Genomic DNA, 56,574 nt, shown 5'->3' on the forward strand with positions numbered 1-56,574 from the left:
TCGTGCAGACCGTGTTCCCGGACGCGTCCTTGACCGTGACGGTCGCACCCGGCTGCCCGGTGCCGGTGAACGGGCTCTTGCCATCGTTCAGGTACTCGCTGCCGTTCGTGGGGCTGGTGATGGCCACCGCGGCCCGCGCGGGAGGTGGGGTCGGTGCGTCGACGGTGAACGTGCTGGATGCGGTGCTGCCGTTGCTGCTCTGTGTGGCGGTGAGGGTGTTGGACCCGTTCGGCAGCGGCGTGGTCAGTGTCAGCGACCAGTCCCCGCTGCTGTTGACGGGTGCGGTGCCCAGGGTCTGGCCGGCGCCGTTCTTCACGGTGACTGTGTCCCCGGGGTGGGCGGTGCCGGTCACCGTCGGCGTCGCCGTCGTGATCGTCGACCCCGTTGCGGGGGAAGTGAGGGTCACGGGTACGGCGACGGTGAACGTGCTGGACGCTGTGTTGCCGTCGCTGCTCTGTGTCGCGGTGAGGGTGTTCGACCCGTTCGGCAGCGGGGAGGTGGGCATGAACGACCAGTTGCCGTTCCCGTCCGCGACGGTCGTTCCCAGGGTCTTTCCGGAACCGTCTTTGATCGTGACCGTGTCACCCGGCTTGGCCGTACCAGACAGCCTCGGAGTCGCCGAGGTGACGGTCGACCCGGGGCCGGGCGAGTCGAACGAGGCAGTATACGTCGTAACCGTCGAGTATGTAGGCGAGGCCTCGCCCAGGTCGAACCACTGAAAGTCCTGTCCGAAATTCACAAGACCCCAATAGCCACAATAGTTTCTGTTGAACACGGCGTCATATTGAAGGGTTCCGACCGGGCAATACCAACCGGTTTGCACCTGGCTCTGGTGTGCGGTCGCGTTAGCCGGCGCGGCAATGCCGATAGCGAGAGCGCCCGCCGTGAGGGCGATGCCGCCGACGCTGAGGAGAGTCTTCCTGGCGTGACGATGGGCGACGTTTGTGGATCGGGTTTGTGACATGGCCGTTCTCTCGGGTCGAGGGTTTGACGTTGATGAGGCAAACTGCCCCTACAGATGGAGACCTCGGGGAGAGGGGCCGTCTGACGGTCGCGCGGTAACGGTTCGATAACGGTTGGCGTCCAGCAGGTCGCCGGGCCGTTATCCGGGTGGAACCCGTTGGTAACGGATTCACAACGAAATGCCGGTTTCCGCGGGATAGTCTGAAGGCCTATGAACAGGATCGCCGTTGTCCCTGGATCGTTCGACCCGGTCACCCTCGGGCACCTCGATGTCATCGAACGTGCCGCCCGGATCTGGGACGAGGTCCACGTCGTGGTGGTCCACAATCCCGACAAGACGGCGCTGCTGCCCATCGCGCAGCGGGTCGCCCTCATCGAGAAGTCGATCGAAGACGCCGGCATCGTCGGCAACATCGTCATCGCGTCCTGGTCGGTCGGCCTGCTCGTCGACTACTGCACCGACGTGGGCGCCCATGTTCTGGTGAAGGGCATCCGCTCGCAGGTGGATGTGACCTACGAGACGCCGATGGCGATCGTCAACCGGCATCTGGCCGATGTGGAGACCGTGTTCCTGCTGCCGAACCCGGCGAACGCGCACGTGTCGAGCTCGCTGGTGCGCCAGGTGTCCGCCCTGGGCGGCGACGTCAGCCCGTACGTGCCACCGGCCGTGCACGAGTACCTCCAGGAGACGTGAGCCGAGCCATGAACAGTTACGCGACGCGCCAGCCCACCGAATCGTCCGTCGCGCCCGAGGAGGAGACGGACGCCGCCCCCGGCATGGGCCTGGACGAGCTGCGCCGCGCCGCCGAGCAGATCACCGCCAACGTGGAGTCGGTCATCGACGGCAAGCACGAGGCGGTGCAGACCGCGCTGGTCGTGCTGCTGGCCGAGGGGCATCTGCTGATCGAGGACGTGCCCGGCGTCGGCAAGACCATGCTCGCGAAGTCGCTGGCGAAGTCGGTGGACTGCAGCGTCAGCCGTATCCAGTTCACGCCCGACCTGCTGCCCAGCGACGTCACGGGCGTCTCGGTCTACAACCAGGCCGAGCGGCGGTTCGAGTTCAAGCCGGGCGCGATCTTCGCGAACATCGTCATCGGCGACGAGATCAACCGCGCCAGCCCCAAGACGCAGTCGGCGCTGCTCGAGTGCATGGAGGAGCGCCAGGTCACGGTCGACGGGTCGACGTATCCGCTCGCCGCGCCCTTCATCGTTGTCGCAACGCAGAACCCGGTCGAGATGGAGGGCACCTACGCCCTGCCGGAGGCCCAGCGGGACCGCTTCATGGCCCGCATCGCCATGGGGTACCCCGATGAGGGCTCGGAGCTCGCCATGCTGACCACGCGCGACACGTCGAGCCCCCTGTCCCGCATCCGTCCCGTCGTGACCTCGGACGAGCTGCGGGCCATGATGGTGACCGCGCGCAGCGTGTTCGCCTCGACGCCGGTCAAGCAGTACGCCGTGGACCTCGTGCGCGCCACCCGCGAGGACCGCGACCTGCGCCTCGGCGCGAGTCCCCGCGCCACCCTGCAGCTCATCCGCGCCGCCAAGGCGACGGCGGCGCTGGCGGGACGCGACTTCGTGCTCCCGGACGACGTGGACGCGCTGGCCGTGCCAGTGCTCGGCCACCGCCTCCTCCCCACCAGCCGCGCCCTCGGCCACCATCACGAGAGCGCCCCCGTTATCGCGGACATCGTGCGCCGCATCGTCTCCTCCACGCCCGTGCCGGTCGGTTCGGGCGCGCCCGCGCCGGTGCGGGGAACCGGGCGCTAGCGTGCCCGGCCGTGGTCGCGCCTCGTCGCCGCTGAAGCGGCCGCGCCCGACCGCTCGCGGCTGGACGCTCGGCGCCGTGGGCGGGGTGGCCCTCATCGCGTCGGCGGTGTTCGGACGAACCGACGTGCTGTTCGTCGGCGTGTTCCTGACCGTGCTGCCGCTGGCCGCGATGATCTCGGTGACCGTCGACCGGCCGCGGTTGACGGTGACGCGCAGCTTCCACCCCGACGTGGTCGCGGTGGGGGAGCAGGCGACCATCGTGACCACGGCCCGCAACCAGTCCCCGCGGCCGAGCCCCGCGGCACGCTGGCGCGAGTCGGCCCCGGCCGTGGTGGGGGTGCAGCCGTCGGCGCCGTTCCCGCGCCTCGGCGCGCACCAACCCGAGGCGGTGCGCGGCCGCGACACGGTCGTGCTGCGCCAGGATGTCGTGCCCGAGCGCCGGGGAGCGCACGCCGTCGGCCCGCTGATCGTGAGCCGCACCGATCCCTTCGGCGTCGCCTACGCCGAGTACGCGATCGGCCAGCCCAGGCAGCTGCTCGTCACGCCTCGCGTGGTCCCGCTGTCGCGCGGCGAGCTGGATGTCGCCCACAGCGAGGGGACGGAGCACGAGCTGCTGCGCCACAGCATCCCGAGCGCCGACGAGCTGATCGCGCGCGAGTACCGGCCGGGCGACCCGCTGCGGCGGGTGCACTGGCGTGCGACCGCCCGGCACGATCAGCTGATGGTCCGGCAGGAGGAGCAGCGCAGCAACCCGGAGTCCTGGATGCTGATGGACACGTGCTCGGTGTCCGGCGCCTCCGGCGACGCCGCCGAGTTCGAGACGCTCGTCGACCTCGTCGCGTCGATCGGTGTCCACCTGCTCGACGAGGGTTTCGTCGTCAGCGTGGTCGAGACGGGGGAGCGGCAACTCTCCGGCCGCAGCGGCGCCGGCCGCACGGGCACGCTCGGATCGATTACCGCCACCTACGACACCGGCAGCGCGGATCGGATGCTGCTCGCCGACCTCGCCGCCGTGGAGTCGTCCGCGGTCGAGCGCGATGACGCCGTCTCGGAGCTCGGGGCGGGTCTGCGCAAGGCGGGTCGCGCAGTGCCCGTCTTCGCTGTGCTCGGCGGGGTCCCGGGCGAACTCGGGGCGCTGGCGTCGCTCCGGTCGATGGGCGACCCCGCGGTCGCGTTCGTCGCCGCGTCCGTTCCGGTCGAGGTGGTGGAGGTGCTCGCGGACGCCGGCTGGCTCTGTGTGACGTTCAGCGCCGGGGACGACCCGGCGGACAGCTGGCAGCGCGCGCTGCACCGCCAGCGGGCGAGGGTGGTGTCCCGTGGCGACTGAGTCCCTCGCGTTCGCCGTTCCCCGTGTCGCAGCTCGCCGCCGGGTCGGCTACTGGCGGCTCACCGGTGCGATGATCCTCCAGGTGCTGGCGCTGAGCTACGCGCTGGTCGGTCTCATCCAGGGCTTCGGGTGGTGGTTCGCGCTCGTCGGGGCTGCCGCCCTGGTGCTCGTCACCGGCGCCGGGCTGCGGAGTGCGGGCGTGCCGCGCGGCGTCGTCCCCGTGCTCCTGCTGATCGAGTCGGCGGCGATCATGACGGCGGCGTTCGGGCGCGGGACCGGGCTGCTCGGCCTCATCCCGACCCCCGCGACGGTAGCCGGCTGGGGAGAGTACCTGCAGCAGGCGATGCTCTCCATCTACCAGCAGGGGACGCCGGCGGAGGCGCTGCCCGAATTCCTCTTCCTCGTCGTCGGCGGCGGCTGCTTGCTCGCGTTGATGCTGGACACCCTCGCCGTCGCCGTCCGCACGCCGGCGTTCACGGCGCTGGCGGTCGCCGCCGTGCTCGTGGTGCCCGGCGCGCTGCTCGGCGACGGACTCGACCCGTTCGCCCTGGCCGCCTCCGCCGCGGCCTACCTGTGGCTGCTGCGCAGCGACGTCCGCACCCGCCGGTCGGCGACGCCGCGCCCCGGTGCGGCGCTCTCGGTCGGCGCCTCCGCGGTCGCGGTCGCGGTGGTGCTCGCCGGCACGGCGCCGGGCTTCGAGCAGGGCGGGGCCACCTCGTTCACAGCCGGCGGCATCTCGATCGGCGGGACGGTCACCCCGCTGGTCGACCTCGGCAAGGACCTTCGCCGTCCGGCCGCCGTCCGGGCGCTGACGTACACGACCAACGCGGCGAACGGACAGTACCTCAAGCTCGCCTCCCTCGACCAGTTCACCGGGTCGGTCTGGAAGCACCGCGAGCGCGACACGAACCGCCTCACCGACGGCGCGACGATAGGACCGGTCGCCGGGCTCTCAAGCGCGGTCAAGACCACGAAGATCAGCACGACCATCGAGATCGACCAGATGACCAGCCGCTGGCTGCCCGCTCCCGCGCCGGTCCGGTCGGTGAAGGGCCTGAGCGGCACCTGGTCGTGGAATCCGGACGACCTCACCATCGGCGGCATCAACTCCACCACGCAGGGCCAGAAGTACACCGCGACGAGCCTCGTGCTGCAGCCGACGGCCGACCAGCTCAAGGCGGCGGGCGGGATCGTGCCGCAGGACGTGCAGCGCGACCTGTTCCTCCCGCCGCGCATGCCCCCGATCATCGAGCAGACGGCGCTCGACGCCACGAAGGACGCGGTCACCGAGTACGACAAGGCCGTCGCGCTGCAGGACTACTTCCGCGACAACGGCTTCGTGTACTCCACGCAGACGCCGCTGAAGCAGGGCTTCGACGGCGACGGCGCCCGGGTCATCGCCCGCTTCCTCGACGTGAAGAGCGGATACTGCGTCCACTACGCCTCGGCGATGGCGCTGATGGCACGCACGTTGGGCATCCCGTCACGCGTCGCCGAGGGCTACCTGCCCGGCGCCACCAGCGGCGGCTCGGCGTCGAACCCGGGGCAGTACACGGTCACCAGCGACGACCTGCACGCCTGGCCCGAGCTCTACTTCGCGGGCGTCGGCTGGGTGTCGTTCGAGCCGACCGTCGGCCGTGGCTCCGTGCCGGACTACACTCGCCCGCAGACGGACGCCGCCGCCCCGGCGCCGACCTCGACGTCGACGTCCGGAGCGGCGCCGAAGGCCCTGGTGCCCACCGACCCGGCGAACCAGACCGGCTCCGCCAGCTTCGCCGCTCCGTCGGCCGCCCAGCCGCTCGCGACGGGTATCGGCGTGGGCCTGCTGGTCGTCGCGGTGCTGCTCATCCCCGCCGTCTGGCGCCGGCTCCGGAGGCGCAGACGCCTGCACGAGCTGAACGACGAGTGGGGCGGGGCCACGCTCGTCTGGGACGAGCTGCGCGACACCGTCCGCGACCTGGGATGGAGCGCCCCGCCGACCGAGACACCGCGCGTCTTCGCCGGGCGGATCGCGGCCGCGGTCGCCGGCACCCCGGGGGAGGACGCGGTCGCGCGTCTGCTCGCAGCCCTGGAACGCTCCGCTTACGGCCCGCCGACACGCCGGTGGGCGGGCGGCCTCGCCGACGACCTGACGGCCGTCGTTTCCGCCCTGGAGGCGCAGGCGGGCGCCGCACTCCGGGTCAAGGCGCTGCTGCTTCCTGTGTCCTTGCTGCCAGCGGGCTGGCCTTCCGCCGTCAGGACCCGGAGCGCCGCGTAAAATAGTCCCTCGTGACTACGAAGAACTCCCCGTACACCGTCAATGTGTACGACCTCATGCGCCATCCCGGCGCCATGCGCGAGCAGCGCATCAGCATCCCGGTCACGGAGAAGCTCGGCGAGGGCCTCATCAGCGTGCCCGAGGGCGAGACCATCGATCTCGACCTCCGGCTCGAGTCGATGCACGAGGGCATCCTCGTCACCGCGGACGCCCAGAGCACCGCGGTCGGCGTCTGCGGTCGCTGCCTCATCGACATCGAGCAGCCCGTCCAAGTCGATTTCCAGGAACTTTTCGCGTATCCTTCTGACGAAGCTTTCGATTATGAGGTTCACGACGACCACGTGGATCTTGAACCTCTGATCAGGGATGCGGTGGTGCTGTCACTGCCGTTTCAGCCGGTGTGCCGGCCGGACTGCCCGGGTCTCGACCCCGAGACCGGGGAGAGGCTGGCGGATGTACCGGACCGCGAGCCCACCCAGAACATCGATCCTCGATGGTCTGCGCTGCGTGGGTTGGCCGGTTTCCAGGCTTCCGACACCGATGACCACCCGGATGTTTCCGGAACGAACACAGAGAAGAGATAGCCATGGCCGTCCCCAAGCGGAAGCAGTCGCGCGCCAACACCCACGCCCGCCGTTCGCAGTGGAAGGCCTCGGCCCCCACGCTGGTCAAGACCATCGAGAACGGCAAGGTCACCTACAGCCTCCCGCACCGCGCCAAGGTGGTCGAGGACTCGGCGGGCACCGCCCTCTTCCTCGAGTACAAGGGCCGCAAGGTCGCCGACGTCTGATCGTCGCGTGGTCTCTGAGAAGATAGACCGCACTGCACTCCTCCAGAAGCTCGGGGTCGATATCGACCCCGAGCTTCTCGAGCTTGCGCTGACACACCGCTCGTACGCGTACGAGCACGGCGGCATCCCCAACAACGAGCGCCTCGAATTCCTCGGCGATTCGATCCTGGGGCAGGCGGTCACGGTGAAGCTGTTCCGCGAGAACCCGCACCTCGACGAGGGCGAGCTCGCCAAGCGGCGCGCCAGCCTCGTCAGCTCCGTCGCGCTGGCGGAGGTCGCCCGCGGTATCGGCCTGGGGGAGTACCTCCGACTGGGCCGTGGCGAGAACCAGAGCGGCGGACGCGAGAAGGCGTCGATCCTGGCCGACACGGTCGAGGCGCTGATCGGCGCGACGTACCTGGACGCGGGCGGCGACGCCGCGACCGCACTGGTCCTGCGCCTGATCGAACCCCTGCTCGACGACCCGGACCGGTTCGGCGCAGCGATGGACCCCAAGACGAGCCTGCAGGAGGCGGCCGCCCACCGCGGCGCGGGTCTGCCCGTCTACACGGTCACGAATACCGGGCCGGACCACTCCAAGACCTTCCACGCCACCGTCGAGGTCGGCGGACTGGTCACGGCGACGGGCGAGGGCACGAGCAAGAAGCAGGCCGAGATGGCCGCGGCGCTCAGCGCCTGGACGGAACTGACGAGACGACGTGCCCGAGCTTCCCGAGGTTGAGGTCGTCCGCGCCGGACTCGCCCCCGCGGTGACCGGCGCGACCATCCTCGGCGTGGAGGTCTTCGAGCCGCGGTCGCTGAAACGGCACGACCCCCTCGCCGGCGTCTTCGAGTCGCTGCTCACCGGCCGCACCATGCAGGGGCCGGTCCGCCGCGGCAAGTTCCTGTGGATCCCGCTCGAGGGCACGCCGCGACGCGCCATCGTCGCGCACCTCGGGATGAGCGGCCAGATCCTGCTGCGCGAGCCCGGGACCGTCGAGGCCGGCCTGCTCCGCATCCGCCTGCACATCGAGAGCCCGGACCACGGCGAGCTCTGGGTTCACTTCGTCGACCAGCGCATCTTCGGATCCATGGCCGTCGACTCCCTCGTGCCGACGGACGACGGCGCACACGGCGGCCTCGGGACCGACGAGCCGCTCATCCCGACCCAGGTCACGCACATCGCCCGGGACCCGCTGGACCCCGCGTTCGACGACGCCCGCTTCGCTGCGGCGCTCGCCCGAAAGAACACCGGCATCAAACGCGCCCTGCTCGACCAGACGCTCGTCAGCGGCATCGGCAACATCTACGCCGATGAGGCGCTGTGGGCCGCGCGCATCCACTACGCCCAGCCCGCGAACTCGCTCGGCCGCGCGAAGGTCCGCACCCTCCTCGCCGAAATCCGTCACGTGCTCGAGAAGGCGCTGGCCGAGGGCGGGACCAGCTTCGACGCGCAGTACGTCAACGTCAACGGCAACTCGGGCTACTTCTCCCACAGCCTCAACGCCTACGGCCGCCAGGGCGAGCCCTGCCCGCGCTGCGGCACCCCGATCGTCCGCGAGCAGTTCATGAACCGCGGCTCCCACTTCTGCCCGCACTGCCAGCGCTTGCGCGTCCCCCGCGCCGTCGCCTGAGCGGTCGACGACCTCCTCCCTTCCAGCTGCGTACAGAACGGAGGAGATCAGCCACGACACTCCGTTGGTTGTTACGAAATGGAGGAGAGCGCCATCGCGCGGAGTCGCACACTCCTCCGTTTTGCTCGACCGGAGGCGGGCACGCCGCCGACTACTCCAGCGTCTTCTGCCAGTGACCCGTCAGCGCGTGGGGCCGGAACCCGAACGCGCGGTTGATCGCGAGCATCGGGTCGTTCTCGTCGGCGTTCCAGGTGAGGATGCGGCGGATGTGCGGCGCCCGCCGTCCGAGCTCCTGGATGTTGCGCAGCTTGACCGCCGTGCCAAGGCGGTGGCCGCGGTGCACACGGGCGACGAGGGTGTCGTACTGCTCCGCCTTCGTGCCGTCCGCCGGCACCGCGAGTTCCGTGTAGGCGGCGATCTCGCCCGTCGCCTCGTGCACGGCGGCGGTCACGAGCAGCGGCTCGCCGCGCGCCACCAGGGTGCGCTCCTGCGATCGCACCCGCTCGCCGTCCCAGTCCTCGGGGTCGACGGCGATGCCGGTCTGCGGGATGTCCGTCGCCATCCGCGCCTTCATCGCCGCGAACCGCTCCAGCAGGTCGTCCGGCGCGGCGCCCCACCACGACACCAGGCGGAAGCCGTGCAGCGGCATCGTCAGACCGGCCTCCAGCGCAGGGGGCAGCGGCAGGTGCAGCTCACTCGACCGCTCGATCTGGCCGAGCGTGTAGCCGTGGTGCAGGGCGAAGCGCACGTCGCGCGACTCGCGGGGAGTCCGGCGGTGCCGGCCGGAGCCCGCACCAGCCGGTCGGCGCCTTCGAGCGTCCGGATGGGGTGCTCGGTATACGTCGAGATCACGCGGCGTCCGCCGTCCGCCGCCAGCTCCTCGCCCTTCTCGAGCAGTGCCGTCCCGATGCCCCGCCCGCGCAGCGCGGGCACCACGTCCACCAGCAGCGACACGGTCTCCGAGTCCTCGTCGAGGGGGAAGATCGCCTCCACCCGGCCGACGATCGCGCCCTCCTCGATGGCCACGAAGACGATCCGCTCGGTGTACTCCTGCTCCCGGTAGGCGGCCAGCGCCTGCTCGGCCGTCTCGACGAAGTCCTCGTCGCCCCACAGGTCGACCACGATGCCGTTCAGCACGCCGTTGAGCTCCTCGAACGCGGCGGCTTCCGGGGTCCCGAGCGCATCCGGGATGGGCAGCCGCATCACGCGCAACGTGCGACACCTCCTCGAGCCGGTCCACGAGAGGCTTCAGCCTATCCACGGCGTCACGCGGTGTGAAGCATCCCGAACGGTTTGGTTTCGATCGTGTAAATCCCGCTCCCGAATGGTGTGGCATTTCGTTGCGCGCACGGTAGTCTCAGCACACCTATTCGTGGTGCGACGAGGCAACAACGCCGCGTTCGCGACGAATTGAACGTCGAGAGGCAAGAGATGCTACGGAAGAAAGTCACCATCGGTGCGGCTGTTGCAGCGTCAGTCGCACTGCTCCTGGCTGGATGCGCGAATCAGCCGTCCACCGGAGGATCCACCAACGGGAACTCGTCCAAGGTCGACATCCCGGCGATCACGTCGGTCGATGTGCCCAAGGACGCGGTCCTGCCCGCCGGCGACGGAAAGGCCACGTGTCCTGCTGGCCTGACCATCGGCTACGTGGGCGCCGAGACCGGCCCGAACGCTCAGCTGGGTATCAACATCTACAACGGCATCCAGCTGGCCATCAACCAGCACAACGAGGCCAACAAGGGCTGCCAGGTCGGCTTCAAGAAGTTCGACACCGAGGGCGACCCGAACAAGGCGACCGGTCCGGTCACCCAGGCCGTGAACGAGTCCGACATCGTCGGCGTCGTCGGCCTCCCGTTCTCGGGTGAGTCGAAGGCCACCGGCAACATCTTCGAGCAGCAGGGTCTCGTCCACATCACCCCGTCGGCCACCAACCCCGGCCTGACCCAGAACGGCTGGAAGACCTTCTTCCGCGGCCTGGGCAACGACGCGGTGCAGGGCCCGGCGGCGGCCAAGTTCCTCACGGGCAAGCTGGAGGCCAAGAAGGTCTACCTGGTCCAGGACGACTCCGACTACGGCATCGGCCTCGGCACCCAGACCTCGAAGGCGCTCGGCGACGCGCTCGTCGGCACCGACAAGGTGACCACCGGCCAGAAGGACTTCTCCGCCGTGATCTCGAAGATCATCAACGCGAAGCCGGACGCGGTCTACTACGCGGGCTACTACGCCGAGGGCGCTCCGTTCGACCAGCAGCTGGTCAACAAGGGCTACAAGGGCACGTTCGTCGGCCCCGACGGCGTGAAGGACGACCAGTTCATCAAGCTGGCCGGCGACGCGTCCAGCAACGCGTACTTCACCTGCCCCTGCATCCCGGGTGAGCTCATCACCGACTTCGAGTCGGCCTACAAGAAGCTCGCCAGCGCCGAGCCGGGCACCTACTCGATCGAGGGCTACGACGCCGCCACCGTCCTGCTCTCGGGCATCGACAAGGGCAAGACGACCCGCGCCGACCTCCTCTCCTTCGTGAAGGACTACGACGCCGACGGTCTCAGCAAGCACTACAAGTGGGACTCCACGGGTGAGCTGCAGGCCCCGGCCGTCTACGGCTACAAGGTCGAGAACGGCAAGATCGTTCCGATCGGCACCATCGGCCAGTAACGACAGCCGGGAGGGTGCCGCGGGCCCCGGCGGCCCGCGGCACCCTTCTTTTCGGACTACGCTCTTCACATCGATCGGATCGACGGTGATCCGGCCCAGAACCCCTGGATGCTCGAATGCTAGAAACCCTCGTCCTCCATCCCGCCCTCGATAGTTCCTGGATCAACTTCGACGTCAACGCGCTCGTCCAGAACTTCTGGAGCGCCACCTTCGACGGCCTCACCTTCGGAGCGGTCTACGGCCTCATCGCCGTCGGCTACACGCTGGTCTACGGCGTCCTGAACCTCATCAACTTCGCCCACTCCGAAGTGTTCATCGTCGGCGCCTACGGCGTCGTCGTCACCCTCACCAGCCTGGGCTTCGGTCCGAGCGCCCCCAACCTCAGTCCCGCGGCGATCATCGGCGACCTCATATTGGCGTTGCTCGTCGGCATGGTCGCGGCAGGTGCCACCGCGTGGATCCTGGAGCGCGTCGCCTACCGGCCGCTGCGGAAACGCAACGCGCCCCGCCTGGTGTTCCTCATCACCGCGATCGGCGCGTCCTTCACGATCCAGTACCTGATCTTCTTGATCCGGGGCGCGAACGCGGAGCCGGCGGTGACCATGTTCATCCCGCAGCCGATCTTCGACGTCTTCGGGACGATCGTGAACAGCCAGCAGCTCATCATCGTGATTGCCTCGGTGCTCCTGATGGTCGGCACCGACTGGTTCATCCGCCGCACCCGCACCGGCCGCGGCATCCGCGCGGTGGCGCAGGACCCGGACACGGCGACGCTCATGGGCGTGAACAAGGAGCGGATCATTCAGATCACGTTCATCACCGGCGGTATCCTCGCCGGCGCCGCCGCCCTGTTCTACGTGATGCTCGTCCCCTCGGGCGTCATCTACAACGGCGGCTTCATCCTGGGCGTCAAGGCGTTCGCCGCAGCCGTCCTCGGCGGCATCGGCAACGTCCGCGGCGCACTGCTCGGCGGTCTGCTGCTGGGCGTCATCGGAAACTACGGCCAGATCCTGCTCGGCGACTCGCAGTGGACCGACGTGGTCGCGTTCGTCGTCCTGGTCCTGGTGCTGCTGGTCAAGCCCAGCGGCATCCTGGGCACATCGCTCGGAAGGAGCCGCGCATGAGCATGACGGAAGGTCCCCGGGTCCTCCCCGACGGGCGCGAGGAGCAGGCGGTCGACTCGTTCGAGGCCGCCCGCGGCAAGCGCGCCAACGGCCCGTTCCAGCAGTTCCGTGATCGCTGGAACAACCTGCCCCGCCCCGTGCAGTGGGCGTGGCTGCTGATCGTCGTCGCGCTGGCGTACGCGCTGCCGTACCTCAACTTCTTCCCGTTGAGCACGGCGCCCGGCAACGACTGGCCTCTGGCCTGCTTCTCGATGGCCGTGTACGCGCTCATCGCGATCGGCCTGAACGTCGTCGTGGGCTACGCCGGCCTGCTCGACCTCGGCTACGTGGCGTTCTTCGCCGTCGGGTCGTACACCGCGGCGATGCTGACCAGCCCCGACTCGCCGTTCGTCAAGATCCCGTACCTGTGGACGATCCCGGTCGCCATCGCGGTGACGATGACGTTCGGCATCATCCTCGGCGTCCCGACGCTCCGCCTCCGCGGCGACTACCTGGCGATCGTGACCCTCGGCTTCGGTGAGATCGTGCGCATCCTGGCGACGATCATCCCCGCGATGAAGGGCCAGGTCGGCTTCCAGAACGTCGGCCACCCGCCGGGGACCAACGCCGACGGCGTGCCGATCTTCTCCAACTCCAACGGCGTTCCCTGGTACTGGCTGACGATCACGGTGATCATCGTGATCCTGCTGCTGGTCGGCAACCTCGAGCGCAGCCGGGTCGGCCGCGCGTGGGTCGCCATCCGCGAGGACGAGGACGCCGCCGAGATCATGGGCGTCCCCACCTTCAAGTACAAGGTGTGGGCGTTCGCGATCGGCGCCGGTGTCGGCGGCCTCTCCGGTGCGCTGTTCGCCGGCCAGGTCGGCTTCGTCAACAACCAGAAGTTCGACGTGCAGACGTCGATCCTGTTCCTCGCGGCCGTCGTCCTCGGCGGCGCGGGCAACAAGGTCGGTGCGATGCTCGGCGGCGCGATCGTGGCGTACATCCCGCTGCGGTTCACCGTCATCGCGGACTACAAGTACCTGATCTTCGGCATCGCCCTCGTGCTGATCATGATCTTCCGGTCGCAGGGCCTGTTCCCGGCCCGGCAGAAGCTGCTCGCCTACGGCAGGCACGCGTACCGGTTGATGGTGGACGCGGCCAAGCGCAGCCCGAGGCCGGTGACCGGGGCCACCCCGGCCGTCGGCACGGCGACGCTGGACGCGGGATCGCTCGATGGTGACGGCGCGAAGGGAGGCGCACGATGACGGACGCACGCAACACCGCTCCCGAGGAGGAGCCGGCGCTCGGCGCCAACGAGGACGAGCTGGAGGCCGCGGGCGTCGACCTGGAGGTCGCCGAGGCGGCGGCCCCGGACCGCGAGATCGCGGTCGAGGTCGGCGAGAACATCGTGGAGGTGCGCAACCTGACCGTGAAGTTCGGCGGTTTGACGGCGCTCGACGACGTGACGTTCGACATCCGCCGTGGCGAGATCCTGGGTCTGATCGGCCCGAACGGCGCCGGCAAGACGACCTGCTTCAACGCGATGACGGGCGTCTACAAGCCGACCAGCGGCGACGTGCTGCTGGAGGGTCAGACGATCAAGGGACGCAAGCAGCACCAGATCACCCGCATGGGCCTGTCGCGCACGTTCCAGAACATCCGCCTCTTCGGCGAGATGACCGCTCTGGAGAACGTGGTCGTCGGTCTGGACGCGCGCCACCGCACCTCGGTGCCCGGTGCGCTGCTCCGCCTCCCGCGGCACCAGCGCGAGGAGAAGTCGTCGATCGACCGCGGCATGGCGCTGCTGGAGTTCGTCGGCATCGCCGACCACGCCGGATCCCTGTCACGTTCGCTGCCGTACGGCTACCAGCGCCGCCTGGAGATCGCGCGCGCACTGGCGACCGACCCGAAGGTGCTCTGCCTGGACGAGCCGGCCGCCGGCTTCAACCCGGCGGAGAAGGAGGAGCTGATGGAGCTCATCCGCACCATCCGCGCCGACGGGTACACCGTGCTGCTGATCGAACACGACATGAAGCTGGTCATGGGCGTCACCGACCGGATCGTGGTGCTGGAGTTCGGGCGCAAGATCGCCGACGCCAGCCCGGAGGAGATCCGGAACGACCCGAAAGTGATCGCCGCCTACCTCGGGGAGCCCGAAGATGACGTTGCTTGAGCTGAAGAACATCAGCGTTTCCTACGGCCGGATCGAGGCCATCCACGACATGTCGTTCTCCGTGGAGGAGGGCGAGATCGTGAGCCTCATCGGGGCGAACGGCGCCGGCAAGTCGACGACCATGAAGACGATCTCGGGCATCCTCAACCCGTCGAAGGGCAGCATCCTCTTCGACGGAGAGGACATCACCAAGATGAAGGCGCACATCCGCGTGATCCGCGGGATCTCGCAGGCGCCGGAGGGCCGAGGGATCTTCCCGGGCATGACGGTGATGGAGAACCTCGACATGGGCGCGTTCGGCCGCAAGGACCGCTCGAAGATGGGCGAGGACTTCGACCGCGTGTTCGGGCTCTTCCCGCGTCTCGCCGAGCGCAAGACGCAGGTCGGCGGCACGATGTCCGGCGGCGAGCAGCAGATGCTCGCCATCGGCCGCGCGCTGATGTCGAACCCGCGACTGCTGCTGCTCGACGAGCCGTCGATGGGCCTGGCCCCGCAGTTCATCCGCCAGATCTTCTCGATCGTGACCGAGATCAACAAACAGGGGACGACGGTGCTGCTGGTCGAGCAGAACGCCAACCAGGCGCTGGCCCGCGCACATCGCGCCTTCGTGCTGGAGACCGGCGTCATCACCCGCGCGGGCACCGGCCGCGAGCTGCTGTCCGACCCGGCGATCAAGGAGGCGTACCTGGGCGTCGCGTGACGCAGGCAATGCCTTTATGAAGCGCGCCGACCCGTCACGGGTCGGCGCGCTTCTGCGTCTGAAGGGTATGACGATCACTCAACCCTCGTCTAGAATTAGCGAATTCGCTAATCGAAGGACGCCCACGATGCAGCTCAACGCTCAACTCAAGAAGGCCCGCCAGCAAGCGGGTTGGACGCAGAAGGACATCTCGGCGCGCTCCGGCGTCGCGCACAGCACCATTTCCCGGTACGAGAGCGGGAAAGCTGCCGTGACCACCGCAACGCTGGAGACGCTGGCCGACAGCCTGGGCATCACCCTCCTCGCCGTGCCGGGTCGTATCAACGCTGCTGCCGACGTCGCGCAGTTCATCCGGGCGAAGCTGGCCGAAGGGAAGGCGTCGACGGCACGGAGAGCGCTCATTCAGTTCTCCGACGACCTCAGGGCGGGCAATGCGTTCACGACCGCGCTCAGCTTGGCTGTGGAGCCGGACTCAACAGGCAACGCCCATTTCGACGCGGCGATCGCGGGTCTGGCTGAGGTGCGATTGCGGCAACTCGGACTCGAGAGTCCGGAGTGGGTGACAGCGGAGGATCGCTATGCCGACGTCGCCGAGGAGTCGCTCGGCTATCACTGGTCTGCTGAGGACTGGGACGACACCGACCCCGTTCTGCAGTCGCACGGCGTCGTCCTACCGCGAGCCACCCTGGCCAGTGTGTGATGGCCGGCGACAAGATCCTCACGCGAGCCGACATTGTGTGGGGCATCGACCAGATCCGCGCGGGGCTCGGCGAGTTCGGAGCGAGGGGGACGCTGAAGATCATCGGCGGGTCGGCCATGATCCTCGGCGGCCACGCGGACCGGGAAGCCACTGTGGACATCGACGCTGTGGTTCTCGTGCCGCGTCATGCCATCGCCTCAATCGCGGCCCGCGTAGCGCGACAGCGCGGTTGGCCGGAGAACTGGATCAACCTCGAGGCGGCGGGACTCCACCCGGCGTACGCCGGCCGACCGTTGTGGCAGGCGCGTCCGGATCTGTCGGATGACGCCTCACCGTCGAGTTGGCGACGCAGGAGTCGCTGCTCGCAATGAAACTGGATGCGTCGCGGCGCGGGCGAGATGACGACGACATCCGGGCTCTTATGACCGCCTGCTCTGTGGCGTCGATCGCCGAGGCCGACGACCACTTCTCGGAGTACTTCCGCGGCGAGTCGCTTCCGGACAAGGCGGTGGTACTGCTGCGCAGGCTGGGCTATCCGGACGGCGACGAGCAGCTCTACCGGCACATACCGCGGTCCGTCCCGCTCTCCGACCGAAGATCCTGACCACCCCCACCCGGCGTTCCGGCGCGGCAAGCCCGTGAACGTCCGGTAAATTCGCCTGCGTGTACTTGAAGAGTCTGACGCTCAAGGGCTTCAAGTCGTTCGCGCAGCCGACGACGTTCGCCTTCGAGCCGGGCGTCACCTGCGTCGTCGGCCCGAACGGGTCCGGCAAGTCGAACGTCGTCGACGCGCTCGCCTGGGTGATGGGGGAGCAGGGCGCCAAGACGCTGCGCGGCGGCAAAATGGAGGACGTCATCTTCGCCGGCACCGCCACCCGCGGTCCGCTCGGCCGCGCCGAGGTGCAGCTCACCATCGACAACTCCGACGGCGCCCTGCCGATCGAGTACTCCGAAGTCACGATCTCGCGCACGCTGTTCCGCAACGGCGGCAGCGAATACGCCATCAACGGGCAGTCCTGCCGCCTCCTGGATGTGCAAGAGCTGCTCAGCGACTCCGGCCTCGGTCGCGAGATGCACGTCATCGTCGGTCAGGGTCAGCTCGACGCCGTCCTGCACGCCAGCCCCGAGGACCGCCGCGGCTTCATCGAAGAGGCAGCCGGCATCCTGAAGCACCGCCGCCGCAAGGAGAAGACGCTGCGCAAGCTGGAGGCGATGCAGACCAACCTGACGCGCCTCAGCGACCTGGCGGGCGAGGTCCGCCGCCAGCTGAAGCCGCTCGGGCACCAGGCCGAGATCGCGCGCGAGGCGCAGTCCATCGCCGCCGTGGTCCGGGATGCGCGGGCGCGCCTGCTCGCGGATGAGGTGGTCACCCTCCGCCGCACCCTCGACGACCACGGCCGCACCGAGGCGGAGCGGCACAGCGAGCAGATCGTGCTGCAGGAGCAGCTGGAGCAGAAGCAGCTCCGCCGCACCCGCCTCGAGCAGGCGCAGGTGGGGGATGCCGTCGACAGGGCCCGCAGCACCGCCTTCGCCCTGGAATCGGTGCAGGAGCGGCTCCGGGGGCTCTTCACCCTCGCCAATCAGCGCGTCGCGCTGCTCGGCAGCCAGGCCGACTCCTCCGACGCCGCCCCGAGCGTCACCCCGCAGAACGTCCAGGACGCCCGCGACGAGGCCGAGCGCCTGCGCGGCGTGGTGACCGAGGCGGAGGCGGCGTGGACCGCGGCGCAGGCCGCCACCCGCAACGCCCGCGCCCGGCTGGACGCGGTGGATGAGGAGATCGCGGCGCAGAGCGCGCTGGTCTCCCGTCACGACCTGGAGATCTCCAAGCTGAACGGTCAGGCCGAGGCGGCCGCCCAGCGGTTGGCGGCCGTCCGCGGCGAGGTCCTCCGCCAGCAGAACGCCCTCGACGCCGCGACTGAGCGGCGGGAGCGCGCCCGCGCCGAGTTCGCGGCCCGCGAGGCCGAGGCGGCGACCGCGGACATCGGAGAGGGCGACCTCGACGAGGCCTACGAGCTCGCGCAGGCGGCCGTCTTCGAGGCCGAGGGCGAGATCGAGCGCCTGCGCGAGGAGCTGCACACGCTCGAACGCGAACGCGACGCGCTGGCCGCCCGCACCAGCGCCCTGTCGCTCGCGCTCGACCAGAAGGACGGCTCGGCCGCCCTCGTCGCCGCGCGCCTCGACGGCGTCCGCGGTCTCGTCGCCGAGCACGTCCGCGTCCATCCCGGGCACGAGGCGGCCATCGCCGCCGCCCTCGGCACGCTCGCCGACGCCGTCCTCGCCGACGACCGCGGATCCGCGCGCGCCGCCGTCGCACACGCCGCGTCCGGCGACCTCGGCCGGGTCGAGGTCGTGATCGCCGATGCCGCCGCCGCCGACGTCGATCTGACCGGCGTCGCCGGCGTCGTTCCGGCGGCCACCGTGGTGGAGGCGCCCGCGGGCGTCCGCGGCATCCTCGCGTTCACCGCGATCGCCGACGACCTGGAGGCGGCCCAGCGCGCCTTCGAGGCGTTCCGCGGCCGCGCTCTCGGCGGTCCGGTGACCATCATCACGAGGTCCGGCGACGTGCTGACCGAGCACGTCCTCCGCGGCGGCTCCGGCGCCAAGCAGAGCCGCATCGAGCTCATCGCCGACCGGGAGGCCGCGCAGGAGCGCCTGACCGAGGTGACATCGCTCATCGACCGCGCGAAGTTCGCGCTCGCCGAGCAGCGCGGCGTGCTGCAGGTGGCGAAGGAGCAGTCGCAGGCGGCCCTGACGACCCTGCGCGAGTTCGACGCCAAGCTCGCGGCGCGAACCGAGCAGCTCAACCGTCTCAAGGTCCAGCTGGAGGCGTCCCAGGCCGAGTTCGACCGGCTCAGCAAGGCGCTCGAGCAGGCCGCCGAGCGTGTGGCAGAGGCCGAGCAGGCGGCCGAGAAGGCGAAGGCGGAGCTGGATGCGGCCCGCTCGCGTCCCCGCCCCATCCTCGACGTCAGTGCCCGCGACGGCCTGTCGGCCGAGCTGGATGCCGCCCGCGAGGCGGAGGTGGAGGCGCGCCTGGCCGTCGAGACGGCGAAGGAGCGCGTCCGCGCCGAGCAGGCCCGCGGCGAGGCCCTCGCCCGCCGCCTCGACGCCGAGCGGGCCGCCGCCGAGGAGGCCGCCCGCCGCGCGGTCATCCGCAGGCGCCAGCTGGACGCCGCCGAGTCCGTGATCGCCGCCCTGCCCGCGGTGCTGTCCTCGGTCGACCGCAGCGTCGCGCAGGCCCGCGTCGAGCTGGCCACGGCGGAGGCCGAACGCGCCAGCCAGAACGAGGAGCTCGCGACGCTGCGCCGTGACGAGAACGCCGTCCGCGAGCGGCTGCAGGCCATCACCGAGTCGGTGCACGGCCTGGAGCTGCAGATCTATGAGAAGAAGCTGCACCTGTCGAGCCTGCTGGAGCGCGCCGGCAGCGAGCTCGGCCTGGTCGAGGACGTGCTGGTCGCCGAGTACGGGCCGGAGGTCCCCGTTCCGGTGGACGTCGCCCGCGGCGAGGAGCAGGGCGCCGAGCCCGACGCCGAGCCGCAGACGGTCCCCTTCGCTCGTGAGCAGCAGCAGAAGCGCCTCGCCGCCGCCGAGCGCAAGCTCGCGCAGCTCGGCCGCGTCAACCCGCTCGCGCTCGAGGAGTTCGCCGCCCTGGAGCAGCGGCACAAGTTCCTCACTGAGCAGCTGACCGACCTCACTAACACCCGCAAGGACCTGCTGACGATCATCGAGGACATCGACGAGCGGATGCAGACGATCTTCGAGTCCGCGTTCGCCGACACCGAGGCGGCGTTCACGCGCGTGTTCCCCATCCTTTTCCCCGGCGGCCAGGGGAGCATCACGCTGACCAACCCGGACGACCTGCTCACCACGGGCATCGAGGTCTCGGTGAAGCCGGCCGGCAAGAAGATCGAGCGCCTGTCGCTGCTCTCGGGCGGCGAGCGGTCGCTCGCGGCGGTCGCCCTGCTGATCGCGATCTTCAAGGCGCGCCCCAGCCCCTTCTACATCATGGACGAGGTGGAGGCGGCCCTCGACGACGCCAACCTCGGCCGCCTGCTGACGATCTTCGAAGACCTCCGCGAGAGCAGCCAGCTCATCGTGATCACGCACCAGAAGCGGACGATGGAGATCGCGGACGCGCTCTACGGCGTCTCGATGCGGCAGGACGGCGTGTCCGCGGTCGTCGGCCAGCGCGTCGCGCAGGAGCAGGCCAGCTAGCCCGTCCTCACCACTCGATGGCGGCGAGGGCGTCGTCGAGCGGCGCCAGCGCCTCGGCGGCCTGTCGCTCGCAGTCGGCGGCGATCGGGTCGAGCGTGCCGTCGGGCGCTCCTTCGCGCAGTTGCCTGGCCAGCAGGATGAGATCGCGGTGGTCGCCGAGCGCGTCCTGGACCGTCTCTGCGGCCTCGGCCAGGCGCACGGCACGGTCGCCGAGGTCGTCGGCCACCGCCTCGGCGGCGTAGCGCAGCCGACGCGCAGCCTTACGGGTCGCGTGCCGCTGTTCCAGCGCGTCGCCCTCGCCCCGCTGTACGCGGCGGACGGCCTTCTTGAGCCCCTTCTGCGCGACCTTCCCGGGATCCGCTTCGCCGGCATCGCTCAACGGGGGAGCCGCCGCGAACTGCTGCAGGTCCGCCAGCAGCTCCCGGTGGCCGCGGCTGCGCAGCAGCCGAAGGAGGTCGTCCAGCGCACGTTCGTGCTGCTCCCGCGTCCTCGCCGCCAGGGCCGAGATCGTCTCCACCACCGCGGCGCTCATCTGCTCGTTCGCCAACCCGGCCAGGTCCCCTGCGCGCACCTCCAGGTCGCGCACGTTGCCGAGTCGGTGCCCGAGGGTCTTCATCCGGGCACGCAGTCGCCGGTCCTCCTCACGATCGAACGCGCGGCGGTACACGCTCAGGATGCTGCGCAGCCGCCGCACCCGCGTGCGCGCCTGATGGACCGCGTCCTCGCCGCCCGTCTCGATCGCCACCAGCTGCTCCGCCAGCTCCGCCGAGACCCCCACGAGCGCGTACATGACCACACGGTACATCCGGCCCGGCTAATCTGATCATCATGGCTGACCGCACCCCCTGGTCTCTGTCGGGCGCCCTTCGCGGGCTGTTCGCCAAGAAGACCATCGACGACGACACCTGGGACGACCTCGAGACGGCGCTGATCACCGCCGACTTCGGACCGGATGTCACCGAGGCGGTCGTCGACGACCTGCGCGCGAAGGTGGAGCGGTACCACACGACCGACCCGGCCGACCTGCAGCGGATGCTGCGCGAGACGCTCGAGGAGCGCCTGTCCAAGCTCGACACCACGCTCAAGCTGAGCGATCGCCCGGCGGTCGTGCTGGTCGTCGGCGTGAACGGCGTCGGCAAGACCACGACGATCGGCAAGTTCGCGAAGTTCCTGCGCACCTACGACCGCTCGGTGGTCGTCGGCGCGGCGGACACGTTCCGCGCCGCGGCCGTCGAGCAGCTGGCGACCTGGGCCGAGCGCGCGGGCGCCGAGATCGTCCGCCCGCAGCAGCAGGGGCAAGATCCTGCGTCCGTCGCGTTCCAGACCGTCGAGAAGGCGAAGCGCGACGGCACCGAGATCGTCATCATCGACACCGCCGGCCGGCTGCAGACCAAGGGCGGTCTGATGGACGAACTGTCCAAGATCAAGCGCGTCGTCGAGAAGCAGTCGCCGATCGCCGAGGTGCTGCTCGTCCTCGACGCGACGACCGGCCAGAACGGCCTGGCGCAGGCGGAGGCGTTCCTCGAGCACGCCGGGGTGACCGGACTCGTGCTCACCAAGCTCGACGGCTCGGCGAAGGGCGGTTTCGTGCTGGCCGTGCAGGAGCGCACGGGCATCCCGATCAAGCTGGTCGGACAGGGCGAGGGGATCAACGACCTGACCGGTTTCACCCCGCACGTCTTCGCCCAGCAGCTGGTGGGATAGGGTCGCGCCATGGCGATCGAGCACGACTTCTTCGGCCTCATCGACGAGACGGCGAGCGGCGGCCTCGCCTGGGACGACACGGTGGAGCTGGGCGACCAGGCCGTCGAGGTCGAACTTCTGGCCGACGACGAGAGCGGTGTGCCGGAGTTCGCGCTGGACTCGGCCGCAGCGCTCATCCAGGCGCTGGAGGGCTTCGACGCCCGGGCACGCGATGCGCTGATCGCCGAGCTCAGCTCCCGTCAGTCGGCCACGACCAGCTACATCGACGAGCACGTCGACAAGCTGGGCGACGACCTCCTCGACCTGCTCGTCTACAACTCCGGCGACATCGCCATCGACGTGCTGCGGTCGCTGCAACTGCTCACCGTCGTCATCCAGGCTGACCGCGCCGACGAGGACGAGGTGTTCGCGACCTTCGACTACTCCATCGCGCCGGACGAGACGGATGCGGTGCTGACGGTGTCGTTCGACGTGCGCGGCGACGTGGTCTCGGTGGAGACCCAGTCGTAGCCCGGTAGAATAACGGGATCATGGCTACTTTCGGCTCGCTGTCCGACCGTCTTGCGGACACCTTCAAGAACCTTCGCACCAAGGGCAAGCTGTCTCCGGCGGATGTCGACGGCACCGTGCGCGAGATCCGGCGCGCTCTGCTCGACGCCGACGTGGCGCTCCCGGTGGTCAAGGACTTCACCGGCAAGGTGCGCGAGCGCGCGCTCAGCGACGAGGTGAACAAGGCGCTGAACCCAGCTCAGCAGGTCGTCCAGATCGTCAACGAGGAGCTGATCGGCATCCTCGGCGGTCAGCAGCGTCGCCTGCAGTTCGCGAAGCGTCCGCCGACGGTCATCATGCTCGCCGGCCTCCAGGGCGCCGGTAAGACGACGCTCGCCGGCAAGCTCGGCAAGTGGCTCGTGAAAGACGGCCACACGCCGCTCCTGGTCGCAGCCGACCTCCAGCGTCCCAACGCCGTCACCCAGCTGCAGATCGTCGGCGAGCAGGCGGGCGTCCCCGTCTTCGCCCCCGAGCCGGGCAACGGCGTCGGCAACCCGGTCAAGGTCGCCAAGGACGCTCTGAAGTTCGCCGAGACCAAGCAGTACGACACGGTCGTCATCGACACCGCCGGCCGTCTGGGCGTCGACGCCGAGCTGATGAAGCAGGCCGCCGACATCCGCAAGGCGACCGACCCGGACGAGGTCCTCTTCGTCATCGACGCGATGATCGGTCAGGACGCGGTCGCGACGGCGAAGGCGTTCCAGGACGGCGTCGACTTCACCGGCGTCGTGCTCTCCAAGCTCGACGGCGACGCGCGCGGTGGCGCCGCGCTCTCGGTCGCCTCCGTCACCGGCCGTCCGATCATCTTCGCCTCCACCGGCGAGAACCTCGACGACTTCGAGCCGTTCCACCCGGACCGGATGGCGTCGCGCATCCTCGACCTCGGTGACATCCTCACCCTCATCGAGCAGGCCCAGGAGGCCTTCGACGAGGAGGAGGCGCGCAAGGTCGCCGAGAAGTTCGCGACCGACAGCTTCACGCTCGACGACTTCCTCAAGCAGATGCAACAGCTGCGCAACATGGGCTCCATCAAGAAGATGATGGGCATGCTGCCGGGCGCCGGCCAGATGAAGCAGCAGCTCGACAACTTCGACGAGAAGGAGATCGTCCGCACCGAGGCGATCATCCAGTCGATGACGAAGGCCGAGCGCACCAACCCGAAGCTGTTGAACGGCTCCCGCCGCTTGCGCATCGCGAAGGGATCGGGCACCACCGTCACCGAGGTGAACCAGCTCGTGACGCGGTTCGAGCAGGCCGCGAAGATGATGAAGACCGTCGCCAAGGGCGGCGTGCCGAACGTCCCCGGCATGGGACCCATCCCCGGCGCCTCCTACGCGGGTCGCAAGCAGCCCAAGAACAAGAAGAAGAGCGGATCGCGCTCCGGCAACCCAGCGAAGCGCGCGGCGGAGAACGCCGCGCTGGCAGCCGGCGTCAAGCCGGGCGGTTCGGCGGGCGCGGGCGGCAGCGGCTTCGGCCTCGGCAGTGCCCCGGCCCCGCAGGGCGGCCCGTCCGACGACGAGATGGCCGCTCTCCAGAAGTTCCTCGGCCGCTAGCCTCGCGGGCTAGAGAGCGAGGTTGAGAGGGCGCAGCTTCGACTCGATCGTCTGCGCGACGACCTTCTGTCCGGCCGCGTTCGGGTGGATGCCGTCCGGCTGGAGCAGGTTCTGGTGGCCGACGAGCGGGAAGCCGATGTCGAGCCATGTGCCGTTCACATCCCGGACGGCGTCGCCGACGATCCCGTCGACCGTGGTCATCGTCGCGGGCGGCTGATCCGAGCCCCAGATGCCGGTGACGCCGATGATGGTCGCCTCGGGGAACTTCTCCCGCAGTTCGCGGAGCATGGAGTCGGCGTTGGCCGTCACCTGGGCCGGGTCCTGCTCGCGGTCGTTGCGGGTCGCGGCGAGCATGATGACCTCCGGGTGGAGGTGCAGAGCCTGGTCGACCTGCTGGCGGTACGTCGTGCCGTTCCAGCCGGCCTTCACGAAGCCGGAGCCGGAGACGGCCAGGTCGGTGAGCCGCCAGCCGTGTTCGGCGGCGATGAGCGCGGGCCACGCCTGGCTCGGGGCGACGCCCTTGCCGAAGGCGATGGAGTCGCCGATCGCGACGGCGTCGACGGGCGCGGCAGCGTCCGCGTGGCCCGCTCCGGCGACGGGCGCGGCGACGGCCGACGACCGTGGATCCGCGGCGAGAGGGCGTGCGGTGGGGGCGGCGGCGCAACCCGCCAGAGCGAGCAGAACGGCGGTGAGGGCCGCTGGTGCCAGGAGGGCGATTCGGGTGCGCACGGGTGCGAGGCTAAACGCAGCAACCTGCGAAAAAGCCGTGTGTGACTTCCGGGCGTGTCGACGCGGTGCTAGTCGCTACGTTCAGCGGAAGACGAACTGCGAGGCGATGTGATCCGCGATGGTGTCGGCCAGCATCCTCTGACCCGCCACGGTGGGATGCACGTGGTCGGACAGCACCAGCTCCGGATGCCCGGTGAACGGCTGGCCCAGCTCGACCCAGGAGCCGCCGACGTCGAGCACCGCCTCCTTCACGGTCTTGTCGATGACCGCGATCTGGGCCGGCGGCTGATCGGACCCCCAGAGCGGTCCGACGCCGATGATCCGGGCATGGGGGAGCGCCGTCCGGAGACGCTGGAGGGCCGCGGTGGCCGCCGCCTTCAGCCCCTCCGTCGATGCGAAGACGTCGTTGCGCGTCCCGCCGATGAGCACGACGTCCGGCCGCAACCGGATGACGGCGCTGACCTGGTCGTCGAAGGTGTGGGTGTTGAGCCCCTTGACGGTGAAGCCGGCGGCGCTCTCGGCGAAGTCGCTGAGCGTCCAACCGAAGCGGTCGGCGACGAGCAGCGGCCAGGCGTCCTCCGCCGGCACACCGTTGCCGATCGCGATCGAGTCGCCGATCGCCGCCGCCGTCACAGGCGCGGCCGTCGGCGTGCTCGTGGGGCTCGGGGAGGAGAGAAGGGTGGGAGCGGGGGCGGCCTGCCCCGCCGCGGTGCAGCCGGCGAGGGCTGTGGCGACGATGGTCGCGGCGACGAGGGTGGCGAGGCGGGCCCCGAGGGAACGTCGGTTCGTCACGCCGCTACGCTACCCGAGGCGTCTGGGAGCCGCTTCACGCGCCGAGCTTCGACTCGACGACGGCGGCGATCGCCTGCTGGCCTGGCAGCGTGGGATGCTCGCCGTCGTCCTGCACCAGACCCGCGAGACCCCGGTACGGCTGGCCGAGGTCGAGCCAGTCGCCCCCGACGCCCTCGACGGCCTGCTGCAGCGCCGAGTCCAGCGGAGCGAGGTCGTCGTCGGAGGCGGCGCCCGAGAGCGCGTTGAAGCCGACGATGCGCGCGCCCGGAAGGTCGCTGTGCACGCGGTCGACCGCGTTCTGCATGGCGGTGGAGACCTCGGCGAGATCCTGACCGAGGTCGTTGTCCGAGGCGCCGATGAGCACCAGTTGCGCCTTGGCCGCGATGGCCGTGTCCACCTGGGCCGAGAAGTCGTGTCCGTCCGAACCCTGAGCGACGAAGCCCGCCCCCGGAACGCTCAGATTGTCGAGCCGCCACCCGCGCGACTGCGCGACGAGAGCGGGCCACGCCTCCGACGGCTCCAAGCCCAGTCCCGACTCGATCGAGTCGCCGACGATCGCGACGCGCTCTGCCGCGGCGGTCGGCGTCGAGGCCGCGCCGACCGCGTCGGCGGCGCCCCCGTTCGTCACCGCGCACCCCGACAGCGCCGCCAGGGCCAGCAGCGCGGCGCTGATGGCCGTGGCTGCCGCGGCGAGGGGGCGTCGAGCGAGCATGCACACACCGTACGCGCGGATCCTATGGATGCGCTCAGCGCGCCAGCCCGCTCCGCAGCTCGTGCGTGAGCGAGCTCACCACGGCCTGCAGGCTGCCGCCGTTCTGCTCGGCCACCGCGAGCTGGCGCTGGTAGCTCGCGCCCGTGTCCAGGACGGTGAGCACGGTTCCGAGCTCTTCCACGCAGCCGAGGCGCTCGGCCTCCGGCTGCAGGTCCTCGACCAGCTCCCGGAGCAAGTCCGAGACCAGCCGCTCGCTGCCGTCCGGCGCGAGGATGATCTCCGCATCCAGCCCGTACCGGGCGGCCCGCCACTTGTTCTCCCGCACGAACCACGGCTGCAGGGTGACCGGCTCCACGCCCTCGTCCAGCTGCCCCGACATCCGGTCGGTGAGGCAGTGGATGAGGGCCGCGACGGCGCCGACCTCGTCCGGGGTCGAGAGGCCGTCGCAGGCGCGCATCTCGACCGTTCCCCACTTCGGCGACGGGCGGATGTCCCAGCGCACCTCGGAGTGGTCCTCGACGACTCCGGTGGTCACCAGGTCCTGCACGTACTCCTCGTAGTTCGCCCAGGTGCCGAACTGCCACGGCAGACCGGCGGTCGGCAGCTGCTGGAACATCAGCGCGCGGTTGGAGGCGTACCCCGTGCGTGCGCCCGCCCAGAACGGGCTCGACGCGCTGAGCGCCTGAAGGTGCGGGTAGTACGTGAGCAACCCGTTGACGATGGGGAGCGCCTTGTCGACCGAGTCGATCCCGACGTGCACGTGCACGCCCCAGATCATCATCTGGCGACCCCACCACTGCGTACGGTCGAGCAGGCGGTCGTAGCGCTCGTTCGGCGTCACCTTCTGGTCGAACCACTGGGCGAAGGGATGCGTCCCCGCGCACATCAGCTCCACGCCCAGCGGGTCGGTCACCTCCCGGACGAGCCCGATCAGCTCCTGCAGATCGGTGATCGCGGCGGGGACCGTCCTGTGCACCCGGCTGACCAGCTCGACGGTGTTGAGCAGCAGCTCGTGCGTGATCTGCGGATGCTCGCGGCCGTCCGGCGTCCCCAGCTCCCGGAGCACCTCGTCGGCGATGTGGACGAGGTCGCCGGTGGACCCGTCCACCAGCGCCAGCTCCCACTCGATGCCGACGGTGGAGCGCTCGGACTCCGAGAATTCGATCTGCATGCGGTCGTCCCGTCCATCCGATTGTTCAAAGGGGCGCAATGTCTGACAGAATAGCTAGTTGAGTTCGACGTGCCCGACCCTCTATCCGGCCCGTGGGACGAACATTAGACCTCCTGCCGAGTGTGCCCCCACGCCCACGGCAGTCAGTTCGACACAACTCATCCACTCATACAGGAGAATCGTGGCTGTCAAAATCCGTCTGAAGCGCCTGGGCAAGATCCGCGCTCCGTACTACCGCATCGTCGTCGCCGACTCGCGCACCAAGCGCGACGGTCGCGTCATCGAGGAGATCGGTCTGTACCACCCGACCGAGGAGCCCTCGCGCATCGAGGTCGACTCCGACCGCGCGCAGTACTGGCTGAGCGTCGGCGCCCAGCCGACCGAGCAGGTCACCGCGCTGCTGAAGCTCACCGGCGACTGGGGCAAGTTCAAGGGCGACAAGAACGCCGTCTCGACCGTGAAGACCGCTGACGAGAAGGTCGCGTTCGTCGCCGACGAGAAGAAGAAGCCGGTCCTGAAGCCGAAGGCCGAGAAGCCGTCCGCCGCCGAGGCCGAGGCCGTCGTCGAGGCCGAGGTCGAGCGCGAGGAGGCCGACGAGGCCAACGTCGTCGCCGAGGCCGAGGCCATCGCGGACGACGCGTCCGACGAGAAGGCCTGACGTCTTGCTCGCACCCGCGCTCACGCACCTGGTCAAGGGGATCGTCGATCACCCTGACGACGTCCACGTCGTGGCCAAGAGCTCCCCGCGTGGCGAGGTCCTCGAGATTCGCGTGAATCCCGAGGACCTCGGCCGGGTGATCGGCCGCTCCGGCCGCACGGCGAAGGCTCTCCGCACCCTCGTGAACGCGTTGGCCGACGGCCGGCGCGTCCGTGTCGACGTCGTCGACGACTGAGGTGGCGGACCACAAACTGCCTCGCAAGGAGGTCGCTCCCCGGCCCGGTCAGACCGAGCTGCGCGTGGGGCGTCTCACGAAGGCGCACGGCCTCAAGGGCGCGCTGAAGCTCGAGCTGTACACGGACGAGCCCGAGAAGCGGTTCGTGCCCGGAGCGGTGTTCACCCTGCAGGTGCCCACCGCATCCAAGTGGCACGGCAAGACGCTCGAGCTGTCCGAGCTGCGCTGGTACAACGGCCACCCGGTCGGGTTCTTCGTGGGCGTCGACGACCGCACGGAGGCCGAGACGCTCGTCAAGGCGATCCTGTGGGTCAGCCAGGACGAGAAGCAGCTGCCCGACGAGGAGGACGCCTGGTACGACCATCAGCTGGTCGGCCTTGACGCGCTCCGCGACGGAGTGAAGGTCGGCCGCGTGGCGCGCGTCGACCACCTGCCGGCGCAGGACCTGCTGGCCGTCACCACGGCGGACGGCGAGGTGCTGGTGCCGTTCGTCAAGGCGATCGTGCCGGAGGTCGATCTGACCGCCGGCACCGTGACGCTCACGCCGCCGGCCGGGCTCTTCGAAGAGATCCCCGACGACGAACCGGAACCGGAATCGGCGCCGGAGACCGCGCCGGACGACGCTCCGAGCGAGGACGAGGACTGAGAAGAGGGCGACCCACGGGTCGCCCTCTTTCTCGCTCAGCCGACGATCGCGAGTCCGCGTCCGCGGAGGGCGCGGGCGTCCGCATCCAGAGCCGACAGCAGCCGTTCGTGGGTCCCGACGATGTGGGCGTGGATGCGCTCCGCCGCCGCGTCCGACTGCCGCTCGGCGATGAGCCGGACGATCTCGCGATGCTCCTGCCACGCCTCCTCGCTCCGCGCCGCGAGCCACCGCGAGCGGGCGAGCCGCGTCATGGCCGAGTCCACGGCGTCGGCGAAGAAGTGGTTGCCCGACAGTGCGGCGAGCCGGACGTGGAAGTGCGTCCCGGCCCGGACGGCCTCGTCCGCCGGAGCGGTCGTGTCGAATTCGTCGAGGTGGGCGGCGAGCGACGCGATGTCCGCGTCGGAGGCCCGGGCGCAGCTGAGCCGTGCGGCCGCGGTCTCCACCGCGTCCCGCAGCTCGCTGAGACGCGCGATCTCGCCGAGGTCGATGGGGGAGACCTGCCAGGCGCGGCCGTCGCGTGCCACCAGCCCCTCCGCCTCCAGTCGCATGAGAGCGGCGCGCAGCGGTGTACGGGACGCGCCGAGTTCGGCTTCGAGACCGCGCTCGGTGAGGCGCGATCCGGGCACGCGATCGAGGTCGAGGATCTGCGAGCGCAGGCGGTCGTACACGGTGGGCTCGGCCATGGTCCTCCTTTGGTATACCGACGCGGTATACCGCTATGGTATACCCATGAACCGCCGGATCGAACGCCGTCCCCGCCCGTGGCTGATGCTCGCGTTCGGCGTGCTCGCCCAGGCGAGCTCGACCGTGTTCGTGTCGACGCCGGCGTTCCTCATCCCGCTGCTGCTCACCGAGCGCGGGCTGAGCCTGGCGCAGGCCGGCCTGTTGGCCTCCGCGCCCACGCTCGGCCTCGTGCTGACCCTGATCGCGTGGGGCGCGCTGAGCGACCGGATCGGTGAGCGCTGGGTCATCGCCTCGGGGCTGGCGGTCACCGCCCTGGCCGCGATCGCCGCGATGTTCGTCGACTCCTACCTCGCGCTCGGCGCGCTCTTCCTGGTGGGCGGGATGGCGTCCGCCAGCCCCAACGCGGCCAGTGGTCGCGTGGTGATCGGCTGGTTCCCGAAGGAGCGGCGCGGGCTCGCCATGGGCATCCGGCAGATGTGCCAGCCGCTCGGCGTCGCCATCGCGGCGGTGAGCGTCCCGCTGCTGGCGTCGTCGGGCGGGATCGCGGCCGCGCTCGTCGTGCCCGCGGTGCTGTGCGGCGTGTCCGCGGTCCTGTGCGCGATCGGGATCGTCGACCCGCCACGGCCGCCGCGTCGAGCCGCGGACGGCGAGGAGGCGCACCCGCAGGCCGTGTGGCGGCCGTACCGCGAGACGTCGCTGCTGTGGCGCATCCACGGTGTGTCGATGCTGCTGGTCGTGCCCCAGTTCACGGTCTCGACCTTCGGGCTGGTGTGGCTGGTGTCGCAGCTCCACTTCTCGTCGCTCGCGGCCGGCATCGTCATCGGCGTCAGCCAGTTCGCCGGGGCGATCGGGCGCATCGGGATCGGCGTGCTCAGCGACCGCGTGGGCAGCCATCTGCGACCGCTGCGGTGGGTGTCGCTCTGCGCCGTCGCGGTGATGCTGCTGATGGCGGCGGCGTCGGCCCTCGGCTCGGTCGCCGCGGCGGTCATCCTCATCGTCGCAGCCATCGTGACGGTGGCCGACAACGGGCTGGCCTACACATCCGTCGCCGAGATCGCCGGGCCGTTCTGGTCGGGACGGGCGCTCGGGGCGCAGAACACCGGTCAGTTCCTGGCGGCGTCCGTCGTCGGCCCCGCCGTCGGCGCCCTCATCGGCTGGGTCGGGTACCCGCTCGCCTTCGCTCTGGTGGCCGTCTGCCCGGCCGTCGCGACCCTGCTCGTCCCGCGGGATCGGGAGCTCGCGGTCGTGCCCGCCTAGACTCTCATTCCATGCGCATCGACATCGTCACGATCTTCCCGACCTTCTTCGATGTGCTCGACATCTCCCTGCTCGGCAAGGCCCGGCAGTCCGGGCTGATCGAGCTGGGCGTGCACGACCTGCGCGACTTCACGCACGACCGGCACCGCACCGTCGACGACACGCCCTACGGCGGTGGAGCCGGGATGGTCATGAAGCCTGAGCCGTGGGGCGATGCGCTCGACGGCATCCTGGACGGCGCGTCCGACCCGGTGGTGATCTTCCCGTCGCCCGCGGGCGAGGTGTTCACCCAGGCGACCGCGCGCGAACTGGCGCAGGAGCAGCACCTCGTCTTCGGCTGCGGCCGCTACGAGGGGATCGACCAGCGTGTGTTCGACGAGACGGCGTCCCGGGCGCGCGTGCGGCTGATGAGCATCGGCGACTACGTCCTCAATGGCGGAGAAGTGGCCACGATGGCGATGATCGAGGCCGTCGGCCGCCTCATCCCGGGCGTCGTCGGCAACCCCGAGAGCCTGGTGCAGGAGTCCCACGAGGACGGGCTGCTCGAGTACCCGAGCTACACCAAGCCCGCGGTCTGGCGCGGTCGCGAGGTCCCGCCGGTGCTGCTCTCGGGCAACCACGGCGCCGTCGACGCCTGGCGCCACGAGCAGCAGCTCGCTCGCACCCGCGCCGTCCGTCCCGACCTGCTGCCCTGACCCGGCCGCTCGTTACGGGGCGGTCAGGACGAGCGGGCCGTCGTCGGTGATCGCGACCGTGTGCTCGGAGTGGGCGCCGCGGGAGCCGTCCGCGCTGCGCAGCGTCCAGCCGTCGCGGTCGGTGTAGATCTCGTCGGTCGTCTCGAGGAACCACGGCTCGATCGCGATCACGAGGCCCGGGCGCAGCGGGTAGCCGCGGCCGGCGCGCCCGTCGTTCGAGATATGCGGATCGCCGTGCATCGTGCGCCCGACGCCGTGGCCGCCGAACTGCGTGTTGATCGAGTAGCCCTCGGCGTGCGCGACCGCGGCGATCGCGGCCGAGATGTCGCCGATCCGCCCGCCCGGCTGCGCCGCCTGGATGCCCGCGGCCAGCGCCCGCCGGGTCGTGTCGATCAGGCGCAGGTCCTCGTCGCGCGGAGTCCCGACCACCAGGCTCACCGCCGAGTCGGCGACCCAGCCGTCGACGGAGGCGGCGAAGTCGAGGGTGAGGAGGTCGCCGTCCTGCAGCCGGTAGTCGTGCGGGAGGCCGTGCAGCACGGCGTCGTTGACGGAGGTGCAGATCACCTTGCCGAACGGGCTCGCGCCGAACGACGGGTGGTAGTCGATGTAGCACGACTCCGCGCCGCGGCGGCGGATGAGGTCGTGTGCGAGCGCATCCAGCTCCAGCAGGTTCACGCCCACCCGGGCGGCGGCCGCGGTCTCGGCGAGCACCTCGGCCACGAACCGGCCGGCCGGGCGCATCTGCTCGATCTCGGCGGGGGTCCTCAGCTCGATCACACGGTCTCCTCTCGACGTACGGCTCCAGTCTCGCAGGTGCGTGCGGCAAACCCGCAGCCGCAGCACAGCCGCGGCTCGCTACGCTGGAAGCGTGTTCATCCGCAAGGCGTTCTACTGGTGGCTCTTCCCGTCCGCCGTGGTGCTGCCCGCCTGGCTGCTGATCGGCTGGGCGGCGTTCAGCCAGGGGAGCGGGTGGTCGTTCCTCGGGCTCCTGGTGCTGTGCCCCATCCTGTTCATCGCGACGCTCGTGGTGAGCGGCATCGTCATGGCCCGCCGGAGCGTCCGCGAGCGCCGCGCCGTGTCGTGGTGGGATGTGCTGCTCTTCGGGCTGTGGGACCTCACGATCATCGGGTTCGGCTTCTTCCTCCCGGGTGCGACCGGGTGGTTCGCGGTCGTCGGCATCCTGTTGTTCATCGCGCTCTTCTGGGTCGCGCTGTGGGAGCTCCTGAGAGAGACGCGGACCCGCGTGCAGGCGACGTTCGCCGCGTACGAGCGGGCCGCGAGGCCGCAGGTCCCGTCGGAGCAGGCGGCACCGGTCGACCACGGCGAGTACATCGTGATCGAGGAGCGGCTCGACCGCGACTGACCGCTTTGGCGAAACGGGTGCTCGCATGGCAGAATTGATCCTTGTGCCGCGGCCAGGCTCTGCCACGGGGGAGCCAGCACTTCACGCGGACACACCACAATCGAACCCAGACGGCCGATCCTCGCACTGAGGCGGCCCGAGTCCGTTCCCGACCGGTGGCGGGTACAGAGAGCGAACAGCCATGCACATCCTCGACCAGGTGGACGCCGCGTCCCTCAAGCAGGACATCCCCGCGTTCCGCGCCGGCGACACCGTCAAGGTGCACGTGAACATCATCGAGGGCAACCGCTCTCGTATCCAGGTCTTCCAGGGCGTCGTCATCGGCCGCTCCGGCGAGGGCGTCCGCGAGACCTTCACGGTCCGCAAGGTCTCCTTCCAGGTCGGCGTCGAGCGCACGTTCCCGGTCCACTCGCCGGTCATCGACCACATCGAGGTCGTCACCCGCGGTGACGTCCGCCGCGCGAAGCTCTACTACCTGCGCGAGCTCCGCGGCAAGAAGGCGAAGATCAAGGAGAAGCGCGAGAACTGATCTCGCCCGCTCCTCATCCAGAGCATCCCGAGCCCCCGGTCCTGACATGGACCGGGGGCTCGGTCGTTTATCCTGGGGAGGTGATGACCCCGGTCTCTCCGTCGCTGCGGTTCGAGAAGTCCCTCTACCGCCAGGGCGTCACGTCGATCGTCGCGGTGGACGAGGTGGGGCGCGGGGCGCTCGCGGGTCCCGTCGCGGTCGGAATGGTCGTCATCGACACCGCCGTGAAGCGCATCCCGCCGGGGCTGCGCGACTCCAAGCTGCTGCCGGAGGCGGTGCGCGAGTCCCTCGATCCGCTGTGCCGCAAGTGGGCGATGCACCACGCCGTCGGGCTCGCCACGGCGGCCGAGGTCGACGCGCTCGGCATCATGCGCTGCCTCGGCCTCGCCGGCGCCCGGGCCCTCGCCCAGCTGGAGGAACAGGGCGCGCTGGTGCACGAGAGCACGCTCATCCTCGACGGCAACTACGACTACCTCAATCCGGCGCTGATGCGTCCGGCGAAAGTCGTCACCCGCATCAAGGCGGACCGGGACTGCGCGTCTGTCGCCGCGGCCTCGGTCATCGCGAAGGTGCACCGCGACCGGATGATGATCGCCCACGACGCGGAGTACCCGGGGTACGGCTGGGCGAGCAACAAGGGGTACTCGTCGCCCGAGCATTTCGCCGCGATCGCCCAGCTCGGGCCGAGCGCGCTGCACCGGCTGACGTGGCTCAAGCAGCCGACGCTGATGGACGACATCGAGGAGCTCAGTCCACAGGTCTGACCGCTCGGACGCGCGCGCCCTCCATCCGGCATAGACTTGACGGACGATGGATGAAGACGAGTTCGACGACTACGACCGCGAGGTCGAGTTGGCTTTGTATCGCGAGTACCGGGACGTCGTCTCGCAGTTCAAGTACGTGATCGAGACGGAGCGCCGCTTCTATCTCGCGAACGAGGTGGAGTTCGTGCGCCGCGACACGGAGCACGACTTCTACTTCGAGCTGACGATGAACGACGTCTGGGTATGGGACGTCTACCGCGCAGACCGGTTCGTGAAGTCGGTGCGCGTCCTGACGTTCAAGGACGTCAACATCGAGGAACTCTCCTCGAAGGAGTTCGAGCTGCCCAAGGAGCTCGCGCTCGACGAGTGACCGTCAGCGCTCGTAGGTGCCGGTCAGGCGGCCGCGGGCAAGCACGTGTCCCCGCATGGCGTCCACCACGGTGGCCGGGCGGAGCGTGGCGTCACCCGGGACCGGGCGGTCGAGCGCGTAGAGCTGGAAGACGTAGACGTGCGGGCCGTGGCCGGGGATCGGCCGTGGGCCGTGGTACCCCTTCTGGCGGAACGAGATGATGCCGTCGCCGTGGCGGCCGCCCGCGACCAGCTCGCCCGCGTCGACACCCGTAACTCCAGGGTCGAGCCGCGCGACGGCGTGGACGATCGGGCGTGAGAACGGCACGTCGCGGTCTTCGACGACGAGGACGAGCTGGCGGGCCTCCGCCGGAACGCCGGACCAGGTGAGGGCGGGGGAGACGTTGTCGCCGACGGGACGGCCGGCGGTCCTCCGGGGCATCGGCTCGCCGTCGGGGAAGTCGGGGCTCGCGATGGACAGTGTCTCGGGGGCGTGGAGACCGGGGGCGTGCCAGGTGAGCGAGTCCTCGCCGGCGCGCCGGTTGCGGAGCAGGTGACCGAGCCGGGCCATGGGCGTCCTTTCGTCGGGGCGGGTCCACGTTAGTCGCTGGGCCGCCGGTTTGCGTCCACAGGTGGTCACGGCGACGACTTCTCCACAGATCCGCGCTCTCCGGTCCGCCCATCGCCGACTCTCGCGAGGCTGGAGGCGGAGGTTCTCATGGCACAGAAAGACGAATTGGGACGCCGCGGCGAGCAGGTCGCGGCCGAATGGCTGCAGGAGCGCGGGTACCGGCTCCTCGACCGCAACTGGCGGTGCCCGTCGGGCGAGCTCGACCTGATCCTGCGTGACGGGGCGACGCTGGTGTTCGCCGAGGTGAAGACGCGGTCGTCGCTCGAGTTCGGTCATCCGTTCGAGGCGATCACATCCCGGAAGGCGGCGCGACTGCGACGGCTTGCGGCGGCCTGGTGCCGAGAACGCGGTCCCGGTTCGGCGGAGGTGCGCATCGACGCGGTCGCCGTGACGGATGCGTGGACCGAGCGTCCGCTCGTCGAGCACCTCACCGGGATCGCCTGATGACACTCGCACGCACCTTCGCCATAGCGCTCGACGGACTGCGCGGTCACGTCGTGGAGGTCGAGGCCGACATTTCGGCGGGGCTCCCGGCCTTCGTGCTGATCGGTCTCCCGGACACCGCGCTCGGGGAGTCGCGCAAGCGCGTGGGGGCCGCGGCCGTCAACGCCGGGTGTCCGCTCACGCAGAAGAAGCTGACGGTCAACCTGTCGCCCGCTGCGCTGCCGAAGCAAGGCTCGGGGTTCGACCTCGCGATCGCGATCGCCGCGCTGTCGGCCGCGGGCACCGTGCCCGCCGACTCGGCGGCGCGCGCGGTGCACATCGGCGAGCTGGGCCTCGACGGCCGCCTGCGTCCCGTGCCGGGCGTGCTGCCGGCCGTGCTCGCCGCTCGCGATGCGGGCTTCTCGCGGGTGTTCGTCCCGGCGGCGTGCGCCGACGAGGCCGGACTGGTCGACGGCATCGAGATCGTCGCGGTGACCGGGCTGCGCGCCACGGCGATCGCCCACGGCGCCGACCTCGACCCGATCGACGAGGAGGCCGTGTCCGCCGCCGCGACAGAGCAGGAGGCGGTCGTCGAACCCGACCTCGCCGACGTGGCCGGCAACGATGAGGCGGTTGAGGCTCTGGTCGCCGCGGCCGCCGGTGGCCATCACGTGTCGATGGTCGGGCCGCCTGGTGCGGGGAAGACGATGCTCGCCGCGCGTCTGCCGTCACTCCTGCCGGACCTCTCCGACACCGCCGCGCTGGAGGCCACGTGCATCCGCTCCCTGACCGGCCTCCGCGTCGGGTCCGACCTCGTGCGTCGGCCGCCGTTCGAAGCGCCGCACCACACCGCATCCGCCGCGGCGCTCGTCGGCGGCGGCAGCGGGCGCATCACTCCGGGCGCCATCGTCCGGGCGACCCACGGCGTCCTCTTCCTCGACGAGGCCGCCGAGTTCCCGCCCTCGGTGCTCGACGCCCTGCGGCAGCCGCTCGAGAACGGGACCATCACCATCCATCGGGCCAGAGGCGCGGCGACCTTCCCGGCGCGTTTCCAGCTCGTGCTCGCCTCCAACCCGTGCCCGTGCGGCCACTGGGGCTCGGCCGACGCGGAGTGCACCTGCACCCCGATGGCGCGACGCCGGTACCAGGCCCGCATGTCCGGACCGCTGATCGACCGGGTCGACATCCGGCTGACGGTCCGCAGGCTCGGCCTCGCCGCCGTCCGCGGCGCACTCGCGCGCGGTTCCGGCCGGACGAGCAGCGACCTCCGCGAGAGGGTGGCCGCTGCCCGGGAGCGCACCGCCGAACGGCTGCGTGGCACCGAGTGGACCCGGAGCGCCGAGGTCGCAGGAAGCTGGCTCCGCGCCCCCGAACGGCGCCTCAGCCCGGGCGTCACCGCCCCGATCGACCGGGCGCTCGAACGCGGCATGATCACCATGCGCGGGTACGACCGCGCCCTCCGTCTCGCGTGGACCCTCGCCGACCTCGACGACAGCTCCTCTCCGGATGTCGACCACGTCGGTCGGGCGCTCTTCCTCCGCCGCGGGATCCCCGCATGAACGCCGCGTGCGGGCGCTGCGTGGTGGCGCGGGCGGTCACAGGGGGCGTCGAGAGTCCCGGCTCGTCCGAGCCGCCCGGGTCCGCAGAGTCGGTGGGGCGCTCGACGTCCGGGGAGTCCCCGAAGTCCGACCGCACCTCCACCTCCGGGCACACCGCCATTCCCGGCCTCGCTCGACGGGAGCTGGATAGAGTGTTGGCGCCCGTTCGCCCGAGTGGCGACGGTCTGGTCGACGGCCTGGCGATACTCGAGGAACGCTTCGCGCGCGTCGCGCTGAGCACGGCGATCGAGCCGGGCGACCTCGACGCCGGACGGCTCGTCGAAGCGCTCGGACCGGTCGGTCTCCTCCGAGCGATCGTCAACGCGCCGAATGGCGCTGCCGCGCCTATCGCAGCGGTTGAAGACCGAGGCGGCACCAGTGTCCATGCAATGACCCTCGATCGAGGCTCCACGGCCGAGCCCGAGGAAACCGGAGACAGACGAATGAGCGATGCCCTCGCGCGTTGGCGTCCCCGTCTGTCCCTCGCCGAATCCGTGAGAGCGCTGGAACGGGCCGCTCGGATCGGCGCCCGCCTGCTCACACCCGACTCGCCATGGTGGCCCGAAGGCTTCGCCTCCCTCGACGACGGTCCGCCCTTGTCGCTGTGGGTCAGGGGAGACGGCGCCCGGCTGCAGCACCTCGGCCGGTCGGTCGCTCTCGTCGGTGCGCGGGCGTGCACCGAGTACGGGGAGCACGTCGCCATGGAAGGCTCCGCCGGTCTCACCGATCGCGGCTTCGCCATCATCTCGGGCGGAGCGTACGGCATCGACGCGGCAGCGCACCGGGCCGCACTCGCCAGCCGCGGTGTGACCGTCGCCTTCCTCGCCGGAGGCGCGGACCGCCTCTACCCGGCCGGCAACAGCGACCTCCTCAAACGCGTCGCCGCGGATGGTGTTGTCGCAGCCGAACTCCCACCGGGATCGGCCCCGACCCGGTGGCGGTTCCTGATGCGCAACAGGCTCATCGCGGCCACCGCCACGGCCACGGTCGTCGTCGAGGCCGGTCACCGCTCCGGCTCGCTGAACACCGCCGGCCACGCGGCCCAGATGGGCCGTCCTCTCGGTGCGGTTCCCGGCAGCGTCCTGTCACCCGCGTCCGCGGGATGCCATCGTCTCATCCGCGAGTACGCCGCCACCTGCGTGACGACCCCCGACGAGATGGCCGAGCTCGCGGAACCGTTCGCCGCGGCGCCGCCGCCCGACCCGACACCGCCGGCAGCCACGTCCGAGGATGCGGCGGAGACCGGGGACGAGCGCGCCGTCCTCACAGCCTTGGGAACGCGCCGCTCCTCCAGCGCAGACGAGATCGCCGCCCGGTCGGCGTTGCCCTTCACCACCGTCGCCGCCGTCCTCGGCCGCCTCGATCTCGCAGGCCGGGCACGCGAGAGCGCCGGCGGCTGGACCCTGATCGACGGAAGCCGCGGCTGATGCGAGGGGAAGGGTCGACGGTGCGAGCACCTCCGGGCGGATCGAGCCGGACTGCACCGGGTGGGCGCCCGATGCGTGGAGCGTCGCGCGTCGCTGCGGACAGGCGAGCTCCGGGGGAGCGAAGCTGGAGGAGTGCAGCTGGGCCCCGCGATCGACGACTACGAGCGCCACCTCCGGGTGGAGCGCGGGTACTCGCCGCAGACGGTTCGCGCCTATCGGGCAGACCTGACGGCGCTCGCCGCCTTCGCCGCGGAGCGCGGTGTCGATTCCGCTGCCGAGTTGACCCTCGACCTCTATCGCGACTGGCTCTGGGAAGGCTCCCAACGCGGACTCGCCAAGTCGACCCTCGCGCGCCGATCCGCCTCCGCCCGTGGCTTCAGCGCCTGGCTCGCTCGGACGAGTGCGTATCCGGCGCCCTCGAGCGCCCTGCCGGCGAACTCGAACAGCGCAGAGGACGAGGACGAGTCGGACGCGCCGAGCGAGCGCGAAGACTCCGGGGCCGGTGTGGTCGACGCGGCGGCGCGGCTCCGGGCACCGAAGGCGGACAAGACGCTCCCGCGAGTGATCACTCGCGGGCAGATGGACGGAATCCTGACCGGGCTCGCAGCCCGGGCGGACGAGGGCGATCCGGGGTCGATACGGGATGTGGCGGTCGTCGAGCTGCTCTATGCGGCAGGGGTCCGCGTGTCGGAGTTGACCGGGCTCGACGTCGACGACGTGGATCTCGACCGGTTGACGCTCCGGGTCGTCGGCAAGGGGTCCAAAGAGCGAGTGGTCCCCTTCGGGGTTCCGGCGCTGCGCGCGGTGCAGCGGTGGCTGAACGAAGGGCGCCCCCGGTTCGCGGTAGCGGGGTCGGGGCCGGCGCTGTTCCTCGGTTCGCGCGGCGGACGGATGGGAAGCCGCGCCGTGTACGAGCTGGTGGCCGGGCTGCTCGCGGGCGTCCCCGGGGGCGGTCCATCCGGTCCGCACGCGCTGCGGCACACGGCAGCCACCCACCTGCTCGACGGCGGTGCGGACCTGCGCGCGGTCCAGGAGCTGCTCGGCCACGCGAGTCTCGGGACGACCCAGATCTACACCCACGTGTCCAGCGAACGCCTGAAAGAGGCCTACCGCCTCGCCCACCCGCGCGCCTAGCGACAGCCGACCGAGCGGGCGCGCCGTGGGCGTGCGGCCCGGCCGCGCTACCCCGACCCCAACGGCAGCAGAATCGCCGGCGGCACCCGGCCGAAGAACAGCATCGGGGAGACGTACTGACCGTCGACGCGGACGCCGACGTGCAGGCAGCGGCCGTCGCAGTGTCCTCCGGACGCCACAGAGCCGATGACCGTCCCGCGCGCGACCGGGGTGCCGACCGGCACCATCCCGTCGACCGGTTCGTAGCTCGACAGCACACTGCCTCCGTGATCGAGCGTCACAACGGGACGGTCGACGACGAGCCCGGAGAATCGCACCACAGCGTCGCTCGGGGCGGCGACAGCGGCGCCGCCGACTGCTCCGAGGTCGATGCCTCGGTGGCCTGCGGAGTACGCGGTAGCCGGCGCGACGTACGGAGCCACGATGTCCGGCGATGGCGGGGCCGCCAGCGGCCAGGACCACTTCGCTTGCGACCCCGTGGCCGCAGGGTCAGCAGCCGGCGGGCGCGCGGCGGCGCCCCACGGCCCCGCAGCGGCGAGCGCCACCGCGACGATCACGGCACCGCCCACGACCCGCGCCCAGCGCATCCCGGTCCCCATGTCGCACCCGCCCTCCCTGTCGGCAGCGTGCCGACCCTCACGCCCAGCCTCCCGTCATCGGCTGCCGTGGACCCGCCCGCCCTCTGGATCCGTGGAGAATCCGTCTCTCCACAGGCCTGTGACCGCAGCGGTTCCCGGGCGGTTCTCCGGAGCCGCTTCCCGGCGTACCGTGATGTCTGCCCTCGTCGCGCCGCCTCTCCAGCGGGCGCGGCACGGACAGTGGGGGCGCGCACAACCGAAAAAGGGATGACATGTCTGAACAACGCAAGGGATCCACCGACACGACCGAGGACAACGCACCTCAGCCCACTGCGAAGATGCGACGAAGGGTCACCGGTCTGGCCGTCGCCGCGGCGGTCGGCGGCTTCCTGTTCGGCTTCGACTCGTCGGTCATCAACGGCGCTGTCGACTCGATCCAGCACAACTTCGCGCTGAACGCGGTGATCACCGGCTTCATCGTCGCCGTCGCCCTGCTCGGCTGCGCCGTCGGCGCCTTCCTCGCCGGCCGCCTGGCCGACCGCTGGGGCGTCTCAAGGTCATGCTGCTCGGGGCGGTCCTCTTCCTTGCCAGCTCGATCGGCGCAGGCCTGGCCTTCTCGGCATGGGACCTCGGCTTCTGGCGCGTCATCGGCGGTCTGGGCATCGGCATCGCCTCCGTCGTGGCGCCCGCGTACATCGCGGAGATCTCACCGCGCCAGTCGCGTGGGCGGCTCGCGTCGCTGCAGCAGCTCGCCATCACCATCGGTATCTTCGTGGCGCTCCTCTCGGACGCGCTTCTCGCCGGCATCGCCGGGTCCGCGTCCCAGCAGCTGTGGTTCGGGCTGGAGGCCTGGCGCTGGATGTTCCTCGTCGGCGTGATCCCCTCGGTCGTCTACGGCATCCTCGCCCTGACGCTCCCGGAGTCGCCCCGGTTCCTGCTCGCCACCGGACGTCACGAGGAGGCGCGCAAGATCTTCCTCACCCTCGTGCCGGAGGGCGATGTCGACCGTCAGGTCGGCGACATCGAGAACGCCATCAAGGAGGACAAGGAGGGCGCGAAGGCGACCCTCGCCGGCAACAGGCTCGGCTTGAAGCCGATCGTCTGGATCGGCATCATCCTGTCGGTGTTCCAGCAGTTCGTCGGCATCAACGTGATCTTCTACTACTCGACGACGCTATGGCAGGCGGTGGGCTTCACGGAGAAGAGCTCTCTGCTGATCACCGTCATCACGTCGGTCACGAACGTGGTGGTGACGATCGTCGCGATCCTGCTCGTCGACCGCGTGGGACGACGCCCGATCCTGCTCACCGGATCGGTGGGCATGGCGCTGTCGCTCGGCGTGATGGCGCTCTCGTTCGCCTTCGCCGTGAAGCACGACGGCGCGGTGAGCCTCCCGGCCCCGTGGGGGCCGATCGCGCTCGTCGCCGCGAACATCTTCGTGATCTGCTTCGGCGCCTCCTGGGGCCCGCTGGTGTGGGTGCTCCTCGGCGAGATCTTCCCGAGCCGCATCCGCGGCAAGGCGCTCGGCGTCGCGGCGGCGGCGCAGTGGATCGCCAACTTCCTCATCACCGTGTCGTTCCCGGCGCTGGCGGACTTCTCGCTGCCGTTCACGTACGGGATGTACGCCGTGTTCGCGGCCCTGTCGTTCTTCTTCGTGTTCTTCAAGATCCCCGAGACGAACGGCATGGCGCTGGAGCAGGCCGAGACCCTGTTCAAGAACTCCGGAGGGCGCACGCGCGGCCCGCAGGTGCGCTCCACCGGCGACTCTGCCTGACGCCCATTCCTGATAGGATGTCTGAAGCACTCCGCTCGTCGGGGTGACTACGCGTGCCCGAACGTCCTGCGGTGTGATCCGCAGGATCGGGACGCGCATCCACCGGTCTCCTCATCGCCCGCGGTTCGCCGTGCAGGGCGGCGGGGTGCGGATGCGCGCGGGGCACCAGGAGTGGCGGCCGCCGGCCGTCGCAGACAACCGCAACCAAAAGGAGAACGGCAATGGCCGTCGTCACCATGCGCCAGCTGCTCGACAGCGGCGTCCACTTCGGGCACCAGACCCGCCGCTGGAACCCGAAGATGAAGCGCTTCATCCTCACCGAGCGCTCCGGCAGCTACATCATCGACCTGCAGCAGTCGCTCGCGTACATCGACAAGACGTACGACTTCGTGCGCGAGACCGTCGCCCACGGCGGCACCATCCTGTTCGTCGGCACCAAGAAGCAGGCCCAGCAGGCGATCGCCGAGCAGGCGACCCGCGTCGGCCAGCCCTACGTCAACCAGCGCTGGCTGGGCGGTCTGCTGACCAACTTCCAGACCGTGTCCAAGCGCCTCGCCCGCATGAAGGAGCTCGAGGAGCTCGACTTCGAGGGCACCACCAGCGGCTTCACCAAGAAGGAGCTGCTGATCAAGAAGCGCGAGCTGGACAAGCTCCACAAGTCGCTGGGCGGCATCCGCAACCTGTCGAAGACCCCGAGCGCGCTCTGGGTCGTCGACACCAAGAAGGAGCACCTCGCGATCGACGAGGCCAAGAAGCTGGGCATCCCGGTCATCGGCATCCTCGACACCAACTGCGACCCCGACGAGGTGCAGTACCCGATCCCGGGTAACGACGACGCGATCCGCTCCGTCACGCTGCTCACCCGCATCGTGGCCGACGCCGCGGCCGAGGGTCTCATCCAGCGCCACCAGAAGCCCGAAGAGGGCGCCGAGCAGGCCGAGCCGCTCGCCGAGTGGGAGCAGGAGCTGCTCGCGCAGTCGTCCGACGAGGTCCAGTCGAGCGCCGAGACCGCCAAGGCCGCTGACGCCGACCTGGCCGAGGCCAAGGCCGACTCCGCCGACGTCATCGCCGAGGGCGAGGCCGACGCCGAGGCCGTCGAGGCCGAGGCGACCGACGCCGAGTCCAAGTAAGTCTTCGAGACAGAAGGTTCCAGTCAGAACATGGCAAACATCAGCATCGCCGACATCAAGGCTCTCCGTGAGCAGCTCGGCACCGGCATGGTCGACACCAAGAAGGCGCTCGAGGAGGCCGACGGCAACGTCGAGAAGGCCACCGAGATCCTGCGCCTGAAGGGTGCGAAGGGCAACGCCAAGCGCGCCGACCGCTCCACCAGCGAGGGCCTCGTCGCCGCCAAGGAGAACGGCAACGGCACCGCCACGATGATCGAGCTCGCCTGCGAGACCGACTTCGTCGCCAAGGGCGAGAAGTTCGTCGCGCTGGCCGACAAGGTGCTCGACGCGGCCGCGGCCGCCGGCGCCACCACCGTCGAGGAGGCCCTCGCGGCCCCCGCCGGCAGCCAGACCGTCGCCGAGCTCATCGGTGACGAGGCCGCCATCCTCGGCGAGAAGGTGGAGCTCCGCCGCATCGCCGTCGTGAACGGCGAGCACTTCGCGATCTACCTGCACAAGACCTCCAAGGACCTGCCCCCGCAGGTCGGTGTCGTGCTCGGCTACGCCGGCGACGACGCGGAGACCGCCCGCAGCATCGCGCAGCACATCTCGTTCGCGAACCCGACCTACCTCAGCCGCGAGGACGTCCCGGCCGACGAGGTCGAGAACGAGCGTCGTATCGTCGAGGAGATCTCGCGCAACGAGGGCAAGCCCGAGGCCGCGCTCCCGAAGATCATCGAGGGTCGCCTCGGCGCCTACTTCAAGCAGGTCGCCCTGCTCGAGCAGGAGTACGCCCGCGACAACAAGCTCACCATCAGCCAGGTGCTGAAGGAGTCGGGTCTCACCGTCTCCGGCTTCGCCCGGTTCAAGGTCGGCGCATAAGCAGACGATGAAGGAGTCCGGATCGTGAAAACGGTCCGGACTCCTTTTCTGTGCGCCACCGACTAGCATCGACCAGAACCACACACGGAAGGACGCTATTCACGTATGTCGGCAGTCAACAAGAGACGCAGGGTCCTTCTGAAACTCTCCGGCGAGGCGTTCGGCGGCGGCCAGCTCGGCGTCAACCCGGACATCGTCAGCAGCATCGCCCGTGAGATCGCCCAGGCGGCTCAGGATGTGGAGATCGCCATCGTCGTCGGCGGCGGCAACTTCTTCCGCGGCGCCGAGCTGTCGCAGCGCGGCATGGACCGCGGCCGCGCCGACTACATGGGCATGCTCGGCACGGTCATGAACTCGCTCGCGCTGCAGGACTTCCTGGAGCAGGCCGGAGCCGAGACGCGCGTCCAGTCCGCCATCTCGATGACCCAGGTCGCCGAGCCCTACATCCCGCGCCGAGCAGAGCGACACCTCGAGAAGGGCCGTGTCGTCATCTTCGGCGCCGGCGCCGGCCTGCCCTACTTCTCCACCGACACGGTCGCCGCGCAGCGCGCGCTGGAGATCAGCGCCGACGTCGTGCTCGTCGCCAAGAACGGCGTCGACGGCATGTACGACGACGACCCGCGCACCAACCCCGACGCCCGCAAGATCGACCAGATCACGCACCAGGAGGCGCTGCAGCAGAACCTGAAGGCGGTCGACTCGACCGCGCTCAGCCTCTGCATGGACAACGGGATGCCGATGCGCATCTTCGGCATCGAGCCGGCGGGCAACGTCACCGCGGCTCTGCTCGGCGCCGAGATCGGGACACTGCTCGGCTGAGCCGGGCGGCCTCGCAATAGACTAGACACCGACCCACCGATCTGAAGGAGAGACCGTGATCGCGGATGTGATTTCCGACGCACGCCAGCGCATGAGCAAGACCGTGGACGCGGCGAGGGAGGACTTCGGCACCGTGAGCGCGGGCCGCGCCAACCCGGCTCTCTTCCAGAAGGTGCTCGTGGACTACTACGGCTCGCCGACCCCGCTGGCCCAGCTGGCCGGTCTGCAGAACCCGGAGGCGCGCGTCCTTCTCGTCACGCCGTACGACAAGTCGGCGCTGAAGGAGATCGAGAAGGCGATCGTCAACATGCCGAACCTGTCGGCGAACGTCGGCAACGACGGCGAGATCGTCCGCGTGACGCTCCCCGAGCTCACCGAGGACCGCCGCAAGGAGTTCGTCAAGATCGTGCGCGGCAAGGGCGAGGACGCCAAGGTGGCCATCCGCAACATCCGCCGCAAGGCCAAGGACGACCTCGACGCCCTCAAGGGCGAGGTCGGCGACGACGAGGTGGCGCGCGGCGAGAAGGAGCTCGAGACCATCACCCGCACGCACGTCGACGCCGTCGACGAGGCGCTGAAGCGCAAGGAAGCCGAGCTCCTCGAGGTCTAGCCCATGACCGAGGACAGTTCATCCCGGCCGCCCACCCCACCCGCGGCGGCGACGCCTCCGGTCGGGGCGCAGCCGTCGGGGGCTCCGTCCCGCCGGGCCAAGCCGCGGTCGCGCGACGAGCTGCGGGCGCAGGTGCAGGCCACGCGCGCCGACTTCGAGCGCCAGGTGCAGGCCCGCAAGGCGCAGCTGGATGCGACCAACGAGCGCATCGCGGCGCGCACCGGCCGCAATCTGATCCTGGCCATCGTGATCGGCGTGGCGGTCGGGGCGGTCGTCGTGGTCAGCCTGATCTTCATCAAGCAGCTGTTCCTGGTGTTCGGCATCGCCATGATCGGCTTCGCCGCCTTCGAGCTGGCGCAAGCGTTCCGCGGCGCCGGGCGGCGGGTGCCGCGCATCCCGACGGTGGCGGCCGCGGTAGGGATCGTGCCGGCCGCCTTCTATCTGCACGCCGGCGGACAGCTGGTGGCGCTTTCGGCCGGCATCGTCCTGGTGGTGCTGTGGCGACTGGTGGAGCTCGTCGTCCCGGCCGGGCGAACGGGTCCCAAGGCGCTGGGTCTCGACCTCCTCTGGTCGGTGTTCGTCCAGCTGTACGTCACTCTGCTCGGCAGCTTCGTCATCCTGCTCCTCGCTGAGGACGGGGGCGAGTGGTGGGTGCTGGCGTTCCTCATCCTCGTGGTGTCGGTGGACACCGGCGCCTACGTGAGCGGGCTGTCGTGGGGCAAGCACCCGATGGCGCCGACCATCAGCCCCAAGAAGACGTGGGAGGGGTTCGCGGGCGCGAGCGCGGCGGCGATCATCGCGGGCATCCTGCTCGCGGTGTTCATGATCGGCGAGCCGTGGTGGTTCGGCATCCTCTTCGGCGTCGTGGTGCTGCTGACGGCGACGGCAGGCGACCTGGCGGAGTCGCTCATCAAGCGCGACCTGGGCATCAAGGACATGAGCTCGTGGCTGCCCGGCCACGGAGGGTTCCTCGACCGGCTCGACTCCATCCTGCCGTCGGCAGCGGTCACGTACGTGCTGTTCCTCATCTTCCGATGACAGAATGGGGGCGTGAGCACCTTCCCCGCAACCCCAAGTCCCAGCAGGGGTACGACGTCGAGCAGGTGGATGAGTTCCTCCTCACCGCACGCCGCGCGTACGACGGCGACGAGTCGGCGCCCGACCTGACGGCGGCGGACATCCGGCACACGGCCTTCGCGATGCAGAAGGGCGGCTACTCGACCACGCACGTCGACGCGGCCCTCGAACGCCTGGAGGACGCCTTCGCCGCCCGGGAGCGGGACGCGGCACGGGCACAGGCCGGAGACGCCGCCTGGTTCGAGGACGCGCGCACCACGGCGCAGGTGGTCCTCAATCGGCTCGACCGCCCGCTGGGGCACCGGTTCGACCGTGTCAGCATCCTGACCCTCGGGTACAACCGCAACGACGTCGACCGTTTCGCGAACCGTCTGGTGCGCTACTTCCAGGACGGCCGGCCGATGAGCGTCGAGGAGGTTCGGACGGTCACATTCCGTGAGCAGCGCGGCGGATATCGCGAGGTCCAGGTCGATCTGCTGCTCGACGCCGTCACCGACGTCATGCTGGCGGTTCGCTGAGTGCGGGGGCGGAATCTTGGGTTTTCCGGCGATCTCCGTTATCGTTCTGTGATCGTGGGTAGACGAGCAGCTGAAGCGGAGATCGTACCGCTGACTCCGGCCAACCCGGTCGGGGTCGCGTTCAAGCGATCCAGGCGTCCGCATGTCCGTTCGCGTGCCGCCATCGCGGGCTTCGCCTTCATCGCCGTGGCCGGGTTCGCCCTGGTCAACGTCATCGACCCGTTCTCGGGCACGACGACCACGCCGGCGTATGCGGAGTCGCTGCAGCAGATCCCGACGACCCAGCGCTACGAAGGTGCGCCCGCCCAGGAGCTGACGGCTCCGGATGCCCCGGCGCAGACGATCACGCGCGAGGCCGTCTCGGTGAAGGCCAAGCCCACCCCGACTCCGACGCCGACCCCCACCCCGACGGCATCGAAGAAGTCGTCCTCGTCCTCGTCCTCGGGCAACAGCAATCCGACCGCGCCGATCCCCACCGCCGGTACCGCGCGCGACCTGGGTTACCAGATGATGCAGGCGCGCGGCTGGGGCGACGACCAGTGGGGCTGCCTCGACTCGCTGTGGAGCCGCGAATCCGGCTGGCGCGTGAACGCCTCCAACCCCAGCGGCGCGTACGGCATCCCGCAGGCCCTTCCGGGCAGCAAGATGGGCCCCGGATGGGAGACCGACGCCTCGGTGCAGATCAACTGGGGTCTCGGCTATATCGCCGGCCGCTACGGCACCCCGTGCGGCGCCTGGGCGCACTCCGAGTCCTCCGGCTGGTACTGATCCGTCCAGTACGGCGACGCGCCTAGACTGGACGCATGCCGCGCTCCAACCGTCCCCGAGGCCGCTCTGCCGGCCGCCGGGAGGAGGAGCCGGACGGACTCGACCGCCTGCTCGCCGGCTGGCGGCGCACGGAGACCCGGCGCGGCGTCGAGTGGAACGTTCAGCCGGTCTCCGCCGTCCAGGCGCAGAAGACGTACTCCTGCCCGGGCTGCGGGCGTGATATCCCGCCCGGGACCGCCCACCTCGTGGCGTGGCGTGCCGACGGCGTCCTCGGCGACGCCGCCGACCTCGCGGCGCGGAGACACTGGCACGAGTCCTGCTGGAGGATCGCATGAGCACCGAAGGAACCACCACCGAGATCCGCGGCGGCGTCGAGCTGCCCGCCCGGCGCGAGGACATCGAACTGCGCACCCGGGACGGGTTGACGCTCGTCGGGGAGTTGGCGAGTCCGCTGGACCGCGAGCCCGTGGCGACGCTCGTCACCCTGCACCCGCTGCCGACCGCAGGCGGGTTCATGGACTCGCACATCCTCCGCAAGGCCGCCGCCCGGTTGCCCGCCCTGGCAGACATCGCCGTGCTGCGCTTCAACACGCGCGGCACGGCGTCGCCGCGCGGACGCAGCGAGGGCGCCTTCGACGACGGCGTGGGGGAGCGCTACGACGTGGAGGCCGCCATGGCGTTCGTCGCCGAGCGCGGGCTGCCGCACCCGTGGCTGGTCGGGTGGTCCTTCGGCACCGAGCTCGCGCTCATGTACGGCCGCGAGCTCCCGGTCGACGGCGTCATCCTGCTGTCGCCGCCGCTCCACCGCGCCAAGCCGAACCACGTGGCCGCGTGGGCGGGGGAGACGCGCCCGGTCGTCGCGCTCATTCCGGAGCACGACGACTTCCTGCGGCCCGCCGAGGCCGAGCAGAAGTTCGCGTCGTTCCCGCAGATCGAGCTGGTCGACGTCGAGGGTGGCAAGCACCTGTGGGTGGGCGAGAACCAGACGCGCCGCGTGCTCACCGAGATCGTGCAGCGGGTGAACCCGTCGGCGCTGCCGCTGCCGACCGAGTGGCCGTCGGCGGCGGGAGCCTGAGCTACAGCTCGTTCTGCCGCGGGATCACGACCTGCTTCACGATCAGCAGGATGGCCGCGGCGAACGGGATGGCGACGAGCGCGCCGAGGATGCCGAGCAGCGTGCCGCCCGCGAGGGCCGCGACCACGACCAGGGCGCCGGGCACGGACACCGCGCGGTTCATGATGCGCGGGCTCAGCACGTACGCCTCCACCTGCATGTAGATCAGGTAGTAGATCGCGGCGGCGATCGCGGTCGGCGTCCCGGAGAGGAAGCAGGCCGCCACGATGATGACCGAGCCGGTGATGGTTCCGACGAGCGGGATCAACGAGAAGAAGAACGCGATCGACGCGAGCAGGATGGGGAACTTCGCGCCGATCACCGTCAGGAAGATCGCGCTGAGCACGCCGTTGACGAGAGCGAGCGACACCTGGCCCATGACGTACTTGCCGACCGAGTCGGTGATCTGGTCTCCGATGTCGGCGAAGCGCGCGCGCCGGGAGGCGGGGACGAGCTGGTACGCCGACCGCTTGATGCTCGGCAGCGACGCGGTGAAGTAGATGGTCAGGATGATCACGATGATGACGCCGAAGAGGCCCTGGACGATCCCGACGCCGGTCTGCAGCACCTTGGAGGTGATGTCCGGCAGGTTCTGCTGCAGCCACTGGGTGACGGCGTCGATGTTCTGCTGATTGACGATGCCGGGGAACTGGTGCTGGAGGCTGAGGAACCACTTCTCCGCGTCGCCGTTGTTCACCCAGTTGATGGTGTTCTGCACCAGCTGGGAGGCCTGGTCGACGGCGATCGGCACGATCGCCCAGATCAGGCCGACGAAGGCCCCGATGATGACGACGAGGGCTACCACGAGCGCCAGCCAGCGCGGGAAGCGCCGACGCTCGAGGAAGGAGATCAGCGGCTCGATGCCGAGCGCCAGGAACAGCGCGGCACCGATGTAGGTGATGATCGTGGCGAGGCTGACGATGGCGCTCAGGATGAGCAGACCCAGGCCGACGCCGAGGACGCCGATGAGACCGAGGCGGAACGGGTTCTGGATCTTCACGTGTTCCCCCTGGGATCAGTCGCGGTCTGCGGTCACCTTCTCGGCCTGCTGCAGGACGCCCCGGAGGTTCTCGAAGTACCCGGCCACGGCCTCACGCTCGATCCTAATCTGGGCCAGGCGCTCCTCGGCGTCGGCGACCAGGCGTTGCGTGCGCTCTTCGGTCTCGGCCAGAAGCGCGTCGGAGCGCTCCTCGGCGTCCCGGATGATCGCGGCCGCCGTGTCCTCGGCCTTCTTGCGGGCCTCGGTGACGGTGCGCCGGGCTTCGGTCTCGAAGGCCTCCGCCTCGGAGCGGGCCTGCGCGGTGCGCTTGACCGCGTCCGCCAGCTGGACGTTCGCCTCGTCGAGGTACTTCTGCGTCTGGGCCACGGCCTCCTGGTGGCGGGCGAGGTACTCCTTCTCGGCCTCGTCGCGGCGGGCGCGGAGCTCGACGTCGAGGTCGATGCGGGCCTGCTCCATCTCGCGCGTGCGCGCATCGACCTCCTCGAGGGTGGTCGTGCGGAGAGTCGTCAGCTCGGTGTCGAGCGCCGCGCGGGCGCCGGCGGCCTCCTGCTCGAAGGCGGCCGTGCGCTCGGCGAGCTCGGCCTCCAGGGCGGTGCGCGCCTCGGCGACCTCGCGGGCGAGCTCCGCGCGCGCCTCGGCTGTCTCCTTCTCGAGGGCGACCCGGGTCTGCTGCGCCTCGTCGGCGATCGTCAGGCGCGAGCGCTCCGCCTCGCGCTCGAGCTCGAGGCGCTGCTGCTCCCGCTGGTCGGCGAGCTCGTTCGCGGTCGCCTCGCGCTTGTCGGCCAGGTCGGTGGTGGTGTTCCGGATGTCCTCGGCGAGGCGGCTGCGCGTCTGGTCCGACTCGGCGGCGAGTGCGCTCTTGGTCTGCGCGACCTCGGCCGCGAGGGCCTTCTTGGTCTGCTCGACCTCAGCGACCAGCGCCGACTTCGTCGTCGTCACCTCGGTCTCGAGCGCGGACTTCGTCTGCTCGACCTCCGCGGCGAGCTCCGCCTTGGTCTGCTCGACCTCGGCGGCCAGCTCGGTCTGCGTGCGCGCGACCTCGTCGGCCAGGGCGGCCTTCGTCGTGGTGACCTCGGCTTCGAGCGCCTTCTTCGTCTGCTCGACCTCCGCCGCGAGGGCCGCCTTGGTCGTGGTGACCTCCGTCTCCAGGCTCGACCGGGTCTGCTCGACCTCGGCGGCGAGGGAGGTGGTGGTCGACTCGACCTCGGCGGCGAGGCGCGCGCGGCCCGCGGTCAGCTCGGCCTCGACGGCGCTGCGTTCGCGGGCGATCTCGTCGGCCAGCGCCGAGCGGGCGGTGTCGACTTCGGTCGCGAGCTCCGCTCGGAGGTCGGCGGCCTCCGCCTCCAGCTCGCGGCGCTGGCGCTCGGCGTCCGCGGCCAGGCGGGCACGGGTCTGCTCGACCTCGGCAGCCAGTTCGCTCGCGGTCTGCTCGCGGTCGGCGGCCAGCTGAGCGGCGGTTGCGGCTCGATCGGCCTCCAGGGCCGTCCGGGTTTCGGTCGTCTCCTTCTGGAGCGTGGTCCGCGTCTGCAGCACGTCGTCGGCGAGCTGCGTGGTGGTGCGCTCGACCTCTTCCGCGAGGGCGGTCTTGGTCGTGGTGACCTCGCTCTCGAGCGCGGCACGGGTGGAGGTGACCTCGTTCTCCAGGGCGGACCGGGTGGTGGCGACCTGCGTCTCGAGCTCCGACTTCATGCGCGACACCTCTTCGGCCAGCGCCGAACGGGTGCGGGTGACCTCGTCGGCGAGCTCCGCCTTGGTGCGCTCCACCTCGTCCGCGAGCGCGCTGCGGGTCGTGGTGACGTCGGCCTCGAGCGCGGATCGCGCCTGCTCCACCTCGGCGGCGAGGGCGGACTTCGTCTGCTCGACCTCGGCGGCGAGGGACTTGGTGGTCTGCTCCACCTCGGTCGCGAGCGCCAGCCGGCGCGTCTTCTCCTCGTTCTCGAGATCGGCGCGGGTCTGCGCCGCGGCGGCGGCGAGCTCCGACCGCTGCTCCTCGACCTCGGCGGCCAGGTCGGCGCGGGCCTGCGCGGCCTCGGCGGCGAGGGCGTTGCGCGTCTCGGCCTCCTCTGCGGCGAGGCGGTCGGCGGTCTCGGCGACGCGACGGTCGAGCTCCAGGCGGGTCTGGGCGGCCTCGCGCTCGAATGCCGCGCGGTCCTCTGCCAGCGCGTTCTCGAGCTCGGCCCGACGGGAGGCGATGGTCCGGTCGAGTTCGGCGGCCTCGGCGCGGGCGGCCTCCGCCTCGCGGGAGGCCACGGCCTTCAGCTCGGCGGCCTCGCGGTCGGCCTCGGCTCGCACCGCCGCGGCCTCCCGCTTGCTCGTCGCGCGCAGCTCCGCCGCCTCGGTGGCGACGGCGCCGCGGATGGCGGCCGCCTCGCGCATGGCGTCGTTGAGCAGGGTCTCCTTGTCGGCCCGGGTCTTGGTGAGCAGCTCTCCCGACTCGATCTGCGCATCCTCGAGCAGCGTCGTGGCGCGCGCCTGGGCGTCGGCCAGGATGCGCTCGGCCTGCGCGGCCGCGGCCTTCTTGACCTTCTCGATCTCGGCGGCCACGCCCGCGCGCAGCTTCTCAGCGTCGATGTCGGCCTGGGCGATCAGGCGGGTGGACTGCTCCTCGGCGACCCGGAGGGTGTTCTCGAGCTTCGTGCCGAGCCCGGAGTACGTCGGGCTGCCGACCTCCTCGATCTCGGCGTTGAGGTCGTCGATGCGGGCCTGCAGCCGCTTGATCTCCTTGGCGGAGTCGGCCGCCTTGGTGTTGGACGCGATCAGCTCGCGACGCAGCTCCTGCAGCGCCTTGTCGACCTCGTCCTTGTCATAGCCGCGGAAGGCCTGCGTGAAGGTGGATTCGTCGGTGGCCACTGTTGTTACTCCTGGGGATGTTCGGGTCGACCCGCCTCACGCGCGCCGCGACGATCCTACAATTCGCGGGTGTACGCCCGCACGGGGGGTGCCGAAAGCGTCCAGGCAAGGGTTAGCTGCCTTTCAGGCATGTCCGGTATCGTCGTGTGACTGTGCCCGCCCCCGAACTTCGGCACATGAGGAGTCCTGCTTGCGTTTCGTACTCGCCATCGTCGCGTTCGTCGTCGCCGCGGTCATGATCGTGGCCGGCATCGCGCAGCGCACCGTCTTCGCGCCGCCGACCCGCATCGAGGCCGGCGCGACCGTCTCCGGAGACCCGCGTTACCTGGTGATCGACGGCTCCGCGCTCAACGCCCACCCCGGGCAGCAGACCCTGACGATCTCTGACGCCCCCGCGGGCGCCACGCCGGTCGTGGCTTACGGCCGTACAGCGGACGTCAAGGCGTGGCTCGGCGACCAGAAGTACGTCGCCGTGCGCTATCAGAAGTCCACCGGTGACCTGACGACGAAGGCCGTGACGCCGAAGCCGACCGCGTCGAGCAGTGAGGAGTCGAGCTCCACCGCGACGCCGGCTCCCACTCCGACGCCCGCCGCGACGGCGGGTGCGACCACCGGGTCGTCGACCGCCGCGACCGCGGGGCCCAACCCGGCGGGCTCGGACCTCTGGCTCGAGGAGTTCGACGGCGAGGCCGCCCAGGTCACCCGCATGAACATCCCGGACGACGTGAGCGTCATCGTCGCCACCGACGGCACGAAGGCGGCGCCGTCGCGCCTCACCGTGACGTGGCCCGTCGACTCCAGCACGCCGTGGGCCTTCCCGCTCATCATCGGCGGGCTCATCCTCCTCGTCATCGGCATCGCCCTGTACCTCTGGGGCCTGTACACCCACCGCCGCTCGCGCGGCCCGCGCCGCAAGAGCGGCCCGAAGATGCCGAAGCTTCCCAAGGCCCCCAAGTACAAGCCCACCGCCATGATCGAGACCACCCCGCGAGGCCGCCGTTCCAGCCGCCGCGCCCGCGTCATCCTGCCCGTCGCCGTGGCCGGCGCCCTGGCCCTCACCGGCTGCACGACCGGCACGGATGCTGCCACGACGCCGTCGAAGACCGCGACCCCGCTCGCGACGGAAGCGCCCGACGCGCAGGGGCAGCTGCCGCCCGCCGTGACGGTTCCGCAGCTGGAGCGGATCGTGAAGCGCATCTCGGATGCGGCGGCACAGGCCGACGCCAAGGCCAGCCCCGACCTCGCCAAGGCGCGCTTCACGGGCCCGGCGCTGCAGCTCCGCACCGCGAACTACGCCATCCGCGCGAAGAAGGCCGACGAGCCGGCGCTGCCCGCCATCCCGGCGAGCCCGATCGTGCTCTCGCTCCCGCAGGCGACCGACGCGTGGCCGCGCACTGTCGCCGCCGTCATCGACAGCCCCAAGGACGCGAAGGGCAACGCCCAGGCGCCCATCGCGCTGACGCTCGTGCAGGCGACGCCGCGCGACAACTACCAGGTGGAGTACGCCGTCTCGCTCGAGCCCAAGGCCAAGGTGCCGAACCTCGCACCGGCGAGCATCGGCTCCGCGGTCGTCCCGCCGGACTCGAAGCTGCTCGCCCTCCCGCCGGAGAAGGTGGCCGCGGCGTACGGCGACATCCTGATGAACGGCGACAAGAGCCAGTACGCGAGCCTGTTCAGCGCGGAGGGCGACACCCTGCGCACCCAGGTCGGCGCCGACTGGAAGGCCAAGCAGAAGGCGGCCGTCCCCGCTACGGCGTCGCTGACGTTCACGAGCGCGCCCGGTGACGGCAAGGACGTCGCCATGGCGACCAACGACTCCGGTGCGATCGTCTGGACAGACCTTAAAGAGTCGCAGGTGCTGAAGGTCGTTGAGGCGGGCGCCGAGGTGAGCGCCGGTGCGACCGCTGCCGCGCTCAGCGGGGTCGCGTCTTCGAAGACCGGCATCCAGTCCGACTTCGGCTACCAGCTCGCCTTCTACGTGCCGCCGGCGGGTTCCGACGCCAAGATCACCCTGCTCGGGTTCGCGCAGGGCATGACCTCGGCCGAGCAGATCCCGTAACGCAGGGCGGCGACGCGAGTATCCTGAAGAGTCGTGCTCGGGCATGATCGAGCACCGTCACGTGGAGGATCAATGAGCAACGTCCCGCCCCCGCCCACCAACCTGCGCGGGGCCGTCGACCTCAGCTCGCTCGTCAACCGTCCGGCTCCCGCCGCCGGGGCAGCGAGTGGCGCGGCCGGTGCGCCCGCCGGGCAGCCGACGGGTGATCTGACCCTGCCGAGCCTGTATTTCGAGGGCACCGACGCCAACTTCAACGACTTCATCGACCTGTCGATGCGGGTGCCGATCGTCGTCGGGCTGGGCACCGAGCGGTCGGAGCAGTGGCAGCAGTTCGCCCCGGTGCTCGACCGCGCCGTGGGGAGGTTCCAGGGCCGCCTGGTCAGCGTGAAGATCGACGTGGATGCGAACCCGCAGCTCACGCAGGCGTTCCAGGCGCAGGCGGTTCCCACGGTGGCCGCGCTGGTCGCCGGCCGCCCGGTGCAGCTGTTCGCCGGTGTCGTCGCCGAGGACCAGCTCCGCGACGTGTTCGAGCAGCTGCTGCAGCTCGCCGCGCAGAACGGCGTGACCGAGTCGGTGACCGTCGAGAGTGGCGCTGACGGCGCGGACTCCGACGTCGCGGCCGCGGAGCCGGCTCCCGAGCCTCCGCTCCCGCCCCTGCACCAGGAGGCGTACGAGGCGATCGATCGCGGGGATTATGAGGGCGCCATCCGCGCCTACCGCACGGCGATCGCCCAGGACCCGCGAGACACCATGGCCGCCGCGGGCCTGGCGCAGGTCAGCCTCCTCGCCCGGCTCAGCGGCCACTCGGCCGACGAACTGCGGACCGCGGCCGCCGAGGCGCCGCGTGACGCGGAGGCGCAGCTCGGGGTCGCCGACCTCGACATCTCCGGCGGTCACGTCGAGGACGCCTTCGACCGGCTCCTCACGCTCTTCCCGTCGCTCGACGCCGCCGGCAAGGAGCAGGTGCGGGCCCGCATCCTCGAGTATTTCGAGATCGTGGGTGTGGACGACCCGCGAGTCGGCAAGGCCAGGGCTAGGCTGGCGTCGCTGCTGTACTGAGCCCGACCCCCACGGGCCGCGGTCGGCGGCGTCTCTCGTCCCGCTCACCGCTCAGGAGTGATGGCCCATGTCTCGTGTGCTCGTCGTCGGAGGCACCGGCCTGGCCGGCCGCGCCGTCACCGCCGAGGCGATCGAACGCGGCCACGACGTGGTCGTCGCCGCGCGGCGGGTGCCCGACGACGACGCCGACGCCTACGTGAACGGCGCCGCCTACGTCACGGCGGACCTGGTGACCGGCGCGGGCCTCGAGGAGGCGGTGGACGGCGTCGACGTCATCGTCGACGCCAGCAACGCGGTCGGCAAGCAGGCGGCGCACGTCTTCGCCGTCGGCGCGCAGAACCTGGTCCACACGGCGGCGCGTTTCGGCGTGCACCGTGCGGTGGTCCTCTCGATCGTGGGCGTGGACGGGTCCTCCTACGGCTATTACCGCGCGAAGGCCGCGCAGGAGCGGGCGTACCGGGAGTCTCCGCTCGACACCCGGATCGTGCG

At 70.4% G+C, this 56,574-nt stretch carries 58 protein-coding genes and 2 pseudogenes (2 of these 60 only partly in view); 47 read left to right on the plus strand and 13 right to left on the minus strand.

The features are described from left to right. Window positions 1-352, minus strand: partial view of a hypothetical protein gene (locus tag A0130_00880; GenBank protein ID ANF30426.1) — the 5' portion only. Its footprint begins 257 nt before the window's first position; 352 of the gene's 609 nt are visible here — the first part of the coding sequence; it begins with the start codon at window positions 350-352; its stop codon lies off the left edge, out of view. On the opposite strand from A0130_00880, the gene A0130_00885 reads away from it, so the two are divergent. The 9 genes from A0130_00885 (at window position 324) to A0130_00925 (ending at window position 8,720) form a co-directional block, all read left to right on the plus strand. Then, the gene (locus A0130_00885) at window positions 324-719 is read left to right on the plus strand and encodes a hypothetical protein (GenBank protein ID ANF30427.1); all 396 of its coding nucleotides are present in this window, start codon (window positions 324-326) and stop codon (window positions 717-719) included. The genes A0130_00880 and A0130_00885 overlap by 29 nt on opposite strands. A gap of 455 nt (window positions 720-1,174) precedes the next feature. Next, window positions 1,175-1,657, plus strand: a complete 483-nt coding sequence (locus tag A0130_00890) for a pantetheine-phosphate adenylyltransferase (GenBank protein ID ANF30428.1) — start codon at window positions 1,175-1,177, stop codon at window positions 1,655-1,657. A gap of 8 nt (window positions 1,658-1,665) precedes the next feature. After that, window positions 1,666-2,733, plus strand: a complete 1,068-nt coding sequence (locus A0130_00895) for an ATPase (protein ID ANF30429.1) — start codon at window positions 1,666-1,668, stop codon at window positions 2,731-2,733. A 1-nt stretch (window position 2,734) separates the two neighbouring features. Next, entirely contained in the window at window positions 2,735-4,060 is a 1,326-nt protein-coding gene (locus A0130_00900; GenBank protein ID ANF30430.1) for a hypothetical protein, read from the plus strand. After that, complete coding sequence (locus A0130_00905; protein ANF30431.1) at window positions 4,050-6,317, plus strand: hypothetical protein; 2,268 nt, start codon at window positions 4,050-4,052, stop codon at window positions 6,315-6,317. Before A0130_00900 ends, A0130_00905 begins: the two co-directional genes overlap by 11 nt. A 56-nt stretch (window positions 6,318-6,373) precedes the next feature. Next, on the plus strand, window positions 6,374-6,901 hold the full coding sequence (locus tag A0130_00910; protein ANF33235.1) for a hypothetical protein: 528 nt from the start codon (window positions 6,374-6,376) through the stop codon (window positions 6,899-6,901). A 2-nt stretch (window positions 6,902-6,903) separates the two neighbouring features. Next, window positions 6,904-7,107: a 50S ribosomal protein L32 gene (locus A0130_00915; protein ANF30432.1), complete on the plus strand. Its 204-nt coding sequence runs from the start codon at window positions 6,904-6,906 to the stop codon at window positions 7,105-7,107. Window positions 7,108-7,114: 7 nt separating this feature from the next. Then, complete coding sequence (locus tag A0130_00920; GenBank protein ANF30433.1) at window positions 7,115-7,828, plus strand: ribonuclease III; 714 nt, start codon at window positions 7,115-7,117, stop codon at window positions 7,826-7,828. Further along, a complete protein-coding gene (locus tag A0130_00925; protein ID ANF30434.1) occupies window positions 7,806-8,720 on the plus strand; it encodes a DNA-formamidopyrimidine glycosylase in 915 nt (304 codons plus the stop codon). The genes A0130_00920 and A0130_00925 overlap by 23 nt, the downstream gene beginning before the upstream one ends. A 151-nt stretch (window positions 8,721-8,871) precedes the next feature. Here the strand turns inward: A0130_00925 and A0130_00930 are convergent. Beyond that, a pseudogene (locus A0130_00930) lies at window positions 8,872-9,960 on the minus strand (hypothetical protein). Window positions 9,961-10,151: 191 nt separating this feature from the next. On the opposite strand from A0130_00930, the gene A0130_00935 reads away from it, so the two are divergent. From A0130_00935 to A0130_00975, 9 genes are all read left to right on the plus strand, one after another. Further along, window positions 10,152-11,378: a branched chain amino acid ABC transporter substrate-binding protein gene (locus tag A0130_00935; protein ID ANF30435.1), complete on the plus strand. Its 1,227-nt coding sequence runs from the start codon at window positions 10,152-10,154 to the stop codon at window positions 11,376-11,378. Window positions 11,379-11,494: 116 nt separating this feature from the next. After that, entirely contained in the window at window positions 11,495-12,502 is a 1,008-nt protein-coding gene (locus tag A0130_00940; protein ANF30436.1) for a branched-chain amino acid ABC transporter permease, read from the plus strand. Beyond that, on the plus strand, window positions 12,499-13,746 hold the full coding sequence (locus tag A0130_00945; protein ANF30437.1) for a branched-chain amino acid ABC transporter: 1,248 nt from the start codon (window positions 12,499-12,501) through the stop codon (window positions 13,744-13,746). The genes A0130_00940 and A0130_00945 overlap by 4 nt, the downstream gene beginning before the upstream one ends. Beyond that, the gene (locus A0130_00950; protein ID ANF30438.1) at window positions 13,743-14,654 is read left to right on the plus strand and encodes an ABC transporter ATP-binding protein; all 912 of its coding nucleotides are present in this window, start codon (window positions 13,743-13,745) and stop codon (window positions 14,652-14,654) included. The genes A0130_00945 and A0130_00950 overlap by 4 nt, the downstream gene beginning before the upstream one ends. Then, window positions 14,641-15,354, plus strand: a complete 714-nt coding sequence (locus A0130_00955; GenBank protein ID ANF30439.1) for an ABC transporter ATP-binding protein — start codon at window positions 14,641-14,643, stop codon at window positions 15,352-15,354. The genes A0130_00950 and A0130_00955 overlap by 14 nt, the downstream gene beginning before the upstream one ends. Window positions 15,355-15,481: 127 nt before the next feature. Beyond that, the gene (locus A0130_00960) at window positions 15,482-16,054 is read left to right on the plus strand and encodes a hypothetical protein (GenBank protein ANF30440.1); all 573 of its coding nucleotides are present in this window, start codon (window positions 15,482-15,484) and stop codon (window positions 16,052-16,054) included. Next, window positions 16,054-16,425 carry a hypothetical protein gene (locus A0130_00965; protein ANF30441.1) on the plus strand — a complete coding sequence of 124 codons (372 nt, stop codon included), beginning with the start codon at window positions 16,054-16,056 and terminating at the stop codon, window positions 16,423-16,425. The genes A0130_00960 and A0130_00965 overlap by 1 nt, the downstream gene beginning before the upstream one ends. Further along, window positions 16,422-16,658: a hypothetical protein gene (locus A0130_00970; GenBank protein ANF30442.1), complete on the plus strand. Its 237-nt coding sequence runs from the start codon at window positions 16,422-16,424 to the stop codon at window positions 16,656-16,658. Before A0130_00965 ends, A0130_00970 begins: the two co-directional genes overlap by 4 nt. Before the next feature lie 59 nt (window positions 16,659-16,717). Further along, entirely contained in the window at window positions 16,718-20,266 is a 3,549-nt protein-coding gene (locus tag A0130_00975) for a chromosome segregation protein SMC (GenBank protein ID ANF30443.1), read from the plus strand. Between the two features lie 7 nt (window positions 20,267-20,273). On the opposite strand, the gene A0130_00980 is transcribed toward A0130_00975, so the two are convergent. Continuing rightward, window positions 20,274-21,071 carry a hypothetical protein gene (locus A0130_00980; protein ID ANF30444.1) on the minus strand — a complete coding sequence of 266 codons (798 nt, stop codon included), beginning with the start codon at window positions 21,069-21,071 and terminating at the stop codon, window positions 20,274-20,276. 23 nt (window positions 21,072-21,094) lie between these two features. Between A0130_00980 and A0130_00985 the strand changes: the two genes are divergently transcribed. The 3 genes from A0130_00985 to A0130_00995 are packed head-to-tail and all read left to right on the plus strand — an operon-like array spanning window position 21,095 to window position 24,072. Further along, the gene (locus A0130_00985) at window positions 21,095-21,970 is read left to right on the plus strand and encodes a signal recognition particle-docking protein FtsY (GenBank protein ANF30445.1); all 876 of its coding nucleotides are present in this window, start codon (window positions 21,095-21,097) and stop codon (window positions 21,968-21,970) included. Window positions 21,971-21,979: 9 nt separating this feature from the next. Continuing rightward, window positions 21,980-22,480 (plus strand): hypothetical protein, encoded by a 501-nt coding sequence (locus A0130_00990; GenBank protein ANF30446.1) that lies wholly within the window; start codon window positions 21,980-21,982, stop codon window positions 22,478-22,480. A gap of 20 nt (window positions 22,481-22,500) precedes the next feature. Then, on the plus strand, window positions 22,501-24,072 hold the full coding sequence (locus tag A0130_00995) for a signal recognition particle protein (protein ID ANF30447.1): 1,572 nt from the start codon (window positions 22,501-22,503) through the stop codon (window positions 24,070-24,072). Window positions 24,073-24,081: 9 nt separating this feature from the next. On the opposite strand, the gene A0130_01000 is transcribed toward A0130_00995, so the two are convergent. The 4 genes from A0130_01000 to A0130_01015 form a co-directional block, all read right to left on the minus strand. Next, window positions 24,082-24,801 (minus strand): hypothetical protein, encoded by a 720-nt coding sequence (locus tag A0130_01000; protein ID ANF30448.1) that lies wholly within the window; start codon window positions 24,799-24,801, stop codon window positions 24,082-24,084. A gap of 81 nt (window positions 24,802-24,882) precedes the next feature. Beyond that, window positions 24,883-25,434: a hypothetical protein gene (locus A0130_01005; protein ANF33236.1), complete on the minus strand. Its 552-nt coding sequence runs from the start codon at window positions 25,432-25,434 to the stop codon at window positions 24,883-24,885. A gap of 193 nt (window positions 25,435-25,627) precedes the next feature. After that, window positions 25,628-26,305 (minus strand): hypothetical protein, encoded by a 678-nt coding sequence (locus tag A0130_01010; GenBank protein ANF30449.1) that lies wholly within the window; start codon window positions 26,303-26,305, stop codon window positions 25,628-25,630. Window positions 26,306-26,339: 34 nt separating this feature from the next. Beyond that, window positions 26,340-27,476 (minus strand): carboxylate--amine ligase, encoded by a 1,137-nt coding sequence (locus A0130_01015; GenBank protein ANF30450.1) that lies wholly within the window; start codon window positions 27,474-27,476, stop codon window positions 26,340-26,342. A gap of 181 nt (window positions 27,477-27,657) precedes the next feature. Between A0130_01015 and A0130_01020 the strand changes: the two genes are divergently transcribed. From A0130_01020 to A0130_01030, 3 genes are read left to right on the plus strand one after another with little or no spacing between them, the layout of a single operon-like run. After that, complete coding sequence (locus tag A0130_01020) at window positions 27,658-28,134, plus strand: 30S ribosomal protein S16 (GenBank protein ANF30451.1); 477 nt, start codon at window positions 27,658-27,660, stop codon at window positions 28,132-28,134. 4 nt (window positions 28,135-28,138) lie between these two features. Further along, entirely contained in the window at window positions 28,139-28,369 is a 231-nt protein-coding gene (locus A0130_01025) for a hypothetical protein (GenBank protein ID ANF30452.1), read from the plus strand. 16 nt (window positions 28,370-28,385) lie between these two features. Beyond that, window positions 28,386-29,015, plus strand: a complete 630-nt coding sequence (locus tag A0130_01030) for a ribosome maturation factor RimM (protein ANF33237.1) — start codon at window positions 28,386-28,388, stop codon at window positions 29,013-29,015. A gap of 35 nt (window positions 29,016-29,050) precedes the next feature. Here the strand turns inward: A0130_01030 and A0130_01035 are convergent, their stop codons facing one another. Next, window positions 29,051-29,698, minus strand: coding sequence for a hypothetical protein (locus A0130_01035; GenBank protein ANF30453.1), 648 nt, complete (start codon window positions 29,696-29,698; stop codon window positions 29,051-29,053). A 46-nt stretch (window positions 29,699-29,744) separates the two neighbouring features. On the opposite strand from A0130_01035, the gene A0130_01040 reads away from it, so the two are divergent. Together A0130_01040 and A0130_01045 are read left to right on the plus strand one after the other, a co-directional pair. Further along, window positions 29,745-30,956 carry an MFS transporter gene (locus A0130_01040; protein ANF30454.1) on the plus strand — a complete coding sequence of 404 codons (1,212 nt, stop codon included), beginning with the start codon at window positions 29,745-29,747 and terminating at the stop codon, window positions 30,954-30,956. 11 nt (window positions 30,957-30,967) lie between these two features. After that, complete coding sequence (locus tag A0130_01045) at window positions 30,968-31,651, plus strand: tRNA (guanine(37)-N(1))-methyltransferase (protein ID ANF30455.1); 684 nt, start codon at window positions 30,968-30,970, stop codon at window positions 31,649-31,651. Window positions 31,652-31,663: 12 nt separating this feature from the next. On the opposite strand, the gene A0130_01050 is transcribed toward A0130_01045, so the two are convergent. Further along, window positions 31,664-32,428: a type I methionyl aminopeptidase gene (locus A0130_01050; protein ANF30456.1), complete on the minus strand. Its 765-nt coding sequence runs from the start codon at window positions 32,426-32,428 to the stop codon at window positions 31,664-31,666. A gap of 91 nt (window positions 32,429-32,519) precedes the next feature. Between A0130_01050 and A0130_01055 the strand changes: the two genes are divergently transcribed. From A0130_01055 to A0130_01070, 4 genes are all read left to right on the plus strand, one after another. Continuing rightward, entirely contained in the window at window positions 32,520-33,014 is a 495-nt protein-coding gene (locus A0130_01055; protein ANF30457.1) for a hypothetical protein, read from the plus strand. A 181-nt stretch (window positions 33,015-33,195) separates the two neighbouring features. Then, window positions 33,196-33,543, plus strand: a complete 348-nt coding sequence (gene rplS, locus A0130_01060) for a 50S ribosomal protein L19 (GenBank protein ANF30458.1) — start codon at window positions 33,196-33,198, stop codon at window positions 33,541-33,543. Window positions 33,544-33,626: 83 nt separating this feature from the next. Further along, entirely contained in the window at window positions 33,627-34,307 is a 681-nt protein-coding gene (locus A0130_01065; protein ANF30459.1) for a ribonuclease HII, read from the plus strand. 46 nt (window positions 34,308-34,353) lie between these two features. Next, window positions 34,354-34,677: a hypothetical protein gene (locus A0130_01070; GenBank protein ID ANF30460.1), complete on the plus strand. Its 324-nt coding sequence runs from the start codon at window positions 34,354-34,356 to the stop codon at window positions 34,675-34,677. A gap of 3 nt (window positions 34,678-34,680) precedes the next feature. Here A0130_01070 and A0130_01075 read toward each other — a convergent pair whose 3' ends face one another. Then, the gene (locus tag A0130_01075) at window positions 34,681-35,226 is read right to left on the minus strand and encodes a hypothetical protein (protein ANF30461.1); all 546 of its coding nucleotides are present in this window, start codon (window positions 35,224-35,226) and stop codon (window positions 34,681-34,683) included. A 147-nt stretch (window positions 35,227-35,373) separates the two neighbouring features. Between A0130_01075 and A0130_01080 the strand changes: the two genes are divergently transcribed. The 4 genes from A0130_01080 to A0130_01095 all read left to right on the plus strand — a co-directional run bounded on the left by A0130_01080 (window position 35,374) and on the right by A0130_01095 (window position 39,868). Beyond that, window positions 35,374-35,730 carry a hypothetical protein gene (locus tag A0130_01080; protein ID ANF30462.1) on the plus strand — a complete coding sequence of 119 codons (357 nt, stop codon included), beginning with the start codon at window positions 35,374-35,376 and terminating at the stop codon, window positions 35,728-35,730. Continuing rightward, a complete protein-coding gene (locus A0130_01085) occupies window positions 35,730-37,268 on the plus strand; it encodes an Mg chelatase-like protein (GenBank protein ID ANF30463.1) in 1,539 nt (512 codons plus the stop codon). Before A0130_01080 ends, A0130_01085 begins: the two co-directional genes overlap by 1 nt. A 224-nt stretch (window positions 37,269-37,492) precedes the next feature. Then, window positions 37,493-38,734 (plus strand): DNA processing protein DprA, encoded by a 1,242-nt coding sequence (locus A0130_01090; GenBank protein ID ANF33238.1) that lies wholly within the window; start codon window positions 37,493-37,495, stop codon window positions 38,732-38,734. A 132-nt stretch (window positions 38,735-38,866) separates the two neighbouring features. Then, window positions 38,867-39,868: a hypothetical protein gene (locus tag A0130_01095; protein ANF30464.1), complete on the plus strand. Its 1,002-nt coding sequence runs from the start codon at window positions 38,867-38,869 to the stop codon at window positions 39,866-39,868. Between the two features lie 47 nt (window positions 39,869-39,915). On the opposite strand, the gene A0130_01100 is transcribed toward A0130_01095, so the two are convergent. Beyond that, complete coding sequence (locus tag A0130_01100) at window positions 39,916-40,467, minus strand: hypothetical protein (GenBank protein ANF30465.1); 552 nt, start codon at window positions 40,465-40,467, stop codon at window positions 39,916-39,918. 317 nt (window positions 40,468-40,784) lie between these two features. Between A0130_01100 and A0130_01105 the strand changes: the two are divergent. The 10 genes and pseudogenes from A0130_01105 to A0130_01150 all read left to right on the plus strand — a co-directional run bounded on the left by A0130_01105 (window position 40,785) and on the right by A0130_01150 (window position 49,078). Beyond that, window positions 40,785-42,220, plus strand: a pseudogene (locus tag A0130_01105) (MFS transporter). A 221-nt stretch (window positions 42,221-42,441) separates the two neighbouring features. After that, on the plus strand, window positions 42,442-43,350 hold the full coding sequence (locus tag A0130_01110; protein ID ANF30466.1) for a 30S ribosomal protein S2: 909 nt from the start codon (window positions 42,442-42,444) through the stop codon (window positions 43,348-43,350). Window positions 43,351-43,380: 30 nt separating this feature from the next. Next, window positions 43,381-44,211 (plus strand): elongation factor Ts, encoded by an 831-nt coding sequence (locus A0130_01115; protein ANF30467.1) that lies wholly within the window; start codon window positions 43,381-43,383, stop codon window positions 44,209-44,211. A 105-nt stretch (window positions 44,212-44,316) separates the two neighbouring features. Next, entirely contained in the window at window positions 44,317-45,030 is a 714-nt protein-coding gene (gene pyrH / locus A0130_01120) for a UMP kinase (GenBank protein ANF30468.1), read from the plus strand. 55 nt (window positions 45,031-45,085) lie between these two features. Beyond that, the gene (locus A0130_01125; GenBank protein ID ANF30469.1) at window positions 45,086-45,640 is read left to right on the plus strand and encodes a ribosome recycling factor; all 555 of its coding nucleotides are present in this window, start codon (window positions 45,086-45,088) and stop codon (window positions 45,638-45,640) included. Window positions 45,641-45,805: 165 nt separating this feature from the next. Continuing rightward, on the plus strand, window positions 45,806-46,678 hold the full coding sequence (locus A0130_01130; GenBank protein ANF33239.1) for a phosphatidate cytidylyltransferase: 873 nt from the start codon (window positions 45,806-45,808) through the stop codon (window positions 46,676-46,678). Continuing rightward, window positions 46,675-47,235: an MFS transporter permease gene (locus tag A0130_01135; GenBank protein ANF30470.1), complete on the plus strand. Its 561-nt coding sequence runs from the start codon at window positions 46,675-46,677 to the stop codon at window positions 47,233-47,235. The genes A0130_01130 and A0130_01135 overlap by 4 nt, the downstream gene beginning before the upstream one ends. Before the next feature lie 81 nt (window positions 47,236-47,316). Then, entirely contained in the window at window positions 47,317-48,003 is a 687-nt protein-coding gene (locus A0130_01140) for a hypothetical protein (protein ANF33240.1), read from the plus strand. Window positions 48,004-48,038: 35 nt separating this feature from the next. Continuing rightward, window positions 48,039-48,338 carry a hypothetical protein gene (locus A0130_01145; protein ANF30471.1) on the plus strand — a complete coding sequence of 100 codons (300 nt, stop codon included), beginning with the start codon at window positions 48,039-48,041 and terminating at the stop codon, window positions 48,336-48,338. Next, on the plus strand, window positions 48,335-49,078 hold the full coding sequence (locus A0130_01150; GenBank protein ID ANF30472.1) for an alpha/beta hydrolase: 744 nt from the start codon (window positions 48,335-48,337) through the stop codon (window positions 49,076-49,078). Before A0130_01145 ends, A0130_01150 begins: the two co-directional genes overlap by 4 nt. A 1-nt stretch (window position 49,079) precedes the next feature. Here A0130_01150 and A0130_01155 read toward each other — a convergent pair whose 3' ends face one another. Continuing rightward, the gene (locus tag A0130_01155) at window positions 49,080-50,117 is read right to left on the minus strand and encodes a hypothetical protein (protein ANF30473.1); all 1,038 of its coding nucleotides are present in this window, start codon (window positions 50,115-50,117) and stop codon (window positions 49,080-49,082) included. 15 nt (window positions 50,118-50,132) lie between these two features. Continuing rightward, entirely contained in the window at window positions 50,133-52,967 is a 2,835-nt protein-coding gene (locus A0130_01160) for a hypothetical protein (protein ANF30474.1), read from the minus strand. Window positions 52,968-53,157: 190 nt separating this feature from the next. On the opposite strand from A0130_01160, the gene A0130_01165 reads away from it, so the two are divergent. The 3 genes from A0130_01165 to A0130_01175 form a co-directional block, all read left to right on the plus strand. Next, window positions 53,158-55,026, plus strand: coding sequence for a hypothetical protein (locus tag A0130_01165; protein ID ANF30475.1), 1,869 nt, complete (start codon window positions 53,158-53,160; stop codon window positions 55,024-55,026). A gap of 72 nt (window positions 55,027-55,098) precedes the next feature. After that, on the plus strand, window positions 55,099-56,085 hold the full coding sequence (locus tag A0130_01170; GenBank protein ANF30476.1) for a co-chaperone YbbN: 987 nt from the start codon (window positions 55,099-55,101) through the stop codon (window positions 56,083-56,085). A gap of 67 nt (window positions 56,086-56,152) precedes the next feature. Beyond that, window positions 56,153-56,574 carry the 5' portion of a hypothetical protein gene (locus tag A0130_01175; GenBank protein ID ANF30477.1) on the plus strand. The gene runs 364 nt beyond the window's last position, so the window shows 422 of its 786 coding nt (coding positions 1-422); the start codon lies at window positions 56,153-56,155; the stop codon falls past the right edge of the window.

This window comes from Leifsonia xyli (assembly GCA_001647635.1).
Classification (GTDB): domain Bacteria; phylum Actinomycetota; class Actinomycetes; order Actinomycetales; family Microbacteriaceae; genus Leifsonia; species Leifsonia xyli_A.

Excerpts from the sequence above, each read along its gene's own strand:
- A0130_01045 (ANF30455.1), top strand. The coding sequence starts at position 30,968 with ATGCGCATCGACATCGTCACGATCTTCCCGACCTTCTTCGATGTGCTC.
- A0130_01145 (ANF30471.1), top strand. The coding sequence starts at position 48,039 with ATGCCGCGCTCCAACCGTCCCCGAGGCCGCTCTGCCGGCCGCCGGGAG.
- A0130_00970 (ANF30442.1), top strand. The coding sequence starts at position 16,422 with ATGAAACTGGATGCGTCGCGGCGCGGGCGAGATGACGACGACATCCGG.
- A0130_00940 (ANF30436.1), top strand. The coding sequence starts at position 11,495 with ATGCTAGAAACCCTCGTCCTCCATCCCGCCCTCGATAGTTCCTGGATC.
- A0130_00935 (ANF30435.1), top strand. The coding sequence starts at position 10,152 with ATGCTACGGAAGAAAGTCACCATCGGTGCGGCTGTTGCAGCGTCAGTC.
- rplS (ANF30458.1), top strand. The coding sequence starts at position 33,196 with ATGCACATCCTCGACCAGGTGGACGCCGCGTCCCTCAAGCAGGACATC.
- A0130_00910 (ANF33235.1), top strand. The coding sequence starts at position 6,374 with ATGCGCCATCCCGGCGCCATGCGCGAGCAGCGCATCAGCATCCCGGTC.
- A0130_01100 (ANF30465.1), bottom strand. The coding sequence starts at position 40,467 with ATGGGGACCGGGATGCGCTGGGCGCGGGTCGTGGGCGGTGCCGTGATC.
- A0130_01015 (ANF30450.1), bottom strand. The coding sequence starts at position 27,476 with ATGCAGATCGAATTCTCGGAGTCCGAGCGCTCCACCGTCGGCATCGAG.
- A0130_01040 (ANF30454.1), top strand. The coding sequence starts at position 29,745 with ATGAACCGCCGGATCGAACGCCGTCCCCGCCCGTGGCTGATGCTCGCG.
- A0130_00895 (ANF30429.1), top strand. The coding sequence starts at position 1,666 with ATGAACAGTTACGCGACGCGCCAGCCCACCGAATCGTCCGTCGCGCCC.
- A0130_01035 (ANF30453.1), bottom strand. The coding sequence starts at position 29,698 with ATGGCCGAGCCCACCGTGTACGACCGCCTGCGCTCGCAGATCCTCGAC.
- A0130_01065 (ANF30459.1), top strand. The coding sequence starts at position 33,627 with ATGACCCCGGTCTCTCCGTCGCTGCGGTTCGAGAAGTCCCTCTACCGC.
- A0130_01110 (ANF30466.1), top strand. The coding sequence starts at position 42,442 with ATGGCCGTCGTCACCATGCGCCAGCTGCTCGACAGCGGCGTCCACTTC.
- A0130_01170 (ANF30476.1), top strand. The coding sequence starts at position 55,099 with ATGAGCAACGTCCCGCCCCCGCCCACCAACCTGCGCGGGGCCGTCGAC.
- A0130_00915 (ANF30432.1), top strand. The coding sequence starts at position 6,904 with ATGGCCGTCCCCAAGCGGAAGCAGTCGCGCGCCAACACCCACGCCCGC.
- A0130_01135 (ANF30470.1), top strand. The coding sequence starts at position 46,675 with ATGACAGAATGGGGGCGTGAGCACCTTCCCCGCAACCCCAAGTCCCAG.
- A0130_00960 (ANF30440.1), top strand. The coding sequence starts at position 15,482 with ATGCAGCTCAACGCTCAACTCAAGAAGGCCCGCCAGCAAGCGGGTTGG.
- A0130_01115 (ANF30467.1), top strand. The coding sequence starts at position 43,381 with ATGGCAAACATCAGCATCGCCGACATCAAGGCTCTCCGTGAGCAGCTC.
- A0130_01080 (ANF30462.1), top strand. The coding sequence starts at position 35,374 with ATGGCACAGAAAGACGAATTGGGACGCCGCGGCGAGCAGGTCGCGGCC.
- A0130_01075 (ANF30461.1), bottom strand. The coding sequence starts at position 35,226 with ATGGCCCGGCTCGGTCACCTGCTCCGCAACCGGCGCGCCGGCGAGGAC.
- A0130_00990 (ANF30446.1), top strand. The coding sequence starts at position 21,980 with ATGGCGATCGAGCACGACTTCTTCGGCCTCATCGACGAGACGGCGAGC.
- A0130_01085 (ANF30463.1), top strand. The coding sequence starts at position 35,730 with ATGACACTCGCACGCACCTTCGCCATAGCGCTCGACGGACTGCGCGGT.
- A0130_00950 (ANF30438.1), top strand. The coding sequence starts at position 13,743 with ATGACGGACGCACGCAACACCGCTCCCGAGGAGGAGCCGGCGCTCGGC.
- A0130_00965 (ANF30441.1), top strand. The coding sequence starts at position 16,054 with ATGGCCGGCGACAAGATCCTCACGCGAGCCGACATTGTGTGGGGCATC.
- pyrH (ANF30468.1), top strand. The coding sequence starts at position 44,317 with ATGTCGGCAGTCAACAAGAGACGCAGGGTCCTTCTGAAACTCTCCGGC.
- A0130_00985 (ANF30445.1), top strand. The coding sequence starts at position 21,095 with ATGGCTGACCGCACCCCCTGGTCTCTGTCGGGCGCCCTTCGCGGGCTG.
- A0130_01010 (ANF30449.1), bottom strand. The coding sequence starts at position 26,305 with ATGCTCGCTCGACGCCCCCTCGCCGCGGCAGCCACGGCCATCAGCGCC.
- A0130_01150 (ANF30472.1), top strand. The coding sequence starts at position 48,335 with ATGAGCACCGAAGGAACCACCACCGAGATCCGCGGCGGCGTCGAGCTG.
- A0130_00955 (ANF30439.1), top strand. The coding sequence starts at position 14,641 with ATGACGTTGCTTGAGCTGAAGAACATCAGCGTTTCCTACGGCCGGATC.
- A0130_00995 (ANF30447.1), top strand. The coding sequence starts at position 22,501 with ATGGCTACTTTCGGCTCGCTGTCCGACCGTCTTGCGGACACCTTCAAG.
- A0130_00945 (ANF30437.1), top strand. The coding sequence starts at position 12,499 with ATGAGCATGACGGAAGGTCCCCGGGTCCTCCCCGACGGGCGCGAGGAG.
- A0130_00890 (ANF30428.1), top strand. The coding sequence starts at position 1,175 with ATGAACAGGATCGCCGTTGTCCCTGGATCGTTCGACCCGGTCACCCTC.
- A0130_01070 (ANF30460.1), top strand. The coding sequence starts at position 34,354 with ATGGATGAAGACGAGTTCGACGACTACGACCGCGAGGTCGAGTTGGCT.
- A0130_00980 (ANF30444.1), bottom strand. The coding sequence starts at position 21,071 with ATGTACCGTGTGGTCATGTACGCGCTCGTGGGGGTCTCGGCGGAGCTG.